Genomic DNA, 49,624 nt, shown 5'->3' with positions numbered 1-49,624 from the left:
CGGCCCTTTTGATGGAGAGCGGGCCGGGGCTGGCTCATCTCTTGATCCCAAGGTTCCGCATAACCCGCACCATGCTCAGAAATGAGACGATTCCATAGAGTCAGGATAAGGCATGGTGGCGCAGCGCCCGATGCCGAAAGTCCGCAGTAATCTCCTTGCTCTGGTCGATTATCTGGACACTTGCGATTTCACCTCCAAGGCTGAAGTTTTCACCTTTTTCCGAGGACCGACTATGCAAGTCACCAGAACTCCAGAGGGGACTGTCCCTCGCTATTTTGTCCGCGACGATGCGGGTAATTCCGTCGAACCGATTCACGATTTCCTCCGTTATCTTGACGCTCGGGGCTCATCCCCGAACACCATTCGCTCCTACGCCTACGACCTGCGGCGCGTGTGGGAGTTCTTCGAAGCCCGAGGGCTCGAGTGGCAGGGCTTCAACATCGCGAACGCCGTCAATTTGATCGCTTACCTGCACGACCGGATCGATATGCGCCCCGGCCGGTCCGCAAATGCGGCTGGCCCGGATCGGCTGTCACCGGCAACGGTCAATCGAGCGCTGGCGGCAATGTCTTCTTTCTGCGACTGGGCGATCATCGCAGGGACGCTGACCCCGCCGAACCCGATGCGGGTCAGCAAGAGTATCAACAAGCCTGCGGTCACTGATCGGCACAGACCGTTCTTTGAAGGCATTTCCCATCGCTCAGCGAGTGTGCGCGTGATCCGTGTCCGCAGCGTTCACCGCCTGCCTCGCCCGTTGAGCGACGACCAAATCGAACGTCTACTCGCCGAGCTGACCAGCCTGCGCGATCGCGCCCTTGTGCTGCTGATGCTGCACGGTGGGCTGCGGCCAGGAGAAGCACTCAGTTTGCATCTCGAGGATATCGCCTATGGGCGGCGGCGCGTGACCGTCCGATGTCGCGATGATCACCCGAAAGGGGCACGCGGAAAGTCGCGCGTCGAGCGTGTCGTCGACATGCATGACGGGCAGGCCCTCGATACCATCAGCGGCTATGTTATGCGCGACCGTCCCCGCGAGACAGAGACGCCGTTCATCTTTCTGGTCGGTGGAAACGGCACGAGGCGATCTGAGCCCTTGTCCTATGCCGCGTTGGCAAAAGCCTTCGCGCGAGCGGCGCAACGCGCCGGGATCAAGTCTCCCGGCGTCACACCGCATGCGCTGCGGCATACCCACGCCACCCGCATGTGGGAAGCAGGCATGCGAGAGCTGACCCTGCAGCGCCGGCTCGGGCATGCATCACCGGAATCGACGCGCATCTATACACGCGTGTCCGACGCCACTGTGCTCGCCGAGTACAGCCGTGCAATGGGGCTGAAGCCATGACAGATCCCTTGCCGGATGCCCTGCGGACGTTTCCGACCGACATCGCGCCGTCGCATAGCGGGGAGGAGGAATACCGCACATTTATCCTCAGCCTCGACATGACCCGCAATATGAAGAACCGGTATATCGCTCAACGTCGAGAGTTCGTCGCCGCTTTTCCCGATCTCGCTCTTTGGTGCGAACAACCGCTTGAGGTTCGGCTCGGCCGACTTCACGGAACGTCCGCCTTCACACCTGAACACCCCGCCTCGTTCTGGGCGCGGCAATATCTCTACTACCTCGCCTTCACGGACCGCCTCCGCCTCGACTATGGGTTCCTCCTGTCGATTTCGCCCATGTATGCCGCCCAACTCGCAAAGCAGCTGGGCATCGATCTGGGCATTCCGGATCTCCGCAAACGCCAGAAGGCGATGGGGTATCACCAGACGACGCCACAGGGGTCGACCATCTGGGTGGTTTCCCGAATTGCGCTTCATGCCGGCATACGTTCGCCTGAACTTGTCACCTCCGATGACCTCGAGGCGTTGAACGATGCAATTTCTGCATATGCGGCGTCTTCCCTGATGAAGCGCTTTCATGGCTACGACCTGCAGAAGGCCAAGACGACCGCCCATTACTGGCACCGCTATGTCCGACAGACACAGCTTGTCCTGCACCACCTCGGCAACGGCATCGCGCGGCCACGCATGAGTGCCGACAAGCGAAGGCCGTACGTCTATCCGAGGCCAGACATGGGCGTATTCGTCGAGCGCTGGCTGGAGATAAAGCGCACAAGTCTTTCGAGAGTGACGGTCGACCACTGCGCCGTGTCGCTCCGCCGATTTGTCGACTTCCTGGTTCGCCACGATCCAAAGATCGAAAAGTTCGCCGATGTCACGTCCGAGGTGATGACTGCCTTCCTAATCGATCTTAGGAGCCAAGTCGGCGCCAGAACCAAGCGTCCATTGTCGATTACCGCCCAAAGATCCCGTGCGCTTCATGTTGCGCAATTCCTCAGCGAGGGCGCGGCCTGGGAATGGCCAGATTTCCCTACGCGACCAGTGCTGAACACGCGCGATCTTCCCCGCCTTCCGCAGCGGCTCCCTCGGTATATCCCCGCCGAACAGCTTGGCCCCCTGATGGAAGAGGTCCGCAAGCTTTCCTGCGATTTCCAGCGCGCCGCGATTCTGATCGCGCGATGGTCCGGCGCCCGTCGGACAGAGATCGCAAGATTGCCCGTCGACTGTCTGGACGCCTATCCCGACGGAACGCCACGGCTGCGCATTCCTGCGGGAAAGACCTACAGGGAACGGCTCGTGCCGCTTCACCCTGAAGCTGCCGACGCTCTTCGCAGGGTGATTGCCCTGCGCGCAAAGTCGGACGAACGCCCGGTCCCGGATGCCAGAACAGGCCAATACGTCAAGTTGCTCTTCTACCGCCGCGGTGTCGCGATCTCGCCCGACTACCTGTTCAATTATCCACTCAAAGACATCTCTCACCGACTCGGCCTGGTCGATGGAAAAGGGCAGAATCTCATCTCGGCACATCGCTTCCGCCATACGGTCGGCACGGAACTCGCCGAAGGCGGTGCGCGGATGCAGACGATCATGGACGTGCTTGGGCATCAAAGCCCGCACATGTCGATGGTCTATATCCGTGTCAGCGATGAAGCGGTGCTTGCCGACTATAAGGCCGTGTTGAAACCTGATGCGCCGATCGCCGGACCCGCGGCAGAGATCATCCGCAATCAGCGCCTTCCACAGAGCACGGTCGATTGGCTGAAGTGCAACTTCCTGAAGACCGAGCTCGAACTCGGTCATTGTCTGCGGCTGCCGGAAGAAGGCCCCTGTGAATGCGACCTCTATCTGAACTGCGCCAAATTCGTCACCACCCGATCTTATGCACCGAGGCTGCGGGCGCGCCATCGCCTCGAACTCAATCTGACAGAAGATGCGCGGTGCCGGGGTTGGACGCGAGAGATCGAACGGCATTCAGGAATAGCCTCCCGCATTGAGCAGCTTCTCGTCGAACTGGGCGAGCCAGTCGCAGACGCGGCCCAGGAGGTCGGGCAGGCGGTCGAAGCGGCACGGAAAATGTCGCGGTAGCCCACAGGTACCTCCCCGCCGCCCGCTCCGCTGCGCGCGTATCCGCGCTACGCGGGCGGCGGGGGCCCTCCTATGGACAACCACGACAAACCCCGACCCGGAGAACAAAAACAGCTTGATTGTCCGGATAACATCGAACCAAGCATGCACTCCGATGAAATCCTCGACCGTGCCGCCCCATTTCTTCACCGAGGACAGGGCGTGGTGATAGGGATGTGCCATCGCCGCCCCCTCAGAAATCATGGGTGTAGAGTTCGGACGACGTGAAGCGTTCGTTGAACTCGAGGTGGATGCAGCGGGCCGCGGCGTCGAAGCAGAACTCGCCGTAGGCGCCGTCGTTGTTTTCCCAACCGCCATGGGTATCGGAGAGGAAATCGTAGGCGAGTTGCTCGACCACATCCTCCAGCGAGAGCTGCCGCATCTCGACCTCGGGGTCGTCCCAGGTCAGCGCGGCATAGGCGATCTCGGTCGCAGGGAAATCGACGGCAGTCTCGCCGGACCAAGCGCCGATGCTTTCGATCTGGCCACTGTCCCCGGCACCGTCGAAGGTCACGGTGACATGGGTGATGCCGGCGGACGTAAGACCATCGAAGAGGCGGTCCTTGTTGCCAGGGCGCAGCGCTTCGATCCGGGCGGTGCGTTCGGCATGCACCGCGAAGATCTGCGCCATGTCGACGGTCGGGGGTGCCATCGGCGGTGCGAGGGTGGGTTCAGTCAGATTCATCGGGTGTCTCCGGTAAGGGGAAGGGAACGGAGCCGGGCCGGGCGATCTCTCTCCCCCGGACAAGCTCCCAATCCCCCCTGCCCTCCTCTGTCTCTCGGGCCTCACGCAGCGACCTGCAGCGCCCCGGCGGCGAAAGCGCGCCAGAGCGGGTCGACGAGCCGGGCATCCAGAAGATCGGCGCGGTGGCGCAGCCGCTGCGCGAGATCGGGCTCACCCCAGGCAGCCGCACGGCCCGCCTGCGCGCGCAGCTGGCTTGCCTCGGTCACCACGCCGCGCGCCTCGGCCGCGCTCGTCACCGGGTGGCACCAGGCGACAGCGTGGTCGCTGGCGGCCCCGGCCAGCACAAGGCGCTCGTCGCGGTCGATGATCGCGAGAAACTGGGGCGCGGCATCCCGGGCCATACCCTCGGCATGGTCGATCGCGTCCTGCATGGCCCCGGCCAGCGTCGCGAAACGGGAGAGGACGAGCGGAGCCGCGCGGCCCGACATGAGATCAGCCGGTGCGCGGCGCGACAGGGTCAGGGCGAAGAGGTGGTTGGGGTCGGTGTCGCCCGAGGGAAAATGCGGCGGGACGCCCCGCGCGTAAGCGGTCGGGTGGATGGGCAATGGCAGGTCGAACATGGGAAAATCTCCAACGGCGCGGGAAGCCGTTCTCCCCGCCTCATCCGTCAAAGACCAAACCGCCGCCCTCTTCCTCGAAGGGGCAGCGGTGACGGGTCCGATGGGCCCTCAGAGCTTGCCCAAGGCTCGTAGGCTCAGCTCCGTCCCGGCGCCGACGATGATGTGGTCGTGCAGCGTCAGGCCGAGATACCTGCACCCCTTCTGGATCTCCTTGGTCATGCTGAGATCGGCCTCCGACGGCGTCGGATCGCCCGACGGGTGGTTGTGGATCAGGATCAGGGCGCTGGCGTTCAGCATCAGCGCCCGCTTGATCACCTCGCGCGGATAGACCGGGACGTGATCGACCGTGCCGGTCGACAAAAGCTCATCGGCGATGATGCGGTTCTTTCGGTCGAGGTAGAGCACGTGGAAGCGCTCGATGGGACCGCGGACGGTCAGAGCACAATAGTCCATCAGCGCCTGCCAGCTGCCGATGACCGGGTTTTGGCTCAGGTAGCGACCGAGGATGTCGCGGGCCTCGAGGATGACGGTTTCTTCCTGGGGGGTCATGAGGATCTCGCTGAAATGCGCGCACCGAAACCCCCTGCCCTCTCGGGGCGGGGCGAGTGGCATGCATGTGGAAGGGGAGTGCGCGACCGCCGCCGATGCAGGCGGCCGCGTTGTCGGGCCCGGCGTCAGCCGACCCGGTCGAGGAGCTTCTTGGCGCGCCCTTCCATGTCGAGACGGGCATCCTGCTGGGTCTTGTCGCGCGCAAGCCGCGTGATGCCCTGCACGAAGTCGAAAATGCTTTCGGGCGGGCGGCCTTCCTCCATCAGCACCTTCTCGATGATCTTCCCTGACTCAGCCTTCGAGAAGCCGCGCTTGCGCAGGAAGTTATCCCGGTCCTCGTCCGTCCGCGCCACGATCTGCTGCCGTGCCGCCTTGATGCCATTCACGAAGCCATGCGGCGAGGAATTGGCAAACCGCGTCAGCGCCGGGGCGGCCTCATGTGCGAAACGCGAGGCGGCGTATTTCGAGTGGCGGATCTTGATCTCCTGAAAATCCTCGACGCCCCAGAGATTGCGGTTCTGGCATACCGCCCGCAGGTAGAAGCTCGCCATGCCGAGGGTCTTTGCGCCTACCTCCGAGTTCCAGCAGTAGAAGCCCCGGAAGTAGAGATCGGGCGAGCCATCCGGCAGCTTGCCCGCTTCGATCGGGTTTCGATCATCGACCAGAAACAGGAACACGTCGCGGTCCGAGGCATAAAGCGTGGTCGTGTCACGGCTGATCTCGACGTCGGGGTTGTAGACCCCGGTCGACCAGTCGAGCACCCCCGGCACCTTCCAGCGCGTGTCTCCGGTGCCATTGCCCGCGATGCGCTGCACCGCCTCGACCAACTCATGGTCATGGATACGGCCATAGTCCGGGCCGGTCACCGCGCGCAGCTCCGTGCGGCCGTCTTCCGTCTCGAAAGTCTTCACCTGCTCGGCGCGGTGGTTGGTCAGACCGTATTGCAGGTTGATCCCCGCAAGCGGCGCGGGCAGTTGCCGCAGGTAGGACGCCGGGGCACCGACGATGCTGGCAAGCTGGCCAAAAGCCCAGTGCGTGGGCGCGACCGGCTCATGCGCTTTCGGCAACATCAGGTGCAACCGCTCGGGGTTATCCCGCGCGGCTTCGACGCGGATGTCGGCCGTCTGCACCACGCGGCTGCGGCTGCGCTCTGACCGACCCTTTACATTGGCCCAGAGATCGTCGAGCGACAGATACCGCTCATCATCGGGCCGGTTGAACCATTCGGACGACACCCGCCCGTTCCGCTCACCCCGGCTCACATCCACTTTCCAGCCACCAGCACGCGTCGGCGCGACCGGATCCAGAACTTCTATAACGCCCATCGGTATTCCTCCGTGACGGGCGCCAGGAGCCACTCTCCCAGCCCTCAACCCGTCACCGGGAAACCGGCACAACTCGGACTCTCTCGGGCAAACGGTGCAAAGCCAGAGGCGCTCCAACCCCGCAACGCATCGGTCTTGACCTGCAATCGAAAATGGCAGACGTTGTATATGGCCTTTCTCGCAGGCCGGTGTGCCCGCCACGCGAAGCTTTGCAGCGATTTTGACTTCGAACAGCAGACTTCATGCCATAGGCGGGTCTGATTAGCAGCGGGCACCTAGTCGGATCCAGCTTGGACATGGATCATGACACAGAACGATAAGCTTAAGAACTTGAAACTCCTGGCAAAGCGTTACGCCAGAGCGACCGGTCAACCACAGCACGCAGCGCTCGACTTTGTTGCGGCACGATTGGACTTTCCCCATTGGAATGCCTTGACGGGTAGCGCCAAAGGAGAGTGGGCTCCCTCCGAAGCACAAGTCGCCACGATCAAGGCCTTCGTGGAACGGATCACTTCCTACGAGGGTTCGACCTTCGACCATATCTTCGGGGGCCCCGATGCCGTCACTCGAGGAGAAGTCCGGGGGCATCCATACGCGCTGAAAACAATGTTTGGTAACGTCCACATGGAAGGCGATGGTTGGCGGATCGTCCTGCTAGAAAACCCTTCGACCGCCCCTCGGGTCGAGATCGACATCAAGCAGTCCCAGAACAGCCCGATGAACGATCGAATGCTGCGCGAAGAAGCCATCGGGATTGCCGAGGAATTTATGCAGAGCGTCAAGGCGCGACGATTTGCCGATTGGCCACGTCGCGCCACGAAACCGGATGCGGAAGGAAAGGTGCGCCACCCGTTCTTGGAGATGGAGGAATCGAACCTCTGGTACTGCCTCCATTGCGATGCCGAAATCACCGGACGACAGATCGCTGGAAGCCATTGGCATTGCCTGGGCTGCGGCGCATCACCGATCAACATTTTCCCAGAAGCGTTCTGGTTAGGGCCGAACGAGGGAAAGCCAGTGCCCGTCCAAGTTCGCGCCGAAGGGCAAGAGGTGGAACCTATCGTCTCCATCGTCGATCCGCGGCCAAGACTTGATCTCAGCAAGGACCAGGTGACCCATTTGATCCGGGCAGCCCTGTTCGAGGATGCGACCAATGCCAGTGAGCGCATGGGCGCGGGTCTTGCCGAAATCTGGGTGGATGACGATCTCGACGTCGTTATTTCCTTCGAGGATCGCTACTGGCCCGAAGAAAAGGAGCCGACAGCCGCGATCGACGTGGCTGCAGTGCTCGGGATCGAACTGGAGTTGGAAGTTATGTGGTCGGATCCGCTGTTCGCGTGGCCCGGTTTGGCCACAGTGACCCAGAGCACGGCCGACTATACCCGCATGATGCTTGATGCCTATCGCAGTCACGGCATCGTCGAAGAAAGGAACAAAGACCAGTAGCGCCGGAGCGTCGGACCGCCAACACTTCGGGCAGTCTCGGTCGAGCAGCTTTTTCATCCGGCGGGTCGGACAAACTCCAAGACAACTGATGAGGCCCCGGTTCTGGAATCGGGGTCTCATCCTCGCCTTATGATGAAGCTGGCTAGGCCGCTTCCCAGACCTGGTTCAGGATCCGGGCCGCGATCTCGGATTTGTCCTGCGGCAAGAACCGACCGTAGTGCTGCGCGACCATATCCGGTGTATCCTGAATGGCGTAGCTCGCTTGTTCGTAGGACCCGGTGCGCTTCAGGATATGGGTGGCCAGAACGTCCCGCACATTGTGCGGCCCGTGCGGCAACAGGCCTTCAATCGCGCCGCGCTTGGTCCATGGGTTATAGATGCCGTAGCGCTGTATCGCTGTGCGCCAAGCCTCATAAAACGTGTTCTGGCAGTAGGCCGCATTGGTGCTGGTCATCTTCGCCGTCTTGACGAAGAAGGTACCCGGGTCAGCCGCATCGCCGATAAGCCGAGCGCGATGGCGCTCGATCCAGGCTTCGATCAGTTCGTAAAGTCGCCCGAGGTCCGGAAGGATCAGGCGAAATGGTTTTGAGCCGAAGAACGACGAGTTGGCGTTCTTGAATGCCACCGACGGGATCAGGATTTCCCAACCCTGGTCGCGGCTGCTCCAACGCAATTCGCCCCGTTTCAGGTCCTCCAGTTTGCGCTCCGATGTCGGCAAGGTCCCTGGCCGGCACAGCATTAGTTCGCGCAAATTCTTCTGCCGCAGCCCCGTGTGAAGCCCGATACGCAGCATCAGGAAAGCACGGACGGCTTCTGCCGCCGCACGGGCGTTGTGCCGTTCGTCTGGCATCCGCCGCAGGATTTCTTCGGTGATCTTGCGGTACTCGCCGACCGGACTTGGCGCTTCGAGCACCGGCAGGATGGGCTCGAAAGGGTCTCGATGAATGCGGGCAACGCGGTCGATCTCCTTGATCCGACGACGGGCGTGTTTGTACATGCGGTCGCAGGCGGCGGGCCAATCCGACTGCACCGCGTTGATATCAGCCTCGGTAACCAAGCCCTCAATCGGCCGAAGGCTGCTCCCCATGCGGGGCGATTGACGCAGCCAACCGGTCTCTTCTCGGCAAATCGCTGCAGCGATCGATAGCAGGTCGATCTCCCATTTGGTGTAAAAGCCGCGACGACGCTCGCGCCAATGAAGGTACCAATCCCAAACCTGGGGGAAGATCATCATGGCAAAGGTCAGAAGTTTTGGATCGACGCCGAGACCCTGTACTTCGCTCTCGGGTGGGGCCACGAACGCCCCGAACCATAGCCCGAAATGCTCCACCTTCTGGGAAGCTGTCTCCGTTCCCCAGACCCCGTTCCTCTGCATGCCGAAGGCAGCGAATGTCGACGTCTTGAAGCGAAGGAATTCGGCCATCTCGTCGTTCAGGCGCTTGGGCGCGATGACGATGCCAGACTCTTCCGGCGTCCGTGCGGGTGAAGACTTGCGGACCGGCCCCGAGGCACAGCTGAAGCGAACCGCATAGCGCTGGCGAATGGCCGCTGCCTGATACCTGCGATAGTCCGTTGACCCGCTTATGATCACGGTGCGGACCCAGTTCATCATTTCTGCCTTTTCCTGGCTTGATCGTCGGTTGAAATCTTCGGGGAGGTGCCAAGCCAAACGCCGGCGCTCAGATTGGGAGATGTCGTCCAGATCAAAATCGCCTGGTGCTCGATCCGGAGTACCGGACAGGCTCAGGAAGTAGCCTGCGCGTAGCCGATAGCGCCGTTCGATCCGCCCAAGAATTTCCAGGCTGATCGCGGCGCGCGGTACCTTCTTGCCGCGCCCCCAGCTGATCAGCGTGCTGCGATTGACGCCGTCCTCGGGTCTCACCACGGCGTTGTAAAGGTGGTAGATGGTTTCGTCATGACGGCGGGCATGCAGTTGAAGGGCTTCGCCAAAGGTCGCGGGGTCCTTCCATGTCGTGTCCAGTGGCTCGGGAAACTCGACGATCGCTCTCGGGCGGACGCCGGGCTTCTTGCGAACCTTCTCGCTGCTGGTCACTGGAACGGCGGCGGAGTTCGCGGAAGGCACGGTGACCTTGGAACGCATTGAGCGGCTCGCCGTGCGAGCCGGGCGCAAGTCCACATTCGAAACTTCCCGTGCCACAGCATCGAAGATCGGCTGCAAGTGCGCCCGATGGGCGCGGAGCCGCTCGACATTGATGTCGAGCATGGCAGACAGGGACTGCAGGTCGAGCCCACTGCCCCGATAGGGCGGGTATTCGGCTCGTTCGAGCAGGTCGACCAAGCAGCCATAGAGCAAGCGCACCTCACCTTCGGTGAAGATCGTCGTGAACCGGCTCTTGCAAAACTCGGCGATCCTGCGCGGCGTGAGAGCAGAAGATGTTGATTTCATTTTCCATCCTTCGATTTCTGGGGCGGCCCAGCTATCGAAATGAACGATTGGACGGGAGGGGCATTCGACCGGAGGGAAGCCCAGAACCCGGCGGGTTTCCCCGCCGGGCCCGAGGGGGAGACCCCGTTCTTTTCAGAACGGGATCTCGTCGTCTCGATCGACCAGCTCGGGGTTTTCGTTTTCGGCCGACTTCGGGCGGCTCAGGAAGTCGACCTTCTCGGCGATGATCTCGCAGCCGTAGCGGTCAGTGCCGGTGGCGTCGGTCCACTTGGTGTAGTGGATGCGCCCGTGGACGAGAACCTTCATGCCCTTTTCGCAGTGCTCTGCGACGGTCTTGCCGAGACCGTTGAAGCAGGTGATGCGGTGCCATTCGGTGTCCATGACCCGGTAGCCATTCTCGTCGCGCATCACGCGACCTTCCGAGAGGCGCGGCCGCGAGGTGGCCAGGGTGAAGTTGGTGATCTTCGTGCCACTTTGGGTCGAGCGCACTTCGGGCTTTTGACCGATGTTGCCGGCGAGGATGACGATGTTCTGCATGCTAAGCTCCTGTGTTTCCTGTCCCTGGGACCGTCCCTTCGACAAGACCCGGAAAAAGCCTGTCGGCTGAGGCGTGCACGGGAGACGGAACGGCGACCGGAAACCTCCAGAGGGCCGGGGTGGAGCGGGCAGGTGACGCGTTTCCTCAGAAACGCTAGCCAACACGGCCCGGACTGACGCGGGGTTGCGCGCCAGAGGCCGAACAGGCTTAGGGGATTGTCAGTCGAAGGGATGGCACCGGGGATAGGAGCGGCCTGGGGCTCTCGCAGAACTCGGCCTTCCTCACCAAGGCAACCGGGTTGAAGCAGTTGTGAAACCGCCGACCCGGCAGCTCAAGCCAACCTCATCCCCCTGCCCTATCGCGGCGTCCTCCGTGGGAGTTGCGATGTTGCAGCCTGACGGCTATCCCGGACGCATCATTCAGGACACGAGGGCCCAATGGCTGATTTCAATCTCGAGGCGATGTCGCTCAAGGCACTGCGGCAATTGCAGAAGGACCTCGCCAAGGCGATTTCCACCTATGAGGACCGTCATAAGGCCGAAGCCCGCACCAAGCTGGAAGCCATCGCCAAGGAGATGGGCTACTCCCTCGCCGAACTGATCGGTATTGAGGTGAAAGCCACCCGTGCGCCGGCCCTCGCGAAGTATAGGCACCCTGAGAACGCGGCCCTCACCTGGTCGGGCCGGGGCCGGAAACCGCAGTGGTTCGCAGACCACATCAACGCCGGCAAGGACCCGAGCGCTCTGGCGGTCTGACGGAGTTGGGTGACCCCGCCCGGGCGAAGCATAGCCCAAGTTAAGGAAACCGGTTTTTGCTGACACGACTGTTCGATCATGTTAGAAAAACGACGATTTCTTAACACGACGCGGAGCACATGTTAAAGCCGACCTATGCCATTCCCGCCCTGCCACCCCCGGCCGAGATCGAAACCGTTCCGGTCCTGAAGGCGCTCGCTCGCGCCAGCCGCGCGCTTGCGGATCTGAAGGGTCAGGCCAAGACCATTCCGAACCAAGGCATCCTGATCGACACGCTGGCTCTTCAGGAAGCCAAAGCTTCGTCGGAAGTAGAAAACATCGTCACAACGCAGGATGAACTGTTTCAGGCGGATGTTTTCCCTGACGATCCGCAGTCCCCGGCGGCCAAAGAAGTGGCTCTTTATCGCGACGCCTTGCGTCTTGGATACGCACGCTTGGGCGAAACCGGCGGCCTCATCCCAAATTCGGCGCTCATCGACATGTTCCGCTTGCTGAAGGGCCGCAGCGATGGATTTCGAGTGACACCGGGTACTGCCCTCAAGAACGAGCAAACAGGGGAGATCGTCTTCGTTCCCCCCCAGGATGCGCATGAAATTGTCCGCCACATGACGGCGCTCGAACGGTTCATCAACGACGATGAACTCAGCGATCTCGATCCGCTCATCAAGATGGCTTTGATCCATCATCAGTTCGAAAGCATCCACCCGTTTCCGGATGGGAACGGACGGATCGGACGCATCCTGAACGTACTTTATCTGACCAGAACGGGGTTGCTCGACATCCCAGTACTCTACCTGTCACGGTTTATCACCCGTAACAAAGCAGACTACTACAGGCACCTTCAGGCGGTGCGCGACACGGGCGATTGGGAATCCTGGGTCATCTACATGCTGGAGGCCGTTGCAGAGACTTCTGCCACCACGGTCGAGATCGTCACCGGCATCCGACAGCAAATGGCGGACGTGAAGCATCGGCTACGGGATGACTTGCCGAAGTTATATAGTCAGGAACTTCTGAACAACCTGTTTCGCCACCCCTACACCCGGATCGAATATCTGCAGAACGATCTGGAAGTCAGTCGGCAGACGGCCGCGAAGTATCTCGACACCTTGGCCGAGCACGGCTTTGTCGAAAAGCACCGCTCTGGAAAGCACAACTACTTCATCAACGTCGCCCTGGTGAAACTCTTCCTCGACGTATCGGGCGGACCGTAAGCCCGACACCGGGCGTTCGGCTCCTTAGGCGGACGTGCCGACCTCCGCGTCGGCTCAGATTTCCGGGCCACCGAGACGTCTGAAAGCCGAACGGTCCGGATCGGGGACCCTGCCCCGATGCCGAACCTCGGGAGAAACCGTGGGCATCATGCCCACGGGTCGACCTCAGCGATCACCTGAACCTCGTCGCCGTCGATTTCATCGGCGGGGACGGCACCGAAGGTTCCATCCCCTGCCTGGAAGACGACGATGGAGACCATGAGCGTGGCTGCGAGGCTGGCGGCGAAGGCGTGTGCATCTTTGCGGGACATTTGTTTTGGCTCCTGCTGGGAGGCGAGGGACCATCCCCCGCGCTGACAGGAACCCGCAGGACCAAAGACGGGCTGACATCACCGGGTGCGTTCGGGCTTGCCCCGAATCCGGCTGGCGGCACGGGCTTGCCCCGTAGTCCGAGCCCTTGTGGCTTGATCTCGAAGACTGGATTTGGGCCAAGGAAGGGACTGGCAAGCGGGGGATGGTACTTTGACACAAGGAGCCGAATTGTCCCGCTGATACTCACCCCGCCAGCCTTGCAGACATGCTTTTGGTTGGCCGAGGCCTTACTGGGGATGGAGCCTTTGGTGCCCCGCGCAGATGCGCGGGACAAGTTGGTGCTGGATGAGAGGCCCGCGTGCGGCGGGCCCCCTTGGTCTATGAGAAGGCTCAGGCGGCAATATCCGCCTCCCCTGCCCTATCGCCATCTTCGGAACCGACGGTCTCGATCCTCGCATTGCGATAGCCCTCCCTCGCGATCCAGAGCTCGGCCGCGGTAATGGATTCCGCCAGATGCAGCAGCTCGGTGTTGCCACCGAAGTCCAGAAGAACACGCACTTGTCCAGCTTTGGGTTCCTCAGCCACCTCGAAGACCAGCCGACTGTCAGCCGAATGGCTGCGCATGATGGTGACAAGGATGACCCCCTCTGAGGAGAAGTTGCCCTCATGCAGGGTGAAGGACGCCGGGGCCGTCCAGGTCGGATAAGGCCGCGGCGGTTCCTTCTTTACCAGACGGCCAAAACCGTTGGACCTTTCCCACGCCGCCAGCTTTTTGGTGAAGCGCGCGGGCGGTTTGGGACTGCCATCAGTGTAGCGAATGAGCGCGCCCAACGGCGCTTGGTTGATTATCGTGGTTGCGGACATGATTCCTCATCATGAATGCGAGAATTCGCACTCATCATATTGATATTGTTGATATTTGTGGTGAATGAGGGCGGGTTTCCCCGCCCTCAGAGGCTCAGATCACTCCGCTGCCATCATCGCGGTGCTTGCCACGGGCAAATCGGCCGTCAGGAAGGCGGGCAAGTCAATCTCGACGTCAATGTCTGCAGCGCCCAAGGCTTCTTCGCTCAAAGCCCCCTGCCCTTCTGCAGCGACATCACCCTCCAGAGCGTCAAGATCACTGCGCCGCAGAACCTCCGGCAACCAACCGCTGCCCTTGAGCAAGCGCTCCGCTTCCGTGGCCATCTCACCTTTCTTCAGATGGTCGAGCAGCTGGGCGATGCCCTCCCCCTTCGCCTCACGCACGGCCTCAAGGATACGCGCCTTGGGCACCCGGTTCAGATAGTTGTCCGTCGTCGGCTCCCAGCCTGCCGTGACCATGTCGAGATCGACAGCCTTTGCCACGATCTCGGACTGCGCCATGCGGCGGGTCAACCCGCCGGCCGAGATGCCCGCACCGTAAGGGTTCACCTTCTCATGCAGCGCGTTGATCCCGAAGCTCAGGCAATGCGCCAGCAGAGCCAGACGGCTGGCCTGATCGAGGGCCGAGAGATAATCCCAGAGCACAGCATCGTCGCCAAGCGGCAGATCGGCCTCCCAGGCAGCATGACGATCGTCGACGGCTTTTGCCACCGGGCTGTCCTTCAAATCAGGCCCCTGAGCCGACATATAGACGGTGCGCACAGAAGCCTCCAAGCAACTGCCCGAAGCGCCGGAACTGCGGAAGGTGCCATTGACGAGCTTCATCAGCAGAAGCGTCAAAGCGACGTTGGGCGAACGCCCAATCGCCTCACGCAACGCAAGTGTGCGATGCGCGGTCAACTCCATCACCAGGCGCTCTGGCAAGGGCTTCAACGTGCCATCATCCTCATCGTCGGGAAGACCGACACTGAGCGGTTGGCCCCCGGAAGTGATGACGGTGACCGCAGACAGACCAGCGGACAGCTGATCGGCAGAGACACTGCCATCAGCCCCCTGCCCTTCCGCGCACGGTTCATTGCCGAAGTTGGCCACGGTCTCTTCGCGAGGTTCATCCTCCGGCCGGACATAGCCGCGATAGACAGCTAGGTTGCCATCCCGATCCATCGTTACGAAGACCCCGGCGCGACCAACCTCGGCCGCTTCGAAAATCAGCGGACGCTGCTCAAAGGCCTCCATGGCAACTTCCAATTCACCAAGCCGCGCATCGATCTCTTCGGGGTATTCGTCCTGACCAGAATATTCCTCTTCAAGCGTGCGATACTCCGCGAGCAGCTTGGAGTGCTCTGCAGCTTCATCCGCGCTCAGCGGTGAGGGATCGCCAACCAGACGCCGCAGACCGTGGCTGTAGCCGTAGGGTAGGTCAGTGGACACCTCGATCCACTTCCAACCCTCAGCAGCAACTGACTGCGCCTCGGCTTGCAGCTTGTCCGCGACCAAACGGTCAAGCAGGGCAGGGTCCTCCAACCAACCGCCATCATCGCCTTGGAAGAGGTCGCGCAAGACAACCCCACCAGACGCTTCATAAACATCAACACCGACAAACACCGCGCGCCGATCCGAGGCCCGCACAGAGGTTTCGGTCAACATGCGACGGATGGAAAAGGGCTCCTTGTTCCAGGAGTTCTTCAGCGCTTCCCAGACCTGCACCTGACGCGCGTGATCGGGGTTCACCGTGAAGGCCATGAGCTGTTCCAGCGTCATGCTATCCTCGGCATAGACCTCGAGTAGGGCAGGGGCCACGGAGGCAAGTTTCAACCGCTGTTTCACGATCTGCGGCGTCACGAAGAAGGCCGCCGCGATAGCCTCCTCACCCTGCCCCTTCTCCTTCAAAGCAACAAAAGCGCGGAACTGATCGAGCGGGTGCAAGGCAACGCGCTGCATGTTCTCAGCCAACGAGTCGTCCTCGGCCAGAATATCTGATGTCACATCACGCAACACACAAGGCACAGGCGCCGTCTTCGCCAACCGCTTCTGCTTCACCAGCAACGACAGCGCCTGAAAGCGTCGACCGCCAGCAGGGATCTCAAACTTGCCGGTCTCGATGCCATCAGCATCCAACACAGGCCGCACGCTCAGGCCTTGCAACAAACCACGGCGAGCGATGTCCTCAGCCAACTCCTCGACCGACACACCGGCCTTGATGCGCCGGACGTTGGACTGGCTCAGCACCAGCTTGTCAAAGGGGATGTCCCGTGAGGACGACAGGGTGATCTTCTGGGCAGCTTGGGCCATCAGGTCTTCTCCACGACGGGCGCCGGGAGCCACTCTCCCGATCTCACTTCCCGCCACCCTCAAACCAACCATTCTCTCACTTTCCTACTGGACATAGGTGGCAACGACAGCGCGCCAGACCGGCAGGGCGGCGCGTTTTAGGTTAGTAATCTATGTACCAACGCAAAGTTGGCCATGGCCAACTCTTGTCTTGGTGCAACCGGCTAGGATCCTCGAAAGGTAGCTATCAGGGTTTTTGACTTGGTCGATCTTGCACGCCATTTGATCTGCCACTTGAATCGCCTCTGCCAGGCCAAGCAAAGACACCGCCCTACCCAGCAGAGCGCTGTCTATTCTCAGCATCTTACCAAATTCAAATAGCAGCTGTAGGAGGCCGTGTTCTGTGGTGGGGTGGTCAGGATAAAAGGCCGGGATTTCGGTCAAGCAAGCCCACAGCTCTGTCATCGAGCGCGGTAAGGTTTTTTTTGTATATGATTTTTGAGTCTCTTTGTGCCGGACATTTTGTCCGTCTGTGGCGGTCGTTTTGTTCGAGTTAGAAGACGGTGCTTGTTCTTGGCGTTGTTCGTGTTCCGGATCGTTGGCCGTGGCCAACTCTTCAAAATGCGGTACGCTTGGAGCGACTACCTTACTTTGCAGGATGCATTTAAGTCTGCTGATGACGCTGCTTGCCTGAAGTACAGTTACTCCGGTTCGACGCATAAAGTTGCGGGCAGCTTCGACGAACTCTAAGGCCTCGCCTTGCAGGCAAAGGGAGAGACATTCACCGCGCAGTTTTTGGATGTAGGCTTTCATGCCTCGAAGTTCGTCGGCTTCCTGACGATGTTTCTGAGACAGTGTAAGGATTTCGCCAGACCGTGCGAGCAGGGGCGACAAGTCGATGCCGAACGCACCGATGACTTTACCGTTGCGCATAATTGGGAATCGTTTGCCGTTGGCGCTGTCACGCCGTTGGATTAGATTAGCGGCTTCAAGTTTCTCAAGGTGTCGCCGAAGTTGCCTGTCCGTTATGCCTTTCGCGCGGAAACATAAAGTGTCGTTGCAAGCGAACACGGTCAGCAGGGTGAGTGGCGTGATTGGGCTATCATTCCCTGTTTTCGGATCGTTGCAGGGAAGGCAGCTCAAGAGTGCGTCAAGCACAACGACTGTAGGCGGCCGCAAGCCCAGTGTGCGACTTGTGGTGTTGACCGCAGCCATAAGCGCGCGCCGCGTTACAGGTACGAAGTGTGGCTGGTGTTCGATCGTGCCAATACCGGCGAAAGAATCGAAGATTGAAGGCGCACAACTCAACTGTGCCTCGACCTCGATGGTCGTGACTGCTTCTTGTTCCATCTGTTTTCAGACGGCAAAAGGATACCTGTCACCGAAATCGGTGTTGCAGTGATTCGAATTTTTGGGTACCAATAGATTGCGAGTAAATCGGGACCCTCTGGAGTGCTTCACCGCCTTCGGGGGGTTTCTTTTTGCGCTACGTCTGCCTCCTTTTTGATTGCTTCTTGCCTGTTTGATTAGGGTTGACCATGGCCAACCCTATAAAGATCAATCACTTAACCGTTTCGGCGTCATGATTTTTCTTTCCACTCCTTGTAGAGGCGCTCAAGCTGCGTCTCCACGAAGTTGATGAACCCGCGCTCCTTTTTGTCGGAAACCTCGATCAAAAGACGTTGGCCTTTGGACCTGAAAGCCACCGAAGTTGCGGGCATCTTGTTGAGCGGGGCAGGGGAGGGGCCCTTGGCGGCAGACTCCGCTGCGTTCTGCTGTGCATCCGCAACCTTCTGCAGTGCATCGATGACAGCGCTGAGTTTCTCTGCCGCAGTGCCTTCTTCAGGAATAAGCAAGAGGACAGAACTGTCAGAAGGGGCGTTTTCGGTTTTGACCAGACGACGCAGTTCCAGCCATGGGCGACGGCCTGCTTCATGCGCGGCGCCAATTTTGTAGATAACTGCGTCGGGCACGTCGCGGGCAACGCCAATCAGCTTGCTTAGCGTTCCCTTGTCGACAGCTAGCACATCGCCGATCTCGGCCCGGGTGAAGCCCTGGTCTTCCAGCTTGGTGGCGAAAATGGCTTGTTCGATGAAGCTGCGCTCTAGGCGCGCAGAGTTTTCCAGGGCCTGTGATACAAGCGCCTCACGATGGTCCATTTCCTTGACATAAGCCTTGACCTTGATCCCAAGCACGCGGCACGCGGCAATTCTGCGGCGTCCGTAAACCACCTCATAGCGAGGGCCAGGGCCGCGGCGATAGCGGAGCAGGGCAGGGAGCTGTTGTCCTGATGTCCTGATGGACTCGATCAGATCATCAAGCCCTTCTGATACGTCAAAACGATCCGCGATTTCAGAATCGCCGATCTCATTGACATCCACGTCCTGGGCCGCCTGTGCCGAGACCTGAGAAAGGACGTCTGACATGCTCTTCAGGGAACGAGGCGAGCTTTCGTCCACCTTCGACCCGGCCTCGGCAGCAATCAAAGGCTTTGAGCCCATTTGTGCTAGGCTCTTGGCAAGAAGATCACGCTTCATTTGTGCCCCCTCGACCCCATGCTGACTGGATCATCTTCTCAATGTCATTTGAAAAGCTCATCACCGACTCTAGGGCTCGCTCATAAGTCTTTCGGTTCTTGGTCGTAGCGAGGTCCACTTCGAAGATTGTCTTCTGCGAAAGGCCGGCCTCGCTAACCGCCGAAGACTTCACGAAGGGCGTCTTGATCACGCTCTCGCCTAGCAATTGCCTGAGCCATTCAGACAAGTCCTGCTGCGTGCTGATAGCGGTATCGAAGCGCGTCAGGAGGTAGGCGAAATTGTCATACGCGCCGATGCCACCGTTCGAGTACAGGACTTCCAACACGCCCGACGCCATCGTCAGGAACTGGCTGGCCGAGGCCAAGTCGACACGCTCAGGGATGATGGTCATGAGAAGCGACGTCGATGCACAGACCGCCGCCATCGTCAGATAGCCAAGCTGAGGCGGGCAGTCGATTAAAACGATGTCATAATCGTCTTCAACCTGTCGTAGCGAGTCGCGGATCCGATTGAAGAAGACGGGTTGTTCGCCACGGCTCAGCGCGGTTGGAGTTTCGGTTTCGAATTCCGAGAGCATGATCCCACCGGGCACTAGATCCAGGTTCGGGAAGTAGGTCTTGCGCAAAACGTCCACGATTGGCACCCGGGACGTTTCGCCATCGTTGTAGCGAATTGCATCATACAGCGTGCCGCCGTGGCGGAAGTCGATCTCTGGCTGGTATCCAAAGAAGGTCGTCAGTGAGGCCTGAGGGTCTGCATCCACCAAACACACACGGTATCCACGCAGGGCGAGCCGCATCCCGAGAGTCACAGTGGTCGTAGTTTTGCTGGATCCGCCCTTGAAGTTGACGGTTGACCAGATTTGAAGCTTGTCACCTTGTCGCCGACCGGGAAGGAACTGAAACGGATCCTTTGCATTCTGAGCCAGAATGTTGCGGATCTGGAGGATGTTCTCGGCGGAATAAAGACGCTTGTTACCCGGTCCCTGTTCGACTTCTGGGATTCTGCCGTCGAAATGCGCCTTGCGCAGATAGCCGTCGCTCACCCGCAACAACTCTCCGACCTCTGCGCTTGTGAAGGCGCGGAGTGTCTTTTCTTCCTTCGGTGCCAGAAAAAGCTTCGACATATGTTCAAGGGCTTCAGAAAGCCGCTCTGCGTCTGCCTTTAGCTTGTCATGCAACACTTGGTGCATCATCATTCGCCTGTCTCGAGACATCTCTTAAGCGTTACCCGTGATCTTCAGTCGATCGGTGCCAGCAGGAACGCAGTGGACGTCGTTTTCTTAGTTTTCGCGTTACAGATATGACGCCCGTCGGGAAGAAACTCAAGGCAAATCTTGTGCAGCTATCTTGTGCTTTCTGCCGTTCATGGCACCATATGATGCGAAAAGGCTAAAGTGACCTGTTAAAAGCTGGGTGTAGGATATTGTAAAGATTGCAGAAAATGTCGCGAGACTTATCCACAGGACCCGACGCCCTTGAACCCACGCGTGATGCTTGGAAAATCTCTGATCGGGCTCAGTAACGCTGTAGAAGACCTGACCACGGCAATCGTGTTCGCGTGAGCATCGCAAGCGATTCTCCGTCTGAGCCCGTCGGTAGAATGCCTTTTTGCCTCATGGGCACCGAAAAGCGTTACCTACTACAACAGTCCCAACTTCTTCGCCCGCTCCAAGATCATCTTGACCGATGACGGCTCCCACTTGCTGCGGCCCCTAGGTGTCCGTTCGCGCATGGTCTCTAGCCGGTCGCAGATGGCTTGAAGAGTCATCTTGGGATCTGCGCCTTTGATGCCCGCGACGATGGCGGGCAAGCGATCATCCTTGTCGGACGCGGAGGCGCGGGAAAGGATGGTGTCCGGCAGCAGGCCTTCGCGGACGAAGGTTTTGGCAGCACGGATCAGGCGGGGCAGGGACCAAGGCTGCGCCTCGCTCGGCAGACCTGAATTGACGATGCGTAGCACGTCTTCCCAAGGCAGGCCCGGTCTCAGACGGCGCACTTCCGGCACCCACTGTTCAGCACTGGCATTAAGCTTCTGGAAATGGCTTTCCACTCGCGCGGCTCTTGCCTTGCGGATTGCCACGGGATCGCCCGTCTTAAGCCCTGGGTTGCCGCCAACCCGCCCTGCCGCCTTCGCAGATCGAAGCCCGGCCTTGGTGCGCTCGCGTATCAGTGCCCGTTCAAACTCGGCGGCTGCGCCCAGGACCTGGAGTGTAAACTTGCCCTGCGGCGACGCCGTGTCGATCGGATCCTGCAACGAGCGGAAGTGCGCACCTTTTGCCTCCAGCCGCTCGATGATTTCCAAGAGGTGAGAAAGCGAGCGGGCAAGGCGGTCGATCCGAACCACCACAAGCGTATCGCCAACGCGCAGCTGATCCAACACACGCGCCAGAATTGGCCGGGAGCGACTGCCGCCAGATGCTTGCTCCTCCACGATTTCCATACAGCCCGCCGAGCGCAACTCCTGTACCTGGGGCAGGGCGGTTTGGTCTTCGGTGGAAATACGCGCATATCCGATGAGTGGCACGGGGCAGGGGACCTTTTTGCAATTGCGGATGTCAGGAGTAAACGACCGATTGTAAACGGATGCAACGGCACTCTGTAAGGTCCAACTCAGCGAAATGTTCTTGGTTTACTGAGGCTGAGCGCGATGCGAGATTCTATCAGGCAGTCGCGTGCGCGTGCTATATATACAGTGCAGCCGCACCCCAAGAAAACCCTTGGGTAAAATGCAAAATGGACGTATTTTGCACATATGAAGCCTCAAGCATCTGCCATAACTGATGATTTTGGCGACCCTCGCATCGATGCGGATGAGGCCGAGGAGAGAACCGAAGACAATCTGTGGTTCCTGCCTGGTCCGATCGAAGAGGAGACCGACGATCTGCCGCCCCGGCCACGTGCAGAACGCTGCGAGACTGCGATCCTCGACGACTGGCGAAAGACCGAGGCGGGCCACTCCGCGCGCCTCGCCCGTGTTGCAGGTCGGCTCGGCGCGCTTGATGACCGGTTGCTGCGCGGGCCGGAGGGTTGGCGCCACAGGCTGGCCCTGATCGAGGCGGCCGATCTGAGTTGGTTCGTCGGCGACCGGGTTGCGCGGGATAGGGTTGCGCTGTGGATCTCCATGCGTCTTTCCGGTGCGCAGGACGACACAGCCGCGCTGTCGCGTGTCGGCTGGGCGGTGCGGCGGCTGACGGGTGGACCAGGGCCAGACCTAGACCTGTCAGCCTTCTTGGGTCGCCGAGACCCCGAAAACATGGAGCATCAGGCCGAGCCGTTCGCGGATCGCGCAGGAGGTTGGCTCGATCTCATGGAGCAAGCCACGGACCTGCACCCAATCACCCGCGCCTGTATGGGCTTTAATCTTTGGAACCTCGCCGGTCTTGGGCAATATGGTGATCGCATGGAGGCTGCAGTTACGGCCGCGCGGATCGCGGCCAGTGATGGGAAAGGGGCGATCTTTGCGCCGCTGGCCATGGGTGGGGCAGGGGGCCTTCGTGCTGGTGGCCGACCCGCCGACGGTCTGATGCGCTGGCTTGACGGAATGGAAGCGGCCTGCCTGACTGCGATGCGGTACCTCGACGACGTTGAGGCATGGGCTGCGCGGGCGGAGGTAGAGATGACCCAACTCTCGGGCAAGACGGCGCCTGCACTGCGCGCTGTGCTGACCGAATGGCCACTTGTGTCGGCGCCCATGGCCGAAGCCCTCACCCGCGCTAGCCGCGCGGCTGTACAGCGTAACCTTGTCTGGATGGGAGCGCGGGGTCTGATCCGGGAGGTGACAGGACAGGGGCGATATCGAATGTGGCGCCTGAATGTTTAGGATGCTGAAGGACCCTGAGAGGTAAGTGTCAACCATTTGGCATCCACACTTTGAGCCACAGCACTAGGCTAGCCTTACGCCTGATTGGCTTAGGAACTCAAATAATAGAAGCAAAGCTAATCCTGCACGCTGTGTGCTCGCATTCAGAGAATATACGCACGCTACCTGGGCGCAAAAATCGAGGGGCCACATGGAAAGCGCCGACGAACCTTCTATGGGAAAATCTCGATAGGCGTGCCATCTCGAACCATCGCGTATATCTCTTCGATTTGCCGATCGCTGACGGCGATACAGCCCGCAGTCCAGTCTCGGACATTGAGAGGTTCTATTCCACGTCGGGGACCGCCGTGGATGAAAATATCTCCACCGGGAGAGCGACCCTGTTCGGCTGCAAAGGAAGCGTCTGCATCATTTGGATAGGAAATGCCTATGGACAAATGGTAGAGACTATCCGGGTTACGCCTATTGATGAGGTAGCGTCCTTCGGGCGTCTTTCCATCGCCTTCGAACTGCTTGTGCCCTTCCGGTGCAAATCCAAGACCAATCGGATATGTCTTCAATGGACCCGTTTCGCCATCGAGAAAAAGCAGCCGCTGGGACTTGTAAATCCGCAATCGCGTGACCGGTGGCCCGTCGTAAGTTCGAAACTTTCCTGCGCATGCGGACAGCAGAACTGCGACAGTGCCCAGCAAGAAAACGCGTCGTGTTTCGATAGATACCATGTGCTTTAGTGTCCAGTTCGCAGTGATCGCACCCGAGCGCTCGAGGCCGTACTATTCGACAAGGCCAGAGCGCGGCCTGACAAACATCGAGGTCAGCAATACCCTATGATCGACGTCACCGAGACACAACTGGCAATACAATGGACCAAAGTGTCGTTTGTGATTAGTCCAGCAGATGCGCCCCGCTCCTCGGTGTTGAAGCGGTTTCCGCTTGTGCGGTGTCCAATCCGAGGTGTGCATACCATGCATCGCGTTCAAATGGGGTCCGCAGCGGACTGAGAAGGCACGAGGTGCCTGGTTTTGTGGCCTGGCTGAACAAATATCCCTTGCATCTCTAGTAGCTAGAGGTTGCATCGTGCCAATCGAATACGCAGTCTTACATTAGGAATATCCATGCTTCGAGCAGTCACGTCCGTTGTCCTGATTTCCGGCTTCCTCATGGGCAGCCAAGTTGGCGCCCAAGAGCTATCCGAAGCCAGGGTAAAAGAACTGGTTGCTGAGGCTCTCAGAGAAAACCCAGAGCTTGTCTTGGAGGCCTTGCAGGCCCTTGAGCAACGCCAGGCCGAAGCCGAAGCCAAAGCAGCCCTAAGCGCGCTGTCAGCAGAACGCAGCATCCTGGAGCGGGATTCAAACGCGCCGGTTCTAGGGAACCCCGAAGGCGATGTCACTGTGGTCGAGTTTTTCGACTACAACTGCCCGTACTGCAAGAAAGCTGCGCCGGAGATTGATGCCCTTATGGAAGCGGACAAGAGCGTTCGTCTTGTCCTTCGTGAGTGGCCGATCCTTAGCGAAGGGTCAGCTTTTGCCGCCCGAGCCGCCTTGGCATCGCGAGTGCAGGGAAAATATGCCGAGTTTCATGAAGCGCTTATGACCATGCGGGGCAAGCTTGAAGCCGAAACAATCCTTCGCATCGCTGGGGAAACTGGCTTGGATGTCGAAAAGCTGCAGGTCGACATGAAGTCCCCCGAGGTCGAGGAACACATTGCGACATCGATGAGGCTGGCCGAGGCGCTCGGCTTCAACGGAACACCGGCTTTTGTAATTGGCGATCAGCTCATTCCCGGTTTTGTTGAGCGAGATCAATTGACTGAAGCCGTCGCGGCTGCGCGGTCCAGGGAGTGAACGGGCGGCGGTAAAGTGAGGTCGCCCCCCTTAGTTCTAGCAACCTGACAAGCAGCAGACCAGAAGTGCCGGGCACTCCTAAAGATGCCCGGCGCATACGAAATCACAGAACAAGAACCGGAGTTCCCTTCGGGACCTGCTCGTAAAGTTGAATAACGTGATCATTCAGCATTCTGATACAGCCGTTTGACACTGATTTTCCGATTGAAGATGGCTCGGTGGTGCCGTGGATCCGATAGTAGGTATCCACCCCATCTTGATACAAATACAGTGCCCTCGCGCCGAGGGGATTGTTCGGTCCGCCAGGAACGCCATCCGCAAACTTCGCGTAGCGGTCCGGGTCTCGACGTATCATGTCATTTGTCGGACGCCATGACGGCCACTTCGCCTTACGCTCGATGATAGCGGTTCCCTTGAACTCCAGACCTGCCCGCCCGACTCCGACACCATAGCGGATCGCTCTTTCGGTCTCGAAAATGTGGTAGAGGTAGAACTGGTGAGGTATCACAAGGATCATTCCCGCCGCATATTGTTCGCGCACTCGGACTTCTTTCGGCTGGAACTGCTCGGGCAGAACGAACGGGTCTTCAGTGTGCGCGCGCAAGATGCTTGGTGTCGTCAAAAAAGCTGCTGTGGTGCAGCCGATGGCAGATCGTCTGGTGAACATATGGCCTCCGGGAACCGACTGGGAAAGGTGCTGTATCCGTCAGGACCAGCTTCGCGGCGGAGGTAATTTTGGTGAATAGGTTAGGCTGGGCTTTCGTTCTGGCGCCAGCGCAAAGGCGGAACCATTGCTTTTCCGTATAATATAATACACCACCGCAGATGGTTCGGTGATCCAGTGGCATGCACCATGACTGCTTGTTTCTGCGCACCCAGCGCTAATACATCCAAGCTCTAAGTAACCATTACTCCAGCCTTCATCTCTCGACTTGTGTTCGAATGCAGCGCTAGGAAAACTAGCGCAAACCGTGAACAGCCAAAAGAGGATCAACATCATTCGCATGCGACGATCATATGCCCCCGATGCTAAAACTCCGGTTAGTCAAAAGAACGTGAATGGAAGCCATTTGCTTTGTAGACAACAAAAGGCACACAGGTTGTGCCGACCCGGTGGTCGTTCATGTCACGCTGCCGGATAGCTTGTATAAACTTTCAGGCTGCCATCCCGGCTGACCAGCAGGACGTCATAGGCGTCCCGACTGTCTTCTGATCCCATGCCGGGGGAGCCGTAAGGCATACCGGGCATGGCAAGGCCAACTGCATCAGGACGCTCGTCGAGCAGCCTTCGGATGTCCGCAGCCGGGACATGGCCTTCGAGAGCATAGCCGTCAACGGTCCCGGTGTGGCAGGAAAATGCCTTTGCTGGAATGCCCAGGTCCATCTTGAAGCGGATCAGCAACGTTCCCATCGACACCTCATCTGTAACCGTGAAGCCTTGCTCCCGCAGATAGTCGACCCATGCTTCACAGCACTCGCAGCCACGCCCCTTGACGACATGGATTGGCGGTTCTTCCTCTGCCTGAGCTTCGGCGGCAGGGGTTACGGCAAAAGCTGCTGCTGCAAAGATCACCTCGCGGCGTCCGATCAAATATTTGTTCATCCGCGTTCTCCGTCAGTTCCTGAAATGAAGCCAGTTTCGCTGCGCCAGGTGGCGAGCGCATTGAGATCATCTGCCGAAGCAATCTCCTGTTCCGGCAAGGCGTCCTGGTCCTTAGGGTCGACCGGTCTGCCGTCGACACGAACTTCGTAGTGAAGGTTGGGGCCGCTCACGAGCCCTGTCGACCCCACCGCGCCAATCTCATCTCCAGCCTTGACCCGCGACCCCACGCGAACGTCTTCAGCAATTTCGGACAGATGTGCATATCGCGTGACGACCCCGCCACCGTGATCAATGTCGATCGTGGTGCCATAGCCTCGGATAGTGCCCGCAAAGATCACCCTCCCGGCGCCGGTCGCTGAGACTTCGGTTCCCACGGGCGCCGCATAGTCGATCCCGGTATGCATGCGAACCCCACCCAATACGGGATGGTTCCGGCGGCCGAAGACGGACGACAGTCGTGCACCAAGGATGGGTGCCGCTGAACGCTGCACGGCTTCGCCATCTTCAAAGACGATGACCGGGCCTGCGGCTTCGGTCGCAACGAGTTCGAGGACGCGATCCGTTAGCTCCAGCCGCGCGTAATTCAGGCGCGGCTCTCCCGCGATGCTGCCATCGGGAAGCTGATCTTCCTGCCAGACCAGCGCGAAGGTCTCTCCACCTTTGAGGTCGCGCCTGAAATCGACCTGGCCCGCAAGAAGTGCCGTCAGGTCAACCGCAAAGCGTTCCGGTGCATTTCGCGCCATCAAGGCGTCGTAAAGGGTGCCGTCGAGGGTCAAGGTCTCCCGCCGGTCCGTCTCACGAATCGGTGGGTCAAGCCGTCGTGCCGCAATCGGCCCGTCGAAGGTGAGAGCGATCTCCACACCATCTTCCACGAAGAGCGACAGGCGTTTCAGCGATCCTGGATCCCCGGACGCCGCAGTCCATTCGATCCGGTGACCAGGTCGCAGGTCGGTCAGGTCATAGACTCCCGAAAGTGACAGTGCGGCTTCTGCCCGGATCGTCGCGGGGATTCCCGCATGACCAAGGACGCTGTCCAAAGTGTCACCGGGGGCGATTGTGGCTTCGAACGCCGCTGGCAAATGTGCCGTCGTAGGATCGGCCGCTGCCTGGAGCGGGGCGAATGACGCGAGAGTAAGAATCAGAAATGCGGAGCGGATCATCTGGCAGAATGACCTTTCAACTGAGGGTTCGGCGGATTTTGGGAACGGCGAAGCGCCGGTCCTCGTGAAAGTCGATGATGCTGGCGAAGCGCCCATCGGGGTGGAACAGGAACACACCGGCGGTATGGTCCATCGTGTAATCACCGGCGTCCTTGTCGACGCGGCGATAGGTTGCGCGAAAATCTGCGGCGGCCTGCGCGACCTCGTCAGCAGATCCCGTCAACCCCATGATGCGTGGATCGAAGTTGCTGACGTAATCCGCAAGGACGTCGGGCGTGTCACGCTCCGGATCGACCGAAATCAACGCAACAATCATGCGATCGGCGTCAGCACCCAGTTCCTCGAGCCAGAGAGATATGTCGCTCAATGTGGTCGGACAGACGTCCGGGCACCATGTGAAGCCAAAGAACACTATGGTCGGGCGACCAGCCCAGTCCTTCGGTCTGACTGATCGGCCAAGGTGATCAGTCAGTGTCCAGGTCATCTCGCCGATTGGCAGGGGCAGAAGTTCGCTGCCGGTTGGCAGATTGCGCGTGCGATAGGCCCCGACGCCCAACATGAAGGCGACGGCTCCGACTGCCCCTCCGGCACCAAGTATTATTGCCCTGCGTCGGCGCAATCCGGACCCTCCGCACGCAAGGACAGGACGTCGACGTTTACGGTAACCTCACCAGCCTTTTCGAAGGACAGGGTAACCGGGAAGCTGTCGCCCTCCTTGAGGGCTGTAGTCAGTCCCATCAGCATGCCATGGTATCCGCCAGGCGAAAGCTGCACGCCCTGACCGGCCGGCACTGGGATCGACATTGCATGTGGCATCGATGCGATGCCATCTTGTACCACGGTCTCGTGCAACATTGGCATGCCGGCTGCTGGCGATGATATGCCAACAAGCGCGTCGTCGGTCGATCCGGTGTTCGTGATCTCCACATAGAAGACGCCGGGACGCGCCGCGCCGAGTGTCGCCTTGGACCAGGCGTGCTCAATGGTCAGATCGCCGATGGTGACAGTCTCGCAGGCCATCGCGGCAGGCGCAGATAGGCCCAATGCTGCGGCAAGAAGGAAGTGTTTCATGGGTCAAAGTCTCGATTGAAGGTCGGAGAGGATTTCGGCCGCAGGGGTGCCGTAGGTGAATTGACGTAGCCACGCGCCATCCGGGCCGATCAGATAGAGGCCAGAACTGTGCGCCATTGTGTAACCATCCGGCGATGAGGAGTCGGCCTCCCGCTCGTAGAAAATCTTGAAGCTTGCGGCCGCAGCCTCTGTTTCTTCTTCGCTTCCTGCCAGACCGAGGATCGCTGGATGAAAGGCCTTGGTGTAGTCGGCCAGCCCCAGACGCCTGTCCCGTTCGGGATCGATCGAAATAAAAATCGGCTGCACCGATCCCGCGTCAGATCCAAGATCATCCATGACCTGCGCGACTTCGGAGAGCGTCGTCGGACAGACATCCGGGCAGCTTGTAAAGCCGAAGAACACCAACAGGAACTTTCCTCGGAATTCGTCCGTCGTGCGCATGCGCCCTTCGCTGTCGGCCAGCGCGAATGCAGTCGGGAAGGCAGGCGCTGCTGCTGCGGTGTCGTCCAATGCCGGCCCCCATCGGACTGCCGCGAAAGCGATGACCGCCGCCGTAGCGGCGATCCAAAGGACGATTTGAAAAGAACGAAGGCGCATGAACAGTCCAGACGATGAGAACAGAGTGCCGTCTAGAACCTCGAGCAACTAGAGGTTCAACCAACAAATGGGTGAGGATCTCGGGACCGGCAAGGTTTCGCCGATCAGGCTGCCCCAAGATACCTTGCGAGGGCGATTCCAAGGAGGGTGCCGAACAGCCCGAAGGCGATGGCGAAGGCTGCGCCATACTGCAAGCGGTCGAGGGTCCTTCCGCCCCGCCGCCGCGCAACGAGGTAACCCCAAATGAACCCGATGATTGCGAAGAGCGGCCCGATCATGTCGATGCACCTTTCAGGTTTGTCTGTTGCCGCAGGGCCCAGTAGCCACAAATGGCCCATGAAGTGAGGATCAGAATGAGAAGCGCCCAGTCTCCGAGGCGGGCGTAGATGGTTGCGGGCAATGGGCGGGGCAAGCGGATGTCGATGACGCCTGAAGTGTCGATTTCGAGCATTGCCAATGTTGCCCCGTAAGCATCAACCACCGCCGAGATTCCCGTGTTGGCGGCCCGGACGAGAGGCAGGCCCTCTTCGATGGCCCGCATCCGGGCAGATGCCAAATGCTGCCACGGCCCGATTGAAGCACCGAACCAGGCGTCGTTTGTCGCGTTGAAGATCCAGTCCGGTCTGATCGCATCATCGACGACATGTCCGGGAAAAATGATCTCATAGCAGATAGCGATCCCCGCATAGGGGTGCGGGCCGAACGCCAGTGTCCGGGGCCCTGGCCCCGGCGTGAAGTCTCCGAGCGATTGAACCAGACGCTGGAGGGGCAAAAGGTTGCGCCACGGAATGTACTCACCGAACGGAACGAGATGATGTTTGGCATAGCGCGTCAGAATGGTACCGTCGGAAGAGATAGCAAGCACGGCATTCCGGTAGACTGTTTCGGCCCCGGTTTCCTCCCTTTCCGGGCTGCCTGTCAGCAAGACGCCGGTTTCGGGCAAAAGCCAGCCCAACATCACCCTTGCGCCCGCATCCTCTGCCAGGAACCCTGGCCAAGCGGTTTCTGGCCAGAGCAGGATGTCGAAGTCGCCGGGCCGGGCCGAAAGTGCGATGAGTTTCAAGATGTTCGCGTTTCGTGCGGCATCATCCCACTTTGCACTTTGCGCGATGTTCGGTTGAACGACACGGATTTGCGCGCCGCGCTCTGACGGCACATCGGCGAGCAGCAAACGCACTGCACCAAATGCGGTCACCGACAAGGCGATTGCGCCCGCGCTGGCGAGGCGGCCGATACGTTTCCCTTTGTCGGCCGAGACAAAGGCCAGTCCGGCAAGTGCGGCGCAGAGCACGAGAAGAAACCCCAGCCCATAGCTTCCAACGACAGAGGAAGCCTGCGCGGCGATCGGCCAATCAGACAGTGTGTAGGCAGCCAGGTTCCAGGGAAACCCGGTGAGTACATGCCCTCGCAGCCACTCCGTGGCGGTCCAGCTTGTTGCCATCGAAAGCGCCAACGGCAATCCGGCGCGTTCCATCCGTGCCGTCAAAGCGCAGGCCATGGCAGGAAAGACCGAGAGAAGCGCGGAAAGGCCAAACACCGCCGGCAGAGCCAGCCAACCGAATCGGTCCGCCTCAACCTGAAAACTTTCGGTGATCCAGAACAGCCCGGGCAGGAATTGACCGAGGCCAAAGAAATATCCCAGCCTGAACGCGGCGAAACCGGATGCGCCACGCACCAACACGGCCAGCACAGCGAAAGCGATCAGCGCAAGTGGCAGGATCGAGTACGGCGGCAGGGCCAAGACAATGCAGGCTCCAGCCAGGACATAGGATGCCAGGCCCGCCAAGCCTCGCAGGTTCGTCCTGCTCGAAATCCTATGTTCCTCCGATGTGGCCAACCTTGACACCGACTCCAGTTTTCATCAGGATGGCTAGCTGCTCTAGCAACTAGAGGTGCAACAAGTGTTTTGATGCATCACGGCATTGTCAGGCCGATGTGAAACATCGCATGATTTCCTTGCCCATGCAGGCTGCGAAACGGCTCGACCATAACAACAGGTGTCCGGTCACACAGACTTGACTGGACATCAGGCGCGCTTTTCTTGACGGAATGTTTGAGGGAGAAGGTGCAATCGACGGTTTTGCGCCGCAGTACTCAGAAGAGGGCCAAGCTCATGTTCACACGACGCCACTTCATTGCAACGACAGCCACATTGTTTTCGGCACCGATTTCCGCCCCGGCTTTTGCTTCATCGCACCGGCAAGACCAGTGGGCGGCCTGGGATGCTGAGGTCACCCCATTAGGCTATGATGCCGCAACGACAAACCCATGGGGATTGCATCCTCGGCTCCTTCCGACCCGCGTCGAAGCGCGCGTCGGGTTGGTGCCAGGCGATATCCATGTCGACGCAATTGCGCGATATCTCTATCACATTCAGGCCGACGGCACGGCGATGCGCTACGGCGTCGCGATTGGCCGGGACGGTCTTTACGAGCCTGGAACATATACAATCCGGCGCAAGGCAAAGTGGCCGAGCTGGACCCCGACGCCAGCCATGATCGAACGCGAGCCCGAAATATATGCGAAGTTCGCAGATGGCATGGACCCCGGCCCGGCCAACGCCCTGGGATCGCGGGCTCTTTATCTTTTCGTCGGCGACCGCGATACTTATTTACGGATCCACGGGACGCCGCTTCCACGTTCGATTGGAAGCCGAGCAAGTTCAGGCTGCGTGCGCATGGTCATGCCACATATCAATGATCTGTTCGACAAGGTAGAGACTGGCGTTACCGCTTATCTCTATCCCGCAGAAGAGGGGAACGTGGCGACCACCAGCTAATGGGAATCGCATGGGCCTTCGGTTCACTCAACGCCGGACGCGCAAGGTCGACCTACCTACAATCACGTCGCTGACACGCGGTTTTCTGTTCTCGCTGACCGCGAGCAGCCTTGGCAGCGGTGCTGTCAGCTCGAAACGGCGGGTTTGGCGGAAACCTGTGTGCAGATTGGCCTTCCTTCGACCGTTCGCAACGGCAACATTGTCGTTTCAACAGGCCCGACATGCCGGTACCAATAGCAACCATCCTCAGGCTTCAGGATCACTTCCTCAAGATTCTGATAAGGTGCAGCAATCAGCGCGACACCTTCGGGCAGTTCCTTGAGAAATCCCGTGGACTTGTCGGTGGCCTGATCGATTGGAACGGTGCAGGCCCCGAGTGCCAGAAGAGCGACAGTAACAAAGACTGGCCGACCTTTTCTCACGAGGCCGGTCGTGGTGGTGGCAGTCGGCCTTGAGGTATCGCTCGGTTCTTCTGTCCCATAATTTTCAATCCTTGACATCGAATATCCCTGCTTGTTGTGTCGCCGCGAGCGTGAACCCGGCCATAGCTCTACGGCCGATTGCCGGATGAATCATACTTTGATTAGTGCTGCCGTCACATACATGAAGGCAATTCCTCCAAGGAAGCCTCCAAGGACGGCCGGAGAGAACAGGATCGCCAGCCGATCGGAGTTCTGTCGTTGCAGATAGGCCGTAACCTCGACCATCACCTGCAGGATGGCACCGGCACCGACCGCAAGTGCCAAGGCTGACCATTGAGGCGCGTAGGCGAGGCTGCCAACCCAGATGCCGATCACAGCCGGTCCACCCGCCAGCAGGGTCAGCGCAGCAAAGCTCCAAAGCGGGGGGCGGATGCGCAGCATTGGTGCGGCAATGCCGATGCCTTCGGTCACGTTGTGCAGGGCAAAACCGAGGACGAGAAATGTACCCAAGCCAGCTGCACCGGCGGCGAACGCGCCGCCGATGGCCAGCCCCTCACCAAAGTTGTGCAGACCGATTCCGAGCGCGATGTAGAAGGCCAATGCCAGCCCCTCAGGTCGCCCACGCCAGCGCCCGATGGCCATCAACAGAAGGAAACTAGCCAGCGCCGATAGCCAAACCATGGCAGAACCTTGGAACATCGCTGCCGCTTCGGCTGCCAGTTCCGTGGCCTCGCCCATCATGTCCAGAAGCAGGAAGGCCAGCATCCCGACCGTAAGCGCGAGCACGAAGTTCATGCCGGTCGTGCCAAAGCCGCGCATGGCCGGGTAGAACATCAGACCGAGCGCTACCGGCAGCAATCCGACCAGTGCTCCCACCAGCGCCTGCATGCGGAACTGTCCCGCCGTGGCCTTCGGCGTCGGCACCGCTACGGCGATTTCGTGTCCGAACACGGTGCCTGTGTTCGATACCAGAGCAACATGATGTGCCTCCCCCAGAACCCAAGGGTAGGGGATCTGCACCCAGACGGCACTACCGCGCGCAATCGGCCCCGGCGGATTCTGCGTGAAGCTCCAATAGGCGTCATCAACCGCAACCTGGGCGATCTGCATCGCCTCCGACCCGCCCGCACGCACGAGAATCTGGATGCCGGTCTGATCGAGAATGGTCCGCTCAACCGTCAGCGACTCAACTGGTGGGGCACCGTTGTTGAAACTGCGCAAGGGATCAAGCGAGGCGATCCAGACGAATGAGCCAAGAATGGCAGCCAACGGAAGAAGGACCAGAAGAAGTCGGATCGCAGTGGGGCGGGTGGGCTGGCTTTGGTCACTCATGCCTCTGGTCCCCGAACGTCGAACATGCCGACCCAGCCAAGTTCCGTGAACTCGGACTGGTGGGCGTGGAACATGTACATGCCGTCCTCGTGGTCGGAAAAACTGAACTCGAGAATGCCGCGCTGTGCCTGGCACTGCATGATCAGATCGACCGTCCGCAAAGTAGGCGTCAATTGCGTGCCGGTGTCGTAGTAGTCGAAGAAATTCGCGTGCAGATGAAACGAGTTGATCGGATCGAACTCCGTCACGTTGACGAGATAGATGCGCACGGGCCGGGTCTTGTCGATGCGGATCGGCACGTTCATGTAGGCTTGGCCCACGGTGTTTACGGCATAGACCTCGTTGCCACCGTCGAAATTGGTGTCGAAGGCGTTCATCACCATTGCCAGTTCCTGCCAATTGGCGTTCTCGGGACTTCCGAACAGCCGCGAGGCGGCAACAGTCGCAAGAGCCGGATCGGCCTGCCGAGCGGGGTCGGGGTCAATCACGAACAGGCCGTACATGCCCTTGTGCATGTGCCGCTTCAGCGGCAGTGCGTGGCAGTGGTAAAGATGGCAGCCGAATGGCTTGGCGTCGAACTCATAGACGAACTCCTCCCCCGGGCCGATCAATCCGGCCCCGGGAACGCCGTCCATCCGCGCCGAATGGATGCCATGGAAGTGCATCGAATGCGGGTGCGAGCCGTAGTTGCGGAAGATGATCCGCAGCTTCTCGCCTTCCTTGGCGCGAAGCGCGGGGCCGGGGACACGGCCATTGAAGGTCCAGGCGGGAAAGACGATGCCGGGCGCGATCTCGATCTCCCGGTCGATGGCAGAGACCTCGAAGGTGCGCAGGGTACGTCCGTCGGGCAGCAGCTCGGTCGTTCCGGTGTACCAGTCGGTCAGCATCGACGACGGATCGAACCCGTTTCCGGCGTGATCGACGCGGCCCACGGTGGTCATGTTGCCATGCGCCATGCCCGACATCGGTGCAGCGTATGGATCGGTCGACATGGCCGACATGTCATGGCCTGCCATCGGGTCAGGGGCAGTCTGCGACCGTGCCGTGCCGGCGGCAATGGCAGCACCACCGGCAGCGGCCAAACCTGCGACGAGCAAGGCGCGCCGTGACGGATCAACCTTGGTGGCTTCGTCGGCAGGCATGAATGGAGCTTCCCGGATTGGGCACCAAAGTCTTGGCGCGAAATGTTAGACGAGGCTAATATTCTGCCCATAGGGTTTACCTGTCAACCCAGATCGTGCGACACTGTCACGACAATGCACGATGATCCTCATGAAGTCCTGCCCGCTGCCAGTGACGACCGCTCTCCCGACTTGCGCGCGGAGGCATTTCAGGGCGTGCGCGCTGCGCGGCGAAGCGAGCTGGCCGAAGACTACGTGGAGCTGATCGCCGAGCTGATCCATAGCAACGGCGAGGCTAGACCCGTCGACATCGCCACCCGGATGGGTGTCACCGCGCCGACAGTTGCCAAGACGCTTGACCGGCTTGCCCGCGATGGTCTCATCACCCGGGCCAAGTATCGCTCAATCTTCCTGACGGAGCAGGGCAGGGCGCTGGCCAAGGAATGCCGTCACCGGCATGAAATTGTGCTTCGGTTCCTGCTCAGCCTCGGGCTTGATGCAGAGACGGCCGAACGGGACGCCGAAGGGATTGAGCACCATGTGAGCGAGCGGACACTGGAGTTGTTCGCGGACTTCGTTTCGCGAAACTGACCCAGCGTCAGCTATTCTCGACCGCGAACCGCACATCGGCGATCAGGCTGTCAGCACTGAAGTTCTCCAGCCGCTTGCCATTCAGAAAAAATGTCGGAGTCTGGCGAATGGCCAGGGCTTCTACATCAGCGGCGTCCTGGTTCAGGATGCCTGTGATGCCTGGGAAGAACTGATCAGTTTCCGCCTTCTCCAGATCGAGACCTGCGGCTCCGGCAATTTCCCAGGCGACATCCATCTCGGGCGAGCCATGAACGGCCCAGCCGGGCTGCTGTTCCAGAAGCGCGTCAAGCACCGGCTCGAACTTGTCCTGCATCCGGGCGGCTTCGAGGATGCGCACAGCCTCGTCCGAGCCTTCGTGGAAGACGGTGTAGCGGAGCACGACGCGGACTTGGGTCGGAAACTGTCGGCGGATTTCCTGCACCACAGGGTGGTAGGCGCGACAGGCTTCGCAGGAGGGGTCAAAGAATTCAACCAGTGTGACGGGCGCATCGGCGGGACCGAAGCTGGGGGAATACTCTCGAACCAGAAGTGCCTGATCTGCGATTGGCGTGGCGGCAGCCACTGCCTCTGCCTCGGCTGCGCGGCGACGGTTCAGGATGATGGTGCCACCTGCAAAGGCGGAGAGCCCGAGTGAGGATGCTCCGATCAGGAGGTTACGACGATTCATGGGCGGTGTCCTTTCGGCAAGAGGAGACAAACAAGGATCGCCACGAAGGCGACCGCTGAAAGATAGGGGATAGGCAGGCCAAGGATCATCTGCGCCTCGCCAGTGCAGGAGGGGCCATTCTCGGTGCAGGGCACGATCGGCGCGGGCAAGAGGCCGGCGTAAAGGCCCGAATGCCAGGCTGCCAGCGCCAGCCCGGCCAGGACCAGCGGCAAGGCATAGGTACGCGCCATGCCATCGCCGCGCCAGAGCGACAGTCCAAGGATCGGCACCAATGGGAACATGGCGATGCGTTGATACCAGCAGAGGGTGCAGGGCATCTGTCCCAACACTTCGCCAATGAAGAGCGCGCCGAGGGCGGCTGCCAGCGCGATCAGGAAGGCAGCGGTCAGGGCGAGGTCGTCGCGTGACAGTTCTTGCGGGTCAGCTTTGGTCAAGAACCGGCTCCTTGCGGCGACGAAGGGGGAGAGAGGCGGCTAGGATCAGGACCGCGCCCAGAGTGATCGCAATATCGGCGACGTTGAACGTGGGCCAATGCCAGTCGCGCCAATAAAAATCAAGGAAATCGGTCACGGCACCTTGTCGCAGCCGGTCGATGATGTTGCCAAGCGCCCCACCCACGACCAACGCAAAACCTGCCCGTTCAAACGGGTGCTGCGCCCGAAAAGCCATGACGCAGAAAACGACGGTCAGCGCGCCCGTCAGCGCCGCCATCAGAAGTGGCTTGCCTGCCATGACACCGCCCATCATGCCAAAGCTAGCGCCTTCGTTGAACCCGAGGGTAAGGTTGAAGCTCGGAAGGACCGGCACCGCAGTCCCTTGCGACAGCAGTGACAGCGCCGCGGCCTTGGTCAATTGATCCGCCGTTACTGCGGTCATTATCAGCAAAATCAGCATAGTGCGAGTCATCGTGCAACCTTGCGGTTGATGCCAATCCAGCGCGGGACCGACGCGGCGTAATGCTCATAGTCAGACCCGATTGCGCTGCGCAGGGCAGCCTCTTCCGACCGGACCTGCGTGCGGGCTGACCAGAAAAACAGGATTGGCGCGAGGATTGTCGGGACTGCCGGAACCGCTATCCCAACACCTGCCAGCAGGGCAAACTGACCGACAAACGTCGGGTTGCGGCTGAAGCGGTAGAGCCCGTTCGAGACCAGGTCGCCGGTCTCGCCGCCCGCCACGCCAACGCGCCAGGATGATCCCATCGACATCTGTGCTGCAAAGGCCACCATCGCGCCAAGCCCTGCCACAAAGACCCCGATCAGGCCGAGGATGATGGCGCGCCCCTCAGTCCAGAGCGGATCGATCTTGTGTATTGCAGGTACGGCGAGCCAGAGAAGCGGCCCGAAAAAGGCAAGTGCAAAGGCCGCACGAAACCCCGACGCCGCCAACCGGTCACGTCCCCTGGCGCGGGAAAACAGCCAGACGGGCCGACCGGCTTCTTGTGCGGCCAGGGCGTTGCCCCAGAAGAACAGGGCCAGATAGCCGAAGAGAAGGGCCAACGCGGCCCAGCCGAAACCCGAGATCATGATGTCAACTCTCACGCTCGGGGTTGAACCGCAGCAGGCGCAGGGCGTTCAGGGTCACCAGCACCGTCGCCCCGGTATCGGCCAGAATTGCAATCCAGAGGCCGGTCAGACCCAGAACCGAAGTCACCAGGAACACGGCTTTCAGCCCCAATGCGATGGTCACGTTCTGGCGGATGTTGGCCATGGCCGCCCGCGACAGGCGGATCGTGGCGGGGATGTCGGTCACCCGGTCGCGCAGGATTGCCGCATCGGCGGTTTCCAGCGCCACATCGGTGCCCGAGCCCATCGCCACGCCGACCGACGCCTGTTTGAGCGCCGGCGCGTCGTTGATGCCGTCGCCTATCATCATTACGCCGCCCTTGGAGCCGATCTCGCGGATATAGGCGAGCTTGTCTTCGGGAAGCATGTCGGCCTCGAACTTCAGCCCAAGGCTTCCGGCAATTGCGGAGGCTGTGCGCGGGTTATCCCCGGTCAGGATCACAGAGGTCACCCCCATGGCCGTCAGCTGGCGCACAGCATCCTTGGCGTCCGCCCGTGGCTCGTCTCGCATGGCGATCAACCCAAGTGGGGTCTTCTCGCGGAACACCGCAACAGCGGTCTTGCCGTCCTCTTCGAAGATCGTCGCCTGTCGCAGACCAAGGCCATCGAGCCCGCCATGTTCCATCGCGTAACGCGGAGAGGCGACCCATGCGGGCGCGCCGCCCACGGTTGCGACAACCCCTTTGCCCATCAGCGCCTTGGCGTCCTGCGACGACAGCGCTGTCACACCAGCGTCCTTGGCCTTGTTCAGGATGGCGATGGCCAGCGGGTGGCTTGATCCCATCTCGACCCCTGCCGCAACAGCCAAAAGCTCAGCTTCGGTAGTGGCCCCGAACGGCACGACGTCCGTCACCTGTGGGCGGCCATGGGTCAGCGTCCCGGTCTTGTCGAAGGTCACGACGTCGACCTTCGCCGCCGCTTCGATCACGGCACCACCCTTCATCAACAGCCCGCGCCGCGCGCCAGTGGACATGGCCGAAGCGATAGAGGCTGGGACCGAGATGACCAGCGCACAAGGGCAGCCGATCAGGAGCAGGGCAAGTCCGCGATAAACCCAGGTATCCCAGGGCTGACCGAAGGCCAGCGGCGGAACCAGCACCACCAGCGCCGCAACGGCGACGATGGCGGGCATGTACCAGCGGCTAAAGCGGTCGATGAAGCGTTCGGTCGGCGCACGCGCCTCCTCGGCCTCTTCGACAAGGCGGATGATGCGGGCGATGGTGTTGTCCTCGGGGCCCTTGGTCACCTTGACCCGTAGGGCGGCCTCGGTGTTGATTGACCCTGCAAACACGGATTCCCCCGGTCCGCGCGTCTTGGGCACGCTTTCGCCCGTGACCGGGCTCTCGTCCACGCCCGAGGTGCCTTCGGTGATCTCGCCATCGGCCGGAATCCGGTCGCCGGGGCGCACAAGCACGGTCTGGCCTATGGACAGGCTTGCAGCAGGCACTTCGCGGGTGGTTTCCCCTGTGACCAGTTGCGCTGTCTTGGGGACAAGATTGGCCAGCGCCCGGATGCCGTCGCGTGCCTTGCCGGCGGCGACGCCTTCCAGCACTTCGCCCACGGCAAAGAGGAAGACGACCAGTGCTGCCTCTTCGGCTGCATTGATGAACAGCGCACCGATGGCTGCGATGGTCATCAGGCTCTCGATGGTGAAGGGCTGACCCATCCGCAAAGCTGCAAAAGCGCGCTGCGCTACCGGGGCCACCCCGATCAGGCAAGCAGCGACGAATGCCCATTTGCCGATCTCGGGTGCCAGATACTCGATAATCCAGGCGGCCGCCAGCAACAGTGCAGTGAAGATCACCAGCCTGCCCTTGGCGGTCTGAAACCAGCGCTTGGCCCGGTCAGCGGGGTCGTCATGGATATGGCCGGGGCTGCCGTGACTGGACTCGTCTTGCTTAGTGCTGGCTGCCATTGAGCCGTGATCGTGGCCAGCATGATCGTGTGTGGCGTGATCGTCATCCGGATGCGCACCGGTCTGATCGGCCGCGGGCAGCACTCCAGGCAGCACGAATTCTTTCTTTGCAGATGCCGTACGTGGCGCGATCTCGTAACCGAGTGCGCGGACGGTCTTCTCGATCCTGTCTTTCCCGGTCTGCGCTTCATCCAGCGTCAGTCGCAGGCGCTCTGACATGATCCCGACCTCGACGCCGCTTACTCCCGGCAGACGCGCGACAGCATCCTTGATTTTGGTCGCGCAGGACCCGCAGTCCATGCCTGTTACAGTCCAGTCGCAGGACGTTTCGCGTGCAGCTTCCGACATCGTCATTCCTCCTGCCGCCGAGCGGGCAGTTGATTTCATCGAATCAGCAATCTAATGTCTCTAGCAACTATAGCTTCAAGAGGAATATGATGCTGACGATCGGAAAACTTGGCGACGCGGCCGGGGTGAAAGTGCCGACGATCCGATACTACGAGCAGATCGGCCTTCTGCCTGAGGCTGAGCGCAGTGCAGGAAACCAACGGCTCTACGGCTGCAAGGCACTTGAACGGCTGGCCTTCATCCGCCACGCTCGCGATCTCGGTTTCACGCTAGAGGCGATCCGCGACCTGCTGAGCCTGTCCGACAATCCCGATCAATCCTGTGCCGCCGCAGATGCCATCGCAAGGTCGCAACTCGTCGAAGTCGAAAGTCGCCTCGCGCGACTGACCGCGCTGAAATCTGAACTTGAGCGTATGGTCGTGCAATGTGCGGGCGGAAAGATTGCCGATTGCCGGGTTATCGAAGTTCTGGGTGACCATTCGCTTTGCGCCACCGATCATCGGCACCCGGAGGCAGAGGCGAGGCAGTGACCGCTCCCGCAACGCTCGCCATCTACGCCGGCGCCGCCCTTGCCGAAATCGGCGGTTGCTTCGCGGTCTGGGCATGGATGCGTAAAGGGGCGAGCGCGCTCTGGCTCGTTCCTGGCATCCTCAGCCTTGCGGTCTTTGCTTGGCTCCTAGCCCTCGCGCCCTCGGATTTCGCAGGGCGTGCCTATGCGGCCTACGGCGGTGTCTACATCGCCGCCTCCCTTGGCTGGCTCTGGCGTGTCGAGAAGCAGCGCCCGGATGCCTGGGACATGACCGGTGACGCGATTTGTGGGCTCGGCGCGGCAATCATCCTCTTTGCGCCTCGGGCAGCTTGAGCATCAATGGCACTTCGTTCAACCGGATGTGCATCGGCGTCCAATTTTGATGGGGCGGACGGGAGATTGCAAGGTGCTTGAGGTGTTGCGGGGCCATTCGGAGTGCCTGACCGAGCACGAGGAAATCGGGGCATAAGTCAAAAGTTGGGGCAAAGGTGGAAATCTTTGAGCAAAGGATTGAAGCTACGGTGACTATAGCAATTAGTCTTGTTCCAAGACGATTCGAGGAGCGACTCCGTTGCAGATGACCGACCCCCTACTTGCACCCACCAAATTACTGGATTTTGATGCCGCGCCTGTTGCGCATCTAATTGAGAATCGCGGCTGGCGCGACTTTTCCGAATACGATCGGATCGGAGTTGCCTATGATTTTGTTCGGAATGAAATCGCGTTCGGATACAATCGAGCTGACGACATCCCCGCATCCGAGGTGCTTTCCGACGGTTATGGGCAGTGCAATACCAAAGGCACGCTCTTGATGGCGCTGCTGCGTGGTGTTGGCATTCGTTGCCGGTTGCATGGGTTTACGATCCACAAAGGCTTGCAGCGCGGTGTTGTCCCAGAGTTGGTGTATCCGCTTGCTCCTCAGGAAATTCTCCACTCATGGGTTGAGATCGAATATCAAGGTGCTTGGATCAATTTCGAAGGCTTCATCCTGGATGAAGCTTTCCTCAAAGTCCTGCAAACGTCTTTCTCGGACACGGACAGTCTCTGCGGTTATGGCGCGGGCACGGATTGTCTTGGCGCGCCTCCCGTCGCCTGGAACGGAGAAGATACCTACATTCAGAAAACCGGCATCGTGCAGGATTTCGGCGTGTTTGATACGCCGGACACCTTCTATTTGTCCCATGAGCAATCCTTTGGATGGCTGCGTGGTGCGCTGTACCGGCATTTCATACGCCACTGGATGAATGCGCGCGTACGTGGTTTCCGCAGCGGCCGCCTGAAGACTGACCGACGCGCGACTCACGCGCACGCGGAGCCTGCCAATGCCACATGACCACGGGCACGCGCATATCGATCCGAATTCTGGGGACCGGCGGGTTGCCATCGCCATCTGGGCAAACGGGCTACTTACCGTTGCACAAGTCGTCGGGGGCATATTCTCGGGCAGTCTGGCACTGATCGCCGATGCGCTGCACAACTTTTCCGATATGGCCTCGCTTGTCATTGCCTTCGCCTCACGCAAGATCGCGCGCCGCCCGGCCGATGAACGCATGACCTTCGGCTATGGCCGGGTCGAAATCGTCGCGGCCCTGATCAACTACACCACCCTCATCGTGATCGGCTTCTATCTGATCTACGAAGGTGGCATGCGCATGATTGATCCACCCGAAGTCATGGGGTGGACCGTCGTCATTCTTGGTGGAATCGCGCTTGTGGTCGACACGCTGACCGCAATGCTGACCTATTCGATGCAGAAGGGCAGCGTGAACATCCGCGCGCTTTTTCTCCACAACCTTTCGGATGCGTTGGCTTCAGTGGCCGTCATAGTCGGCGGGACGTCATTATACTCTATGTTATGCGTTGGGTTGATCCGGCCATCACCATCGGCATCGCGCTCTACATCCTCTACCTGGCCTTCACCGAGATCGGTGGTCCCATCCGGACGCTGATGCTCGGCAGCCCGCCCGACAACGACAACGACAACGACAACGAGGCAGTTGTCGAAGCGATACGCGATGTGGAAGGCGTTGCCGACGTTCATCACGTTCATTTGTGGCAAATGCAAGAGCACGTGGCCGCACTCGACTGTCATGTCGTCGTAAAACCCGAGGCGTGGTCTCGGATCGAGGAGATCAAGAGCGCGGTCAAGCAGCGGCTCAAGGAAGAGTTCGGCATCAGCCATTCCAGCCTCGAATTCGAGCACGAGGATCGCGCTCATCAGAGCGCCGGCCTCTATAGTCACGGTAATTCGAGAGAGGGGGAGGAAACTCATACTCACGAAAAAAGCTGACCGGGCATGAGGACATCATTACCTCATTTGCGACGGCAAGTTGACGTCGACCAATGTCAAGTGGACTGATGAACCTTTGCATGAGTAACTGGCTGCGAAGGGCAGTAAGGAAGGTCTGAGTCGGATACACTACAGGGGTATCACGACCAAGTTACCGAATATCACTTGACCTCCCCTTGCTGGAAGGTTGTAGCGGTAACTGTATGACCTGCGTTTTTCGCCTTGTTTTGATTCTCATGCTGACCTTCGGCGCCGTGACTGCGCCGGATGTGTCGTCGGCCAGTATGTCGGTCACGGCTATGGCGCAGATGGACCCCTCCGAAAGCGCGGATGGCCGTTGCGACGGGTGCAATCCCACCGGATTTGCTGACGGCACTGCCTGTGAAGGTGGGTGTCCTGTTCCTTGCGGCTCCAGCGGTACGGCTGGCCTCCTTGCCAATATGCCGTCAGCGCGGCTCACGATGCCCTTTGGTACTGCCATCCGGGGTGCCGAACCTTTGATCCCAGTCGGCGCAAATCCGTCGCTTGATCCGTTCCCTCCCAAACTGCCTGTTTGAACCTGATACCGGCCTCGCCTGCTGCGAGGCCTGATTGTTGCCTTGGCCGAAGCTGGCTGAGTGCGACCCTTTCAGATCAAGGTAAATGCGATGATCCTCCACAGACCGATTTCACGAAGGCACGTGCTTCGCACAGGTGCCGCATTAACAGCCCTATCCGCTCTGTCACCTGCACGAATGGCGATGGCCGATCCAACTGGGGACCCATTCGTCCTACGCGCGGCATCCGGACAGGCCGCCCTGCGCCCGTCACCATACGGCCCGACTAATGTCTGGAGCTATAACGGGTCCGTCCCCGGCCCTGAAATTAGGGTCCGGCGGGGCGACCGCGTGCGGGTTCTGGCTCAGAATGGGTTGGATGAAGGGACCACAATCCACTGGCATGGCATTCGCACGCCCAATGCGATGGACGGAGTGCCGTTCCTTACACAGGATCCGATCCCGGTTGATGGCGATTTTCTCTACGAGTTCGATGCGCTGGATGCGGGCACGTTCTGGTACCATCCGCACCAGCGCAGTTCGGAACAGGTCGGACGCGGCCTTTACGGGCCACTGATCGTCGAGGAGGCGGACCCGATCCGCGTGGATCGTGACCTGACCTGGATGCTGGACGACTGGCGCATGACCAGGGACGGACAGATTGCGGATGACTTCGGCAACCGCCATGACGCGATGCACGGCGGTCGTATTGGCAATTCCGTGACCATCAACGGTCAGATCCCCGAACGCATCTCGGTGCAATCCGGTGAGCGCATCCGCTTGCGGCTAATCAACGCGGCGAACGCGCGGATATTCGGGCTGGATTTTGGAGATTTTGAACCAGTCGTGGTCGCGCTGGACGGTCAACCCGTGACGCCCCATGCCCCTGACGGCGGGGTCGTGGTGATCGGCCCGGCGATGCGTGTCGATCTGGTAATCGACATGACCGGCAAACCCGGAGAGGCCGTCACGGTCACCGATGTCTTCTACGAAGGCCTCGAATACCGTCTGGTCGATCTCGTCTACGGGCCTGACAGGCTGCGGGACAGTGTGCCGGATTGGTCGATGGACCTGCCGCCCAACCCGCTGGCCGAACCGGACATGGCGTCGGCCGCGCGGCACCAGATCGTATTCAACGGCGGAATGATGGGGCAGATGATGATGGGCAGCGGTATGGGGTCGATGATGGACCAGATGCGCGAGGGCAACATGTGGTTCATCAACGGAGAAGCCGCGACGGGTCATATGATGGACCCCTTGCTGGTCCTGCCGCAGGGCACGTCGCACGTGTTCGAGATGGATAATCGCACCGCCTGGCACCATCCGATCCATTTTCACGGGCATTCGTTCCGTGTGATCGCCCGCAACGGACAACCGACTCGGTATCGCGAATGGCAGGACACCGTCCTGATGGCACCCGAAGAACGGGTCGAGATCGCCTTCGCCGCGGACAATCCCGGTGACTGGATGTTCCATTGCCACATTCTGGAACACCAGGCGGCGGGCATGATGGGCGTCATCCGTGTCGAACCTGGCACGACCAAAACCTGAAACTCACACACTTAGGACCATGAAAATGAATGAACCGATGAAGAAGATACTTGGATTTGCCAGCCTCGGCACGGCAGGTGCCGTCGCCGTCCTTGCGATGAGCCTGAATGCCGCGCCTGCCGCGGCGCAGGAGGTCACGCTCTACAAGAACCCACAATGCGGATGTTGCGAGAGTTACGCGGACTATCTGCGGGAGAACGGTTTCACGGTGGAGGTGAAACCGACCCATGATCTGGCGCAGATCAGCCGCGATGCCGGTATCCCGGATGACTTCCAGGGCTGCCATACCGCCTTTCTGGGTGACTACGTTGTCAGCGGCCATGTGCCCATCGAAGTTGTTAACCGCTTGCTTGAGGAGCGCCCGGAAATTGCCGGTGTGACTCTTCCCGGCATGCCATTGGGGTCGCCGGGTATGGGCGGCGCGAAACAGGAGCCCTTCAAGATTTACACCGTCGAGGAAGGTGTGAGCCCGACCGTATATGCGGTCGAATGATCAATCGCGCGGTCTGGTGCGAACCAGTGCCAGACCGGTTTCAAGGGAAAACAAAGGATGGAATGCATGATGATGGACGGTGGAATGATGGGCGGCGGCATGATGATTGCGATGGGCCTCGTCTGGTTGCTGATCGTGGGTGTGCTGGTGCTCGCGGCAATCGCCTTGGTCAAATACATCCGCTCGGACAGCGGAAAATAGAAATGTGCCAGAATGCGGATTGAGGGTGCCAGCAGCGGCGACAGCCTGTTGTCGATGGGGTGGGTCTGGGCGCTTTGCGTCCTGCTTGTCCTGTCGTCGCTCGCGGCACTTTTCATTCTCTGTATGTGGTTTGTAACAAGAAGGTGGAAGTGCCGTGAAAAACACCATTAGGCTCGCTGCGGTCCTGCTCGCCACAACGGTTTTGCCCGTAGCGGCGCAGAGCGACGTGCTCATGGGCGAGCGCCTTTATCAAGTGAATTGTGCCAGTTGCCATGGGGCGAACCTGGAGGGGCAACCAGATTGGCGCACACGATTGCCGAACGGCAGGTTGCCTGCCCCGCCCCACGACGCCTCCGGCCATACCTGGCATCACCCCGACCGCGTATTGCTCGACATCGTGAAACGCGGACCGGCGGCGATTGTCGGGAACGGTTACGAAAGCGACATGCCCGGATATGAGGTTGTGCTGACAGACGATGAGATCACGGCGATCATTGACTACATAAAGAGCACATGGCCCGACCGGATCCGCGCGTCGCAGGAAAACCGATCCCTTGCCGATGAGCAGGCGCAGCCATGACGGAAAAGGTCGAAGGAAATGCCCACCCTGTGTCGCGACGCAGTATCTCCGGGTTCGTGCTGGTGCCGCTGATAGCCTTTGCCCTCATGGTCCTGTTCGGTTGGGGGCTTTTCAGGGGTGGCGACGACTTGCCGTCGGCACGTCTCGGCAAACCCGTGCCGGACTTCGCGCTGCCCCCGGTGCTCGGCCGAGAAGAAGGTCTTTCGACGCAGGACCTGATCGGACACGTGTCACTGGTGAACGTCTTTGCCTCGTGGTGTGTGCCCTGCCGTGCCGAACATCCGCTGTTCATGGAGTTGAGCGCAACCGGTGAGGTGCCGCTCTACGGAATCAACTACAAGGACACGCCCGATCAGGCGCGCGCCTGGCTCGACGAGTTGGGTGATCCCTACGCGCGCATCGGGGCCGACATCAACGGACGCGCCGGTATCGAATGGGGCGTCTATGGCGTACCCGAAACCTACGTCATCGCGCCCGATGGCACCATCGCCTACCGCCATGTCGGTCCGATTACGCGGTCAATCCTGGAAGAAACCCTGTTGCCGATCGTCCGTGATCTGAACACCCAATCCGCCGAGGAGACAACGCCATGAAACATCTGAAACCGGCGCTGATCGCCTGGGCAATGTCCGTCGGCACGGCGTTTGCCGGACCGCAGGGGTTCGCCCTGCACGATACCCCGCAGACCGTCGCCAATGTGCGCTACGAGAAAGAAGACGGCAGCCGTGGGGACATGGAAGATTTTCGCGGCAAGGTGATCCTCGTGAATGTCTGGGCAACGTGGTGCGTCCCTTGCCGGGAAGAGATGCCGACACTGGATGCGCTGCAAGCGGAACTTGGCGGCGACGACTTCGAGGTGGTCGCCCTGTCCATCGACCGGGCCGGATCAAAAGTCGTGCGGCGTTTCTACGACGAGATCGGTGTCACCAATCTCAAGATGTATGTCGATCAGACCATGCTCTCGATGACCGCGCTGCGCACCGTTGGCCTGCCGACGACGATCCTGATCGACGCGCAGGGGCGGGAGCTCGGGCGACTGGTCGGACCAGCCGAATGGGACGACCCCGAAATGGTGTCCTTTCTGCGCGAATTTATCGAATGAGTTCCCCAGAAGATGTTCCCTCACCCTTGACCTTCCAGTTACTGGAATGACCATCTCACTAACATCGAAAGGATTTTTCGGATGACCGACGTAATACCATCCAGCGACGCAACCACTTCAGGCATTTCCAGTGCTGGCAACAGGCCCCGGTGGTTGACGCGCAGACGATTGCTGTTCGTCGGTGCGGCAACCGTGATGGGGGGCGGCATGGCCCTGAACTGGGGATGGCTCACCGCGATCGGGCTCGCGCCTGTTCTGGTCTCGCTGGCCCCCTGTGCCGCGATGTGCGGCCTGGGTCTGTGCATGAAGGGCGGGTCTGGAAAGGGATGCTCCAAATCGCCGGACGGGGCGTCTCCCGACTGAGTTCTTTCGATAACCACACGATCAACCCAAGGAGAAAACCATGAGAAAAACACTTACAACTTTCGTCGTTGCGACGGCCCTTACCGCAAGTGCATTTGCCGTCAGCGCCCAGGAACAGACCACCCCGGAAACGGGCGAAATGATGCAGAATGATGATGCCATGCAAAGCGGCATGATGGACGGCGACATGATGGGCATGATGAAGATGATGGCCGAAATGAAACCCATGATGGAAGCCTGCACCGAGATGATGGCGTCCATGACCGAGAAAATGGACGGTGACATGATGCCGTCGGAAAAATCGGACGGCTAGAGTTGCTAATGATGCCTGTTGGTCCACGGATCGGCAGGCATTTATTGTAAGGATATAAGAATTGAAAGCACTGACACGGCGCGCCGCCTTGGCGATCATTGCGGCCACGATCTCCTCTCCGGCCTTTGCCGATCATCCGGGAGAAAACCTGGATGCGCGCATGTTCGAGATGGAGACGTACTTTCAGGCCATAGATGCGGCGCAGACCCCAGGATTTGAGCTACAGGATGCGGAGGGCAACCCCGTCCGCCTGTCGGACTTTGACGATAAAGTTGTCATCCTGCATTTCATTTACGCCAACTGCCCCGACGTCTGCCCGCTGCACTCCGAAAAGATCGCGGCCATACAGGCCTCGATCAACGATGGGCCGATGAAAGATCTGGTGCAATTCATCTCGATTACGACCGATCCGGTGAACGACACGCCGGACGTGCTGCGCGATTACGCGGATCGGCATGGGCTCGATCCGAGCAACTGGGTCATTTTGACCAAGCAGCCTCATCAATCTGATGACGCAACGCGCCTTCTGGCGCGGGAATATGGGCTGGAGTTCACGATGACCGCCGACAGCGACATGATGATGCACGGAGCGGTCACGAATGTCGTGGACATCGGCGGTCGGTTCGCTGCAAAATTCCATGGCATGGACTTCAAGAACGTGAACCTGATCCTCTATGTCAGCGAGTTGATCAACAACGCCCAGCATCGACGCCGGGAGCCCAGCTGGTGGGACCGGCTGACAGGGGTGTTTCAATGAGTGTCGTCACGACTAGCGTGAGGCTGTCCTCGACAGACGGAATTTCCCTGACGGCTCTTCGTCGGTATTTTGCGGTGATCATCCCGGCCAACTTGGTCTGGGAGTTCGCGCATATGCCGCTCTACACGATCTGGAACGAAGGCACCTGGGGTGAGATCGTCTTCGCAGCCGTCCATTGCACGGGTGGCGATATCCTGATCGCCATGAGCGCGCTGATGCTTGCCCTCATGCTGTCGGGCCGGGGCTGGCCCCTGGTCGCCTCCACGCGGCGGTCTGTGACCGTCCTGACGGTAGTGTTCGGCTTGGGACACACGCTTTTCAGTGAATGGCTCAACATCGTGATCCGCGCCGCCTGGGCCTATTCGGACCTGATGCCGATCATTCCGGTCCTCGATGCGGGCCTGTCACCTGTTTTGCAATGGATCGTGGTCCCGCTGGTCGCGTTCTGGTGGGCCGTGTGGCCCTTCAGCACCGAGCGTGATGTATGATGGATATTTCCGGCATCGGCATCTTCGCGGCCTTCCTGGCGGGAGCCATCTCGTTCCTCTCTCCCTGCGTCCTGCCGCTGGTGCCGGGCTACGTATCCTATATCGCAGGGCAGCCGGATTTGCGCATGACGCGGTCGGTCGGCTTGCGGGCGCGCGCCGGGGCGCTCGGGTTGAGTGCCTGCTTTATCTTGGGCTTTTCGACGGTCTTCGTCGCCCTCGGGGCCGGGGCCAGCGCGCTCGGATCCCTGCTGCTGACATGGCGCACCGAGCTGAACTATCTCGGCGGCGCGATCATCATTCTGTTCGGACTGGTCATGCTGGGTGTCTTTCGTCTCAATGCGTTCTCGCGCGATACCCGTTTCAATCTCGACATTCCCGGCGGTCGCCCGTTTGGCGCTTATGTGCTGGGGCTTGCCTTCGCCTTCGGCTGGACACCTTGCATCGGACCGATCCTCGGCGCGATCCTGACACTCAGTTCGACCTCCGGCTGTTGATTGCCACTGAGAATTGACCCGGCATTGTCACCGAGAACTGACCCACCCAGTGGTTATGTTCTGCGTGTCATGATGGCGTCAATGCTGGTGTTTCCTTCCGTT

52 protein-coding genes and 2 pseudogenes are annotated in these 49,624 nt (G+C 60.1%); 24 read left to right on the top strand and 30 right to left on the bottom strand.

All coding sequences use genetic code 11. The annotated features are described in order from the left end of the window. The first annotated feature begins 112 nt into the window (after positions 1-112). Both EGN72_RS03485 and EGN72_RS03480 read left to right on the top strand, forming a co-directional pair. Positions 113-1,342: a tyrosine-type recombinase/integrase gene (locus EGN72_RS03485; protein WP_233587016.1), complete on the top strand. Its 1,230-nt coding sequence runs from the start codon at positions 113-115 to the stop codon at positions 1,340-1,342. Further along, positions 1,339-3,426, top strand: coding sequence for a tyrosine-type recombinase/integrase (locus tag EGN72_RS03480; protein WP_127045255.1), 2,088 nt, complete (start codon positions 1,339-1,341; stop codon positions 3,424-3,426). The genes EGN72_RS03485 and EGN72_RS03480 overlap by 4 nt, the downstream gene beginning before the upstream one ends. 232 nt (positions 3,427-3,658) lie before the next feature. Here the strand turns inward: EGN72_RS03480 and EGN72_RS03470 are convergent, their stop codons facing one another. The 4 genes from EGN72_RS03470 to EGN72_RS03455 form a co-directional block, all read right to left on the bottom strand. Further along, complete coding sequence (locus EGN72_RS03470) at positions 3,659-4,150, bottom strand: DUF6878 family protein (RefSeq protein ID WP_127045253.1); 492 nt, start codon at positions 4,148-4,150, stop codon at positions 3,659-3,661. 101 nt (positions 4,151-4,251) lie between these two features. After that, the gene (locus EGN72_RS03465) at positions 4,252-4,770 is read right to left on the bottom strand and encodes a DNA repair protein RadC (protein ID WP_127045252.1); all 519 of its coding nucleotides are present in this window, start codon (positions 4,768-4,770) and stop codon (positions 4,252-4,254) included. Between the two features lie 108 nt (positions 4,771-4,878). Next, a complete protein-coding gene (locus tag EGN72_RS03460; RefSeq protein ID WP_127045251.1) occupies positions 4,879-5,319 on the bottom strand; it encodes a RadC family protein in 441 nt (146 codons plus the stop codon). 125 nt (positions 5,320-5,444) lie between these two features. Then, the gene (locus EGN72_RS03455) at positions 5,445-6,644 is read right to left on the bottom strand and encodes a DUF932 domain-containing protein (RefSeq protein ID WP_127045250.1); all 1,200 of its coding nucleotides are present in this window, start codon (positions 6,642-6,644) and stop codon (positions 5,445-5,447) included. A 303-nt stretch (positions 6,645-6,947) separates the two neighbouring features. On the opposite strand from EGN72_RS03455, the gene EGN72_RS03450 reads away from it, so the two are divergent. Next, positions 6,948-8,090 (top strand): hypothetical protein, encoded by a 1,143-nt coding sequence (locus tag EGN72_RS03450; protein WP_233587015.1) that lies wholly within the window; start codon positions 6,948-6,950, stop codon positions 8,088-8,090. Between the two features lie 142 nt (positions 8,091-8,232). Here the strand turns inward: EGN72_RS03450 and EGN72_RS03445 are convergent, their stop codons facing one another. Next, entirely contained in the window at positions 8,233-10,497 is a 2,265-nt protein-coding gene (locus EGN72_RS03445; protein WP_127045249.1) for a hypothetical protein, read from the bottom strand. Positions 10,498-10,629: 132 nt separating this feature from the next. Continuing rightward, a complete protein-coding gene (locus EGN72_RS03440; protein ID WP_028030787.1) occupies positions 10,630-11,034 on the bottom strand; it encodes a single-stranded DNA-binding protein in 405 nt (134 codons plus the stop codon). 438 nt (positions 11,035-11,472) lie between these two features. Between EGN72_RS03440 and EGN72_RS03435 the strand changes: the two genes are divergently transcribed. Both EGN72_RS03435 and EGN72_RS03430 read left to right on the top strand, forming a co-directional pair. Next, entirely contained in the window at positions 11,473-11,790 is a 318-nt protein-coding gene (locus EGN72_RS03435) for an H-NS family nucleoid-associated regulatory protein (protein ID WP_127045248.1), read from the top strand. A 119-nt stretch (positions 11,791-11,909) separates the two neighbouring features. Continuing rightward, positions 11,910-13,004, top strand: a complete 1,095-nt coding sequence (locus EGN72_RS03430; protein WP_127045247.1) for a Fic family protein — start codon at positions 11,910-11,912, stop codon at positions 13,002-13,004. A gap of 146 nt (positions 13,005-13,150) precedes the next feature. Here the strand turns inward: EGN72_RS03430 and EGN72_RS19275 are convergent, their stop codons facing one another. From EGN72_RS19275 to EGN72_RS03400, 7 genes are all read right to left on the bottom strand, one after another. Next, on the bottom strand, positions 13,151-13,315 hold the full coding sequence (locus EGN72_RS19275; RefSeq protein ID WP_167384016.1) for a hypothetical protein: 165 nt from the start codon (positions 13,313-13,315) through the stop codon (positions 13,151-13,153). Between the two features lie 391 nt (positions 13,316-13,706). After that, on the bottom strand, positions 13,707-14,180 hold the full coding sequence (locus EGN72_RS03425) for a hypothetical protein (protein WP_127045246.1): 474 nt from the start codon (positions 14,178-14,180) through the stop codon (positions 13,707-13,709). 99 nt (positions 14,181-14,279) lie between these two features. Next, positions 14,280-16,472 (bottom strand): ParB/RepB/Spo0J family partition protein, encoded by a 2,193-nt coding sequence (locus EGN72_RS03420; RefSeq protein ID WP_127045245.1) that lies wholly within the window; start codon positions 16,470-16,472, stop codon positions 14,280-14,282. 150 nt (positions 16,473-16,622) lie between these two features. Further along, the gene (locus EGN72_RS03415; RefSeq protein ID WP_233587014.1) at positions 16,623-17,801 is read right to left on the bottom strand and encodes a helix-turn-helix domain-containing protein; all 1,179 of its coding nucleotides are present in this window, start codon (positions 17,799-17,801) and stop codon (positions 16,623-16,625) included. Between the two features lie 230 nt (positions 17,802-18,031). Continuing rightward, on the bottom strand, positions 18,032-18,988 hold the full coding sequence (repB, locus tag EGN72_RS03410) for a plasmid partitioning protein RepB (protein ID WP_127045244.1): 957 nt from the start codon (positions 18,986-18,988) through the stop codon (positions 18,032-18,034). Further along, a complete protein-coding gene (repA, locus tag EGN72_RS03405) occupies positions 18,978-20,186 on the bottom strand; it encodes a plasmid partitioning protein RepA (RefSeq protein ID WP_127045243.1) in 1,209 nt (402 codons plus the stop codon). Before repA ends, repB begins: the two co-directional genes overlap by 11 nt. 443 nt (positions 20,187-20,629) lie before the next feature. Next, on the bottom strand, positions 20,630-21,514 hold the full coding sequence (locus EGN72_RS03400) for a recombinase family protein (protein ID WP_127045242.1): 885 nt from the start codon (positions 21,512-21,514) through the stop codon (positions 20,630-20,632). A 228-nt stretch (positions 21,515-21,742) separates the two neighbouring features. Here EGN72_RS03400 and EGN72_RS03395 point away from each other — a divergent pair, with 228 nt between their 5' ends. After that, a complete protein-coding gene (locus EGN72_RS03395) occupies positions 21,743-22,810 on the top strand; it encodes a hypothetical protein (RefSeq protein ID WP_127045241.1) in 1,068 nt (355 codons plus the stop codon). 212 nt (positions 22,811-23,022) lie between these two features. Here EGN72_RS03395 and EGN72_RS03390 read toward each other — a convergent pair whose 3' ends face one another. Then, positions 23,023-23,532 carry a murein L,D-transpeptidase family protein gene (locus EGN72_RS03390; protein ID WP_127045240.1) on the bottom strand — a complete coding sequence of 170 codons (510 nt, stop codon included), beginning with the start codon at positions 23,530-23,532 and terminating at the stop codon, positions 23,023-23,025. Between the two features lie 393 nt (positions 23,533-23,925). Here EGN72_RS03390 and EGN72_RS03385 point away from each other — a divergent pair, with 393 nt between their 5' ends. Further along, positions 23,926-24,654: a DsbA family protein gene (locus tag EGN72_RS03385; RefSeq protein ID WP_127045239.1), complete on the top strand. Its 729-nt coding sequence runs from the start codon at positions 23,926-23,928 to the stop codon at positions 24,652-24,654. A gap of 103 nt (positions 24,655-24,757) precedes the next feature. On the opposite strand, the gene EGN72_RS03380 is transcribed toward EGN72_RS03385, so the two are convergent. The 8 genes from EGN72_RS03380 to lnt form a co-directional block, all read right to left on the bottom strand. Further along, a complete protein-coding gene (locus EGN72_RS03380) occupies positions 24,758-25,321 on the bottom strand; it encodes a L,D-transpeptidase (RefSeq protein ID WP_127045238.1) in 564 nt (187 codons plus the stop codon). A 459-nt stretch (positions 25,322-25,780) separates the two neighbouring features. Then, positions 25,781-26,257, bottom strand: coding sequence for a DUF411 domain-containing protein (locus EGN72_RS03375; protein ID WP_127045237.1), 477 nt, complete (start codon positions 26,255-26,257; stop codon positions 25,781-25,783). Then, positions 26,254-27,417: a M23 family metallopeptidase gene (locus EGN72_RS03370; RefSeq protein ID WP_158623133.1), complete on the bottom strand. Its 1,164-nt coding sequence runs from the start codon at positions 27,415-27,417 to the stop codon at positions 26,254-26,256. The genes EGN72_RS03375 and EGN72_RS03370 overlap by 4 nt, the downstream gene beginning before the upstream one ends. 16 nt (positions 27,418-27,433) lie before the next feature. After that, the gene (locus tag EGN72_RS03365; RefSeq protein WP_127045235.1) at positions 27,434-28,036 is read right to left on the bottom strand and encodes an SCO family protein; all 603 of its coding nucleotides are present in this window, start codon (positions 28,034-28,036) and stop codon (positions 27,434-27,436) included. Beyond that, the gene (locus EGN72_RS03360; protein ID WP_127045234.1) at positions 28,015-28,488 is read right to left on the bottom strand and encodes a copper chaperone PCu(A)C; all 474 of its coding nucleotides are present in this window, start codon (positions 28,486-28,488) and stop codon (positions 28,015-28,017) included. The genes EGN72_RS03365 and EGN72_RS03360 overlap by 22 nt, the downstream gene beginning before the upstream one ends. 3 nt (positions 28,489-28,491) lie before the next feature. Beyond that, complete coding sequence (locus EGN72_RS03355) at positions 28,492-28,998, bottom strand: SCO family protein (protein ID WP_233587013.1); 507 nt, start codon at positions 28,996-28,998, stop codon at positions 28,492-28,494. 191 nt (positions 28,999-29,189) lie between these two features. Beyond that, positions 29,190-29,363, bottom strand: coding sequence for a hypothetical protein (locus tag EGN72_RS19270; RefSeq protein WP_199743689.1), 174 nt, complete (start codon positions 29,361-29,363; stop codon positions 29,190-29,192). After that, the gene (lnt, locus tag EGN72_RS03350; protein ID WP_255417412.1) at positions 29,360-30,931 is read right to left on the bottom strand and encodes an apolipoprotein N-acyltransferase; all 1,572 of its coding nucleotides are present in this window, start codon (positions 30,929-30,931) and stop codon (positions 29,360-29,362) included. Before lnt ends, EGN72_RS19270 begins: the two co-directional genes overlap by 4 nt. A 267-nt stretch (positions 30,932-31,198) precedes the next feature. On the opposite strand from lnt, the gene EGN72_RS03345 reads away from it, so the two are divergent. After that, on the top strand, positions 31,199-31,864 hold the full coding sequence (locus EGN72_RS03345) for a L,D-transpeptidase (RefSeq protein ID WP_127045231.1): 666 nt from the start codon (positions 31,199-31,201) through the stop codon (positions 31,862-31,864). A 125-nt stretch (positions 31,865-31,989) separates the two neighbouring features. Here EGN72_RS03345 and EGN72_RS19665 read toward each other — a convergent pair whose 3' ends face one another. The 3 genes from EGN72_RS19665 to EGN72_RS03330 all read right to left on the bottom strand — a co-directional run bounded on the left by EGN72_RS19665 (position 31,990) and on the right by EGN72_RS03330 (position 34,760). After that, on the bottom strand, positions 31,990-32,364 hold the full coding sequence (locus EGN72_RS19665; RefSeq protein WP_370323150.1) for a hypothetical protein: 375 nt from the start codon (positions 32,362-32,364) through the stop codon (positions 31,990-31,992). 72 nt (positions 32,365-32,436) lie between these two features. Then, a complete protein-coding gene (locus tag EGN72_RS03335; RefSeq protein WP_127045230.1) occupies positions 32,437-33,618 on the bottom strand; it encodes a metal transporter in 1,182 nt (393 codons plus the stop codon). Beyond that, positions 33,615-34,760 (bottom strand): multicopper oxidase domain-containing protein, encoded by a 1,146-nt coding sequence (locus EGN72_RS03330; RefSeq protein ID WP_127045229.1) that lies wholly within the window; start codon positions 34,758-34,760, stop codon positions 33,615-33,617. The genes EGN72_RS03335 and EGN72_RS03330 overlap by 4 nt, the downstream gene beginning before the upstream one ends. A 114-nt stretch (positions 34,761-34,874) precedes the next feature. Between EGN72_RS03330 and mntR the strand changes: the two genes are divergently transcribed. Beyond that, positions 34,875-35,330 carry a manganese-binding transcriptional regulator MntR gene (gene mntR, locus EGN72_RS03325; RefSeq protein ID WP_127045228.1) on the top strand — a complete coding sequence of 152 codons (456 nt, stop codon included), beginning with the start codon at positions 34,875-34,877 and terminating at the stop codon, positions 35,328-35,330. Between the two features lie 7 nt (positions 35,331-35,337). Here the strand turns inward: mntR and EGN72_RS03320 are convergent, their stop codons facing one another. The 5 genes from EGN72_RS03320 to EGN72_RS03300 are packed head-to-tail and all read right to left on the bottom strand — an operon-like array spanning position 35,338 to position 39,831. Then, complete coding sequence (locus tag EGN72_RS03320) at positions 35,338-35,997, bottom strand: thioredoxin domain-containing protein (protein WP_127045227.1); 660 nt, start codon at positions 35,995-35,997, stop codon at positions 35,338-35,340. Continuing rightward, on the bottom strand, positions 35,994-36,431 hold the full coding sequence (locus tag EGN72_RS03315; protein WP_370323148.1) for a disulfide bond formation protein B: 438 nt from the start codon (positions 36,429-36,431) through the stop codon (positions 35,994-35,996). The genes EGN72_RS03320 and EGN72_RS03315 overlap by 4 nt, the downstream gene beginning before the upstream one ends. Further along, complete coding sequence (gene lspA / locus EGN72_RS03310) at positions 36,418-36,891, bottom strand: signal peptidase II (RefSeq protein WP_255417413.1); 474 nt, start codon at positions 36,889-36,891, stop codon at positions 36,418-36,420. Before lspA ends, EGN72_RS03315 begins: the two co-directional genes overlap by 14 nt. Before the next feature lie 8 nt (positions 36,892-36,899). Then, a complete protein-coding gene (locus EGN72_RS03305) occupies positions 36,900-37,523 on the bottom strand; it encodes an isoprenylcysteine carboxylmethyltransferase family protein (RefSeq protein ID WP_127045225.1) in 624 nt (207 codons plus the stop codon). Between the two features lie 4 nt (positions 37,524-37,527). Further along, positions 37,528-39,831, bottom strand: coding sequence for a heavy metal translocating P-type ATPase (locus EGN72_RS03300; RefSeq protein ID WP_127045224.1), 2,304 nt, complete (start codon positions 39,829-39,831; stop codon positions 37,528-37,530). Between the two features lie 83 nt (positions 39,832-39,914). On the opposite strand from EGN72_RS03300, the gene EGN72_RS03295 reads away from it, so the two are divergent. From EGN72_RS03295 to EGN72_RS03220, 15 genes and pseudogenes are all read left to right on the top strand, one after another. Beyond that, a complete protein-coding gene (locus EGN72_RS03295; protein ID WP_127045223.1) occupies positions 39,915-40,355 on the top strand; it encodes a helix-turn-helix domain-containing protein in 441 nt (146 codons plus the stop codon). Then, the gene (locus tag EGN72_RS03290; RefSeq protein WP_127045222.1) at positions 40,352-40,687 is read left to right on the top strand and encodes a YnfA family protein; all 336 of its coding nucleotides are present in this window, start codon (positions 40,352-40,354) and stop codon (positions 40,685-40,687) included. Before EGN72_RS03295 ends, EGN72_RS03290 begins: the two co-directional genes overlap by 4 nt. A gap of 244 nt (positions 40,688-40,931) precedes the next feature. Further along, on the top strand, positions 40,932-41,687 hold the full coding sequence (locus EGN72_RS03280; protein ID WP_127045257.1) for a transglutaminase family protein: 756 nt from the start codon (positions 40,932-40,934) through the stop codon (positions 41,685-41,687). After that, positions 41,677-42,644, top strand: a pseudogene (locus EGN72_RS03275) (cation diffusion facilitator family transporter). Before EGN72_RS03280 ends, EGN72_RS03275 begins: the two are co-directional and overlap by 11 nt. 647 nt (positions 42,645-43,291) lie before the next feature. Beyond that, positions 43,292-44,731, top strand: coding sequence for a multicopper oxidase family protein (locus EGN72_RS03265; RefSeq protein WP_127045220.1), 1,440 nt, complete (start codon positions 43,292-43,294; stop codon positions 44,729-44,731). 25 nt (positions 44,732-44,756) lie between these two features. Beyond that, the gene (locus tag EGN72_RS03260) at positions 44,757-45,224 is read left to right on the top strand and encodes a DUF411 domain-containing protein (RefSeq protein ID WP_233587010.1); all 468 of its coding nucleotides are present in this window, start codon (positions 44,757-44,759) and stop codon (positions 45,222-45,224) included. 66 nt (positions 45,225-45,290) lie between these two features. Further along, positions 45,291-45,425: a hypothetical protein gene (locus tag EGN72_RS19560; RefSeq protein ID WP_009503829.1), complete on the top strand. Its 135-nt coding sequence runs from the start codon at positions 45,291-45,293 to the stop codon at positions 45,423-45,425. Positions 45,426-45,579: 154 nt separating this feature from the next. After that, complete coding sequence (locus tag EGN72_RS03255) at positions 45,580-46,005, top strand: c-type cytochrome (protein ID WP_127045219.1); 426 nt, start codon at positions 45,580-45,582, stop codon at positions 46,003-46,005. Beyond that, positions 46,002-46,598 carry a DsbE family thiol:disulfide interchange protein gene (locus tag EGN72_RS03250; RefSeq protein ID WP_127045218.1) on the top strand — a complete coding sequence of 199 codons (597 nt, stop codon included), beginning with the start codon at positions 46,002-46,004 and terminating at the stop codon, positions 46,596-46,598. The genes EGN72_RS03255 and EGN72_RS03250 overlap by 4 nt, the downstream gene beginning before the upstream one ends. Next, positions 46,595-47,107: a TlpA disulfide reductase family protein gene (locus EGN72_RS03245; protein WP_127045217.1), complete on the top strand. Its 513-nt coding sequence runs from the start codon at positions 46,595-46,597 to the stop codon at positions 47,105-47,107. Before EGN72_RS03250 ends, EGN72_RS03245 begins: the two co-directional genes overlap by 4 nt. Before the next feature lie 81 nt (positions 47,108-47,188). Further along, positions 47,189-47,470, top strand: a complete 282-nt coding sequence (locus EGN72_RS03240; protein WP_127045216.1) for a hypothetical protein — start codon at positions 47,189-47,191, stop codon at positions 47,468-47,470. 40 nt (positions 47,471-47,510) lie between these two features. Next, positions 47,511-47,783 (top strand): hypothetical protein, encoded by a 273-nt coding sequence (locus tag EGN72_RS03235; RefSeq protein ID WP_127045215.1) that lies wholly within the window; start codon positions 47,511-47,513, stop codon positions 47,781-47,783. A gap of 61 nt (positions 47,784-47,844) precedes the next feature. Next, positions 47,845-48,540, top strand: coding sequence for an SCO family protein (locus EGN72_RS03230; RefSeq protein WP_127045214.1), 696 nt, complete (start codon positions 47,845-47,847; stop codon positions 48,538-48,540). Further along, on the top strand, positions 48,537-49,028 hold the full coding sequence (locus EGN72_RS03225) for a hypothetical protein (protein ID WP_127045213.1): 492 nt from the start codon (positions 48,537-48,539) through the stop codon (positions 49,026-49,028). Before EGN72_RS03230 ends, EGN72_RS03225 begins: the two co-directional genes overlap by 4 nt. Further along, a pseudogene (locus tag EGN72_RS03220) lies at positions 49,025-49,513 on the top strand (cytochrome c biogenesis CcdA family protein); the annotation flags it as partial. The gene EGN72_RS03225 and the pseudogene EGN72_RS03220, both read left to right, overlap by 4 nt. Between the last annotated feature and the right edge of the window lie 111 nt (positions 49,514-49,624).

Source organism: Pseudorhodobacter sp. E13 (assembly GCF_003991405.1).
Classification (GTDB): domain Bacteria; phylum Pseudomonadota; class Alphaproteobacteria; order Rhodobacterales; family Rhodobacteraceae; genus Pseudorhodobacter.
Note: the sequence above shows the minus strand (reverse complement) of the source record. Positions and strands in the feature narration are given on the sequence as shown.

What these genes read in the sequence shown, in the direction of transcription:
- EGN72_RS03390 (WP_127045240.1), bottom strand. Translation starts at nt 23,532, where the DNA reads ATGGTATCTATCGAAACACGACGCGTTTTCTTGCTGGGCACTGTCGCA.
- EGN72_RS03250 (WP_127045218.1), top strand. Translation starts at nt 46,002, where the DNA reads ATGACGGAAAAGGTCGAAGGAAATGCCCACCCTGTGTCGCGACGCAGT.
- mntR (WP_127045228.1), top strand. Translation starts at nt 34,875, where the DNA reads ATGCACGATGATCCTCATGAAGTCCTGCCCGCTGCCAGTGACGACCGC.
- EGN72_RS19560 (WP_009503829.1), top strand. Translation starts at nt 45,291, where the DNA reads ATGATGATGGACGGTGGAATGATGGGCGGCGGCATGATGATTGCGATG.
- EGN72_RS03440 (WP_028030787.1), bottom strand. Translation starts at nt 11,034, where the DNA reads ATGCAGAACATCGTCATCCTCGCCGGCAACATCGGTCAAAAGCCCGAA.
- EGN72_RS03375 (WP_127045237.1), bottom strand. Translation starts at nt 26,257, where the DNA reads ATGAACAAATATTTGATCGGACGCCGCGAGGTGATCTTTGCAGCAGCA.
- EGN72_RS03450 (WP_233587015.1), top strand. Translation starts at nt 6,948, where the DNA reads ATGACACAGAACGATAAGCTTAAGAACTTGAAACTCCTGGCAAAGCGT.
- EGN72_RS03370 (WP_158623133.1), bottom strand. Translation starts at nt 27,417, where the DNA reads ATGATCCGCTCCGCATTTCTGATTCTTACTCTCGCGTCATTCGCCCCG.
- EGN72_RS03415 (WP_233587014.1), bottom strand. Translation starts at nt 17,801, where the DNA reads ATGGAACAAGAAGCAGTCACGACCATCGAGGTCGAGGCACAGTTGAGT.
- EGN72_RS03335 (WP_127045230.1), bottom strand. Translation starts at nt 33,618, where the DNA reads ATGAGTGACCAAAGCCAGCCCACCCGCCCCACTGCGATCCGACTTCTT.
- EGN72_RS03380 (WP_127045238.1), bottom strand. Translation starts at nt 25,321, where the DNA reads ATGTTCACCAGACGATCTGCCATCGGCTGCACCACAGCAGCTTTTTTG.
- EGN72_RS03360 (WP_127045234.1), bottom strand. Translation starts at nt 28,488, where the DNA reads ATGAAACACTTCCTTCTTGCCGCAGCATTGGGCCTATCTGCGCCTGCC.
- repA (WP_127045243.1), bottom strand. Translation starts at nt 20,186, where the DNA reads ATGATGATGCACCAAGTGTTGCATGACAAGCTAAAGGCAGACGCAGAG.
- EGN72_RS03455 (WP_127045250.1), bottom strand. Translation starts at nt 6,644, where the DNA reads ATGGGCGTTATAGAAGTTCTGGATCCGGTCGCGCCGACGCGTGCTGGT.
- EGN72_RS03320 (WP_127045227.1), bottom strand. Translation starts at nt 35,997, where the DNA reads ATGAATCGTCGTAACCTCCTGATCGGAGCATCCTCACTCGGGCTCTCC.
- EGN72_RS03330 (WP_127045229.1), bottom strand. Translation starts at nt 34,760, where the DNA reads ATGCCTGCCGACGAAGCCACCAAGGTTGATCCGTCACGGCGCGCCTTG.
- EGN72_RS03425 (WP_127045246.1), bottom strand. Translation starts at nt 14,180, where the DNA reads ATGTCCGCAACCACGATAATCAACCAAGCGCCGTTGGGCGCGCTCATT.
- EGN72_RS03245 (WP_127045217.1), top strand. Translation starts at nt 46,595, where the DNA reads ATGAAACATCTGAAACCGGCGCTGATCGCCTGGGCAATGTCCGTCGGC.
- EGN72_RS03235 (WP_127045215.1), top strand. Translation starts at nt 47,511, where the DNA reads ATGAGAAAAACACTTACAACTTTCGTCGTTGCGACGGCCCTTACCGCA.
- EGN72_RS03300 (WP_127045224.1), bottom strand. Translation starts at nt 39,831, where the DNA reads ATGACGATGTCGGAAGCTGCACGCGAAACGTCCTGCGACTGGACTGTA.
- EGN72_RS03240 (WP_127045216.1), top strand. Translation starts at nt 47,189, where the DNA reads ATGACCGACGTAATACCATCCAGCGACGCAACCACTTCAGGCATTTCC.
- EGN72_RS03295 (WP_127045223.1), top strand. Translation starts at nt 39,915, where the DNA reads ATGCTGACGATCGGAAAACTTGGCGACGCGGCCGGGGTGAAAGTGCCG.
- EGN72_RS03420 (WP_127045245.1), bottom strand. Translation starts at nt 16,472, where the DNA reads ATGGCCCAAGCTGCCCAGAAGATCACCCTGTCGTCCTCACGGGACATC.
- EGN72_RS03265 (WP_127045220.1), top strand. Translation starts at nt 43,292, where the DNA reads ATGATCCTCCACAGACCGATTTCACGAAGGCACGTGCTTCGCACAGGT.
- EGN72_RS19665 (WP_370323150.1), bottom strand. Translation starts at nt 32,364, where the DNA reads ATGTCAAGGATTGAAAATTATGGGACAGAAGAACCGAGCGATACCTCA.
- EGN72_RS03225 (WP_127045213.1), top strand. Translation starts at nt 48,537, where the DNA reads ATGAGTGTCGTCACGACTAGCGTGAGGCTGTCCTCGACAGACGGAATT.
- EGN72_RS03430 (WP_127045247.1), top strand. Translation starts at nt 11,910, where the DNA reads ATGTTAAAGCCGACCTATGCCATTCCCGCCCTGCCACCCCCGGCCGAG.
- EGN72_RS03460 (WP_127045251.1), bottom strand. Translation starts at nt 5,319, where the DNA reads ATGACCCCCCAGGAAGAAACCGTCATCCTCGAGGCCCGCGACATCCTC.
- EGN72_RS03385 (WP_127045239.1), top strand. Translation starts at nt 23,926, where the DNA reads ATGCTTCGAGCAGTCACGTCCGTTGTCCTGATTTCCGGCTTCCTCATG.
- EGN72_RS03445 (WP_127045249.1), bottom strand. Translation starts at nt 10,497, where the DNA reads ATGAAATCAACATCTTCTGCTCTCACGCCGCGCAGGATCGCCGAGTTT.
- EGN72_RS03435 (WP_127045248.1), top strand. Translation starts at nt 11,473, where the DNA reads ATGGCTGATTTCAATCTCGAGGCGATGTCGCTCAAGGCACTGCGGCAA.
- EGN72_RS03345 (WP_127045231.1), top strand. Translation starts at nt 31,199, where the DNA reads ATGTTCACACGACGCCACTTCATTGCAACGACAGCCACATTGTTTTCG.
- EGN72_RS03480 (WP_127045255.1), top strand. Translation starts at nt 1,339, where the DNA reads ATGACAGATCCCTTGCCGGATGCCCTGCGGACGTTTCCGACCGACATC.
- EGN72_RS03260 (WP_233587010.1), top strand. Translation starts at nt 44,757, where the DNA reads ATGAATGAACCGATGAAGAAGATACTTGGATTTGCCAGCCTCGGCACG.
- EGN72_RS03465 (WP_127045252.1), bottom strand. Translation starts at nt 4,770, where the DNA reads ATGTTCGACCTGCCATTGCCCATCCACCCGACCGCTTACGCGCGGGGC.
- lspA (WP_255417413.1), bottom strand. Translation starts at nt 36,891, where the DNA reads ATGCTGATTTTGCTGATAATGACCGCAGTAACGGCGGATCAATTGACC.
- EGN72_RS19270 (WP_199743689.1), bottom strand. Translation starts at nt 29,363, where the DNA reads ATGATCGGGCCGCTCTTCGCAATCATCGGGTTCATTTGGGGTTACCTC.
- EGN72_RS03470 (WP_127045253.1), bottom strand. Translation starts at nt 4,150, where the DNA reads ATGAATCTGACTGAACCCACCCTCGCACCGCCGATGGCACCCCCGACC.
- EGN72_RS03305 (WP_127045225.1), bottom strand. Translation starts at nt 37,523, where the DNA reads ATGATCTCGGGTTTCGGCTGGGCCGCGTTGGCCCTTCTCTTCGGCTAT.
- EGN72_RS03280 (WP_127045257.1), top strand. Translation starts at nt 40,932, where the DNA reads ATGACCGACCCCCTACTTGCACCCACCAAATTACTGGATTTTGATGCC.
- repB (WP_127045244.1), bottom strand. Translation starts at nt 18,988, where the DNA reads ATGAAGCGTGATCTTCTTGCCAAGAGCCTAGCACAAATGGGCTCAAAG.
- EGN72_RS03395 (WP_127045241.1), top strand. Translation starts at nt 21,743, where the DNA reads ATGAAGCCTCAAGCATCTGCCATAACTGATGATTTTGGCGACCCTCGC.
- EGN72_RS19275 (WP_167384016.1), bottom strand. Translation starts at nt 13,315, where the DNA reads ATGTCCCGCAAAGATGCACACGCCTTCGCCGCCAGCCTCGCAGCCACG.
- EGN72_RS03485 (WP_233587016.1), top strand. Translation starts at nt 113, where the DNA reads ATGGTGGCGCAGCGCCCGATGCCGAAAGTCCGCAGTAATCTCCTTGCT.